Raw genomic sequence first — 57,671 nt, 5'->3', positions numbered from 1 at the left:
GTTACAACCAGGTTGGTTCTGCCTTTCAGGGCCACCTCCTGTGTGGTATATCCGATGAAGGATATTACAAGAGTGGCATTGGGAGAGGCATCCAGGGTGAATTGTCCGTCAATGTTCGTGATAGTACCGCCCGTACCTCCTTTGATTGTGACATTGGCGCCGATAATCGTTTCTCCTGTGTTATCTTTTACCGTACCGGTTATCTTGGCTTGCTGTGCCGAGACGTTTCCGATACCTATAAAGACTAATAGGAATACCAAAAAATGTTTCATATAGCTTAAATTTAAATGAATAATAAAAGGTTAATTTCATATAAGACCTGAAGGACTATTTCTTTTAATTAAAAGCGATAATTAGTATATATCCTTCGTTTGACATGTGTGGTTTTTCATAAATGTAATTCCATAAGCATCCTTTCTTTTTTAGAGGTTATTAAAAGGTGTATTTCCGAAGAGTTGTCTTCGTAGTAACTTGGTGGCAAATATATGGGTCTTTCATTCGCAGCTTGGAAATGCAACTACATCTTAACTACATCAACATTAGGTTTCGACTACATCAACGCTTTCTCATATAAAATGTAAATTCTTGAATATTAAATGAATATATGTTTTATATGCATTAAAAAGCTACTTCTGCTTTTTCACAAAGAATTCAATGAACAGTATGTTATTTATCAGAAAGACGTTATCTTTGCCTCAACGAAACCAAAAGTTAACCGCTATGAAATTAAGAACTTACGCTGCATTGTGCTTCCTTTTTCTGTTATGCTCTCCATCGAGTGCGAGTTGGCAACATCCGGTGACGAACTATACCCGCCATACTTATAAAGCCGGTAATCAGAACTGGGGAGTGCAGCAACATGGCAACGGTTGGATGTATGTGGCAAACACCAATGGCCTGCTCGAATTTGACGGTGCCGGATGGAACCTCTATCCCACAATACGCAATGCGAAGGTCCGTGCTATGAAGATAGGAGATGACGGGCGGATATATATCGGTGGAATCGGTCAATTCGGCTATTTTACTCCCAATCGTCTGGGTGGGTTGGACTATACTTGCCTGGCGGATAGCTTGCCCCCTAATACTTCTATTGGTGTCGTCTGGAACATCCTGCAGGATAAGAACCGGATTTATTTCCAATCGGACCGGAGCTTGTTCTATTGGGAGAATAACCACTTGGAATCTCTGGAATGTTCCGGTGAGATGTATACCTCTTCTATCGTATACAATAAATTCTATATAGGTGCTGCCGAGGGGCTGCTGGTGCTCGATGGGGAAGGCTTCACATTGGTGTCCGGTTCGGAAATGCTGGGAAGAGTATCGGGGCTGTTGCCCTATAACGGCAAGGTGTTGATAGCTACCCGTTATAATGGGCTTTTCACTTACGATGGCGAGTCGATAAAAAAATATACTTGTGTGGCGGATGAGTTTATGAGGCAGAACCGTGTGTTTTGTGCCGCCCTTAATCACTCTTTATTAGCCATCGGCTCTGTGCAAGACGGTGTTTGCCTGTTAGATATGGAGAAGGATGAAATGAATGTCATCTCCATTAATAGCGGCTTGCAGAACAAAACAGTGCTTGGCATGGCTTTCGATGCGCAGGAGAACCTATGGCTGGGACTGGATAATGGAATTGACCAGATTCACCTGAACTCACGTGTATCTTCACTTTATGGTAATAAGCCGGTTATAGGTTCGGGATACGTTTCCTGCCTTTATCAGGACAAACTATATTTAGGTACGAATCAGGGGCTCTATTGCACAGCGCCTCCTGTTGATTTGAATCAGACCGTACCCATGGATTTCATTTCTGGTACGGGCGGACAGATATGGTCACTCTTGCCCCACGATGATAAACTGTTCTGTGCGTCCGACAATGGCATCTTTATAGTAGATGACGGTAAGGTGGAACATCTGGATGGTTTGCGGGGAACACGTATTCTTGTTTCTCTCAGCCATCGGACCGATGTGCTGATAGCAGGGACTTATGGAAAGTATAGCGGATTGCATCTGTTACAAAAAGATGCCGGGCGCTGGAAGGTGGCCGGGCGGCTCAGGAATTTCAGTTATGCGGCAAAGAGCCTTCTGGCTGAGAAAACGGGCAATGTGCTGTGGATAACCAATAAGGACAGAGGGGTGTGCCGCCTCCAGCTCTCCGACGACCTGCAGGAAGTTGTTAATCTGAAGAACTATAATAACAGTTTCTTCCCTTCCGGATATGATACCTATCTGACCCGGATAAACAATGAAACAGTAGTGGTGTCGCACTATGGATTATGGAGGTACAATCAGGTAACGGATAGTTTGGAAGAATACTCGGAACTTGAATCATTATTGGATGGAAAGGCTTCGTATACCTATCTTACTACGGACGTTGCTCACAACATGTGGTACGTGACAGGTGGAGCACTGAAACTGCTCCGTTACGATGCCATGAAGAATACCTATTATAAGAATCCCCATGAGTTTTTCCTGAAAGGTTCGCTGATTGAGAATAATGAAAGTGTGAATGTGTGTGGCGACCAGGCAGTGGTAGGGACAGAAGAGGGATTCTCCCTGGTGAGCCTGTCGCTGCCTGCCGCAAGTGTTGCGCCATTGTCTTTGCAGATTCGCCGGGTGTACCTGACGGGGCAGCGGGACTCGCTGGTCTATGGGCGCAGTTATCAGTATGACGAGTCTCCGGTGATTATTCCTTATAAGCATAACTCTCTTCGTATCCAGTATAATGTGAATACTTGCGACCCCTCCCAGGTACCCCTTTATTCGTACCGGCTTGGCTATGGCAGTGATAAAGGGGAGTGGAGTGAATATAGCGAGAATACCGTCAAAGAGTTTACCGGTTTGCATGAAGGAGAATACGTGTTCAGTGTGAAGTTGCTGACGGATAGTGACCAGGAGCCAGTGGTCACTGCTTTTGCTTTTGAAGTCTTACCTCCCTGGTATCGCACCTGGTGGAGCTATCTGGTCTATACCATTATATTGGGAGGCTTGTTGTTCTACATATACCATCGGATTGCCGATAGCCGCAAACGCCTACTCATGCAGAAAGAACTGGAACTTTCCCGCCAGAAGCAAGAGTTTAAGAAAGAAAGTGAACTGAAGGATAAGAAAATAGACATCCTGAAAGAAGAGAACCTGCAGGCAGAGTTGCGTCATAAATCGGAAGAATTGATTCGCACTACCCTGAACATTGTTCGTAAGAATGAAATCCTGCTGGACATCAAGAAAGAAGTATTGGGAATTTCCCATTCCATCAGTGAGGAGAACCTTGTCTCCCTTCGCCGGAAAACGCTCCGGCTATTGGGGCAGATTGATACGAATATAGAGCATGATGACGATTTGCAGGCATTCCAGTCTACTTTCGACTCGGTGCACCACGACTTCTTTAAGAAACTGGAAGAGACGTATCCCGAGCTGAGTAATAAGGATAAGCTGCTTTGCGCTTATATCAAACTGGATTTGCTCTCCAAAGAGATTGCCCCGTTGCTGAATATCTCTTTGCGTGGAGTGGAGATAAGCCGCTATCGTCTGCGCAAGAAACTGGGATTGGAAGAAGGGGAGAACCTTGCAGAGTTCTTGCAAAAGTGCATTTAAACTCTGCGTCTTCCTCCTCTTCTTTGCTGATGCTACTTTGCCAATGTTTTGCCACAGGCTTGGCAAACTTTTGCCATAGCGGTGGCAAGACTTTGCCAAGCCTATGGCAAAACTTTGCCAGTGTGGTGGCAAAATGCTGGCTATTTTATGTTGACTGTTACGTAATAGTTTTCACTGAAAGCCCGCACTTCATATTCATTGGTTTTGGCAATCGTAGTGGAACTGAGGTCCGTAGCGTCAATCGTCTTCTGAGGGTCGAAGGTCAATACACGGATTTTCCCCTTTTTACCATTCAAGGCTTTGATGTAGACATCCTGAGAACCTTTCAGGGCATTGGGCCAGGTCATGCTGTACCCGCCGTTTGCATCAGGAGTTAGTGTGGCACCGTTGGCATCCACCACTTGGTAATCTTCACCGCACTTCAATTCTTCGGCTTTGGGCACCGGCGATGTGTAATAGAGCACAACCGGGCTATAGCTCCGCTTGTATGCACTGAAAAAATAGGTCGGGACGGCTACTGTCTCTCCTTGTTTTACGTCATATTGCAGCTCATTTCCTCCGGGGTATTTCACATTACCCAGTCCGTAATAATAGATGTGTTCCATTTCCGGGTTGTTGTTACTCCAGTCGTCGTCACCACAACCGGTAAGCAGTCCGCATGCTGTAACGAACAGCAAAAGTATCATTAACTTCTTCATAATCATTTCTTGTTTTTTATTAGTTTTCATTACCCCAATATGGGTTTTGTTTGATGTTTCCTCCTGATGTACCGATTTCGTACGAAGGTATCGGATAGAGATAATCCCTTTTAGGGTCGAAGCTGCGTGAACCACTCTCTTCGATAACGAAGATATTGCCTTCATCATAGAGCTTTTCACCTTTATAATAGCCATTGGCATCAGTCAGGCGTCCACCCAGCTCGTTTTCTTTCACCGGTGTATCCTCCGGGTTGTAGAGGAGTCCCAGGACTGCTTTAGGCAAGACTTCTTCTGCTGTTTTCCAGCGAATGATGTCGTCGTAATGCAGACCTTCGTCGATAAACTCTACCATGCGTTCCCGGCGAATTTCTTGCAGCATATCCAGATTGTTGCTTTGCACGAAAGCGTTAGTCAGCTTCGCATCGAATCCCACACGTTGACGTACATAATTGATGGTTTCATCGAGCTTTTGGTCGCTGATGCTTCCGTTGTACTCGTACAGAGCTTCGGCATACGAAATCAGTACTTCGGCATAACGGATAATCATTTTATCTACGGTTTCTTTGCTGTTGGTTGCCCATTGGTCCAGCATAAAGCCTTTCTTAATGGGGTAACCGTAGCCGTGTGCCTGGTCGTCTGTCTTGAATGGTTTGTATGTGCCTTTATAGGCTTCTTCGCCTACGGCATAGACGGTCATGGACATGCGGGGGTCGCGGTTTTCCAAAACATCATTCAACCTGACTTCCGGACGTTTCACCAGCGGAGACTTCTCGCGGGGCAGGCCATCGCTGTATAAAAAGTTGTCCAGCATGCTGCGGGTGATTGCCGCTGTATTTTCGAGGCCACGGGAATTGTTATGCGTAATGGTTCCGGCTCCGTTCGGGCCATAGATTTTGACGAAGACACTTTCCTTGTTTTGTCCGCCTTCACCGTCAAAGTAGAATAGCTTTTGAAAGTCGGCATAGAGGTCGTGCTTCTTTTCTGTATAAATCATGGTTTCGGCGGCATCAATGGCTCTCTTCAAGTGGGCTTTGTAGTCACCTCCGGTGGTCTGGTGATATTTGCTGTGAGTTCCTTCGTACAAACCAATCCTTACCATCATGCCCAATGCGGCCGATTGTGAAACGCGGCCCCAGTCGCTTTCGCTCTTTAAAGCATCAATTTTGGGCAACCATTTCAAGGCAAACTCTAAGTCTGTGTAGCATTGCTGAATGACGGTTTCCCGTGGGTCACGTGCTCTTTTTATGTCTGGGTCGGTTGTATTTCCGAATACTTTCAGAATCAGGGGCACGTCGCCATACTTCTTTACCAGATCAAAGTAGTGGTAGGCACGGAAGAAATAAGCCTCTGCCATCCAGCGGTTTCTTGCTTCTTCGCTCACGGGAACAGTTTCCCCCTTGGTGATTATGTTATTGCATACTGCTATTTTCTTGTAAGGGTCGGTCCAGTCGCCGGAAGTGCCGGGAACACTGCGGTTACCACTGGAAACTCCATCCTGATTGGGACCTACAAGTTCGTCGGAACGCTTATCGTGCGAAAAGCCCGGCAGGTCAATATACAGTCTGTTGCATGCTCCACGCAAGTCTTTCTCCGATTTCCAGAAATTGGGGTCTGCCAATGAGGTTTCGGGCTCCCTGTCAAGTGTACAGCCAACCACCAGAAGGGTGGCCATTAATAATAAATATATCTTTTTCATATTAGTACCTTTTATTAGAATGTGACATTTAATCCGATTGTCCAACTACGGAAGAACGGATAGAGATCTCTTTTTGCATTGTTGCCGATTTCAGGGTCGAACACAGAAAGCATGTTAGTATGTTCCCAGATGTCTTCTCCGGTTACGTATACTCTCAGTTTTTCCAGATACTTTTTGGGAACAGGTATCGTATATCCTAAAGTAGCATTTTTCAGGCGAAGGTATGCACCGTTCTGTACCCATCTGTCGGCCGTTTTGAAGTTGAAGTCATTACCTTTGTATTGATAGATGCGGGGCCAGTATGCATTCTGATTGTCTTCTGTCCAGTAGTCGCGGTGGATGGTCCACGGCATCATATAGTCCTGATACAAGGGGGCAAAGGCTTCCGGGTTCACGATTACTTTACGCTTGGCTACACCCTGGAACATGATAGAGAAGTCGAAGCCTTTCCATTGTACTGCCAGGTTCATACCATAGAGATAGCGTCCGTTGGAGTTGCCCAGGCAAACCAGGTCACCCGGATCTTCCGGGGTTGCTTGACCTACACCAATTTCATGGTCGGGTTTACCCTGCGCCACATATTTAACATCGCCACCGCTGACTTTACCGTCATTAAATGATTTATAACCCGGATGGTCTTCCTTATATTTTAGATATTCTTCACGGCTCTTCCAGAAGCCATCTGTTTTATATCCCCAGATGGTATTTAAAGAATAACCTTCCAGCAGTTCTACGCCACCGGCCGAAATAACGCTGGCTCCATCATATTCCACTAATTTGTTATCACTGTCGGAGAGGTTGAAACTTACCTGATAGCTGACATCCTTAATCTTATCTTTCCAACCGATGTTGAAGTCCCATCCCCAGGTCTTTAAACGGCCGATATTTATTTTGGGCACGCCAATGCCTATCTGGTGGGGAAGTTGCAAGGAAGAGAGCATGTCATTATTGTACTTCCAATAGTATTCGAAGCTACCGGTCAGGCGATTGTTCAGGAAGCCGAAATCTACGCCGAAGTTTGTTGTTTCAATTACCTCCCAGGTCTTCTCGGTAGAAGGCATATTGGCCTGATAGAACCATTTTTCGCCCATATAAGTGGCTGATACATTGTTCTGGGAAGCACTGATTAATGGTATATAGTCATACAAGCCAAGTACGGCTCCATTACCCAATTGTCCCCAGGAAGCACGCACTTTCAGATTGCTTATCCAGTCAGCCTTAAACCATCTCTCCTGATTGACACGCCATGCAGCCGATACGGATGGGAATGCTTTCCAACGCTTATCGGGTGCCAGGCGTGAACTACCGTCGTAACGGATGTTGGCTTCCAGCAAATAGCGTTCCTGAAAGTTATAGTTGATTCTTCCGAAATAAGACATCATGGACCATGGTTCAATCTTATCTCCGATTACGGTGTTGGTAGCTACTGATGTATCGTAGTAATTGAACGAGAAGAAATCGTTGGAATTCATATTCTTCGCAGTAGCATCCATTTCGTCTTTGCGGTAGTTTTCGTAGGACGAACCTGCTAAAACATTAAAATTATGCTGGCCTTGCAGGTCGAATGTATAGTTGACTGTTGCTTCCATCAAGTCGTGGTAATCAGAATTCTTCTTCTTATATAAAGAGTTCGGATCATTGGTGCTGTTACGGGTATTTGTTCCGGTACGGTCTTTCCATAGCAGGGCGCGCCTGTTGTTCTGTTCGGCATAATATCCGGCTTTGCGCGATGCGCTCAGGTTAACCCGGAGTCCTTTTACCAAATCTTTAATGGTAAGGTTGGCTTTTCCGATGAAAGCTTCATATTTGGTTGTTTTCTGGCCGCCGTTCTTCATTATGTCGATTGCGTTGGCCTGTAAGTCGCCATTATATGGATTGCCGCTTTCATCTCCCTCCGGGTTGAGGATGGATTGGCGTCCGCGAGCAGAGTAAAGGAGGTTGAAAAGTCCGGTGGAACCATAAGAAGAAGATTCCACCTCCTTGGACTGATATTGAATATTAATACCTAAATCAATGTGTTTGTTGATGCTGGTATTCACTTTAGCGTGAATATTGTAACGGTCGTTGCTGTCCGGACCATATTTCAGCAGGCCGTCTTTGGTATAGAAGTTGGCGGACAACATATAATTCATTGCCTTGCTGCCTCCGCTGACGGATACGGAATGGCTTTGTTGAGCCGTATGCTTCTTTGTTCCTTCCGCCACCCAATTGACTGCGTCGAAGAAGTCCCAGCGTCCGTTGGAGAGGGGGCGGGTGTTGAAGTTGGGATTTCCTACCCAGGATGCTTTCTCCGCGGTCCATTCCGTTTTACCGGTGGTCGGTATACGGCTTTGGTCTATGAAACCTTGTTCTTCCCAGGCCGGAAGACGTTCGGGCATATTGCCCGGAATATTGAAAGAGTAATAAGCATTGTAGGAGATTCTGGGTTTCCCTTCGGTTCCCACCTTGGTTGTGATTAATACAACACCTGCTGCTGCCCGTGCACCATAAATGGCACAAGCAGCCGCATCTTTCAGTACAGAGATGGAGGCGATATCGTTCGGATTCAACAAAGTCATATCTCCTTCAATCCCGTCGATTAAAACTAATGTCGAGGTGGAATTGACGGATGAGAACCCGCGGATACGCATTCCTGATGTTTCGCTGCCTGGCTGCCCACTGCTACGCAACACAGCCACGCCCGGCATCTCGCCCTGTAAAGCAGAGAGTACGTCGCTGGAAGGTTTGGCTGCAATCTGTTCACCGTCGATGGCAGACACTGAACCCGAAAGGTTCACTTTCTTTTGTACTCCATAGCCCACCACTACTACTTCCTGTAGCGTTTCGCTGTCTTCTTTCAGTTGGATAATTCCTTTTACAGCAGATGCTTTCAACTCTACAGTCTTATATCCTATATAAGAAAAGGAGATTGTAGCATCGTTTGAAGATACTTTAAGAGAAAAGTTACCATTAAAATCGGTGATACCTCCGTTTGTGGTACCCTTTTCCTGGATGGTTACTCCGATGAGTGGGTCTTTTGTTGTGGCATCCACTACTTGTCCCGTGAGGGTAAGTGCGTTTTGGGCGTATAACCCGACATCTGAGAGGAAAAGGCAATAGCAGAATGATAAAAGCTGTACCAATTTCCATGAAGAGATTTTCATTCTCATAATACTTAGATTTTGATTAATACTATAATTGCATTATTAACTTGAATGCGCTGCAAATCTATTTGTTTATAAAATTGGAGACCCGTATTAGGATACATCAAAAACTCACTATTAAAACATTAATACTACATCAATACTATCTCATTGTTTTTGTAAGTGGTTGATATATAGTGATTATATGCATATTGCGGGCTTTCTTGTCTTAGAGTAATCATTTGCATACCGGTGTTTTTTTTGCCAAATAATATATATCTTTAAAGTCTCTTTTAATTGATGTATACTATGAACAGGCTTGTAACTTCATTTTTATTATCAGCCCTTTTTATTTTCTGTAATCAGAGATTATGTGCTGGTTGGCAACGTTCTATTACCAACTACTCTCGCTATTCTTATAAAGCTGCTTCACAAAACTGGAGGATAATGCAGTGTAGCAATGGATGGATGTATTTTGCCAATAATAAAGGGTTACTGGAGTTTGATGGGACAAATTGGGCTGTCTATCCCATCCATAATGCAAAGGTGCGCGCTGTGAAAGCCGGCAAAGACGGACGTATATATGTGGGAGGACTCCAGCAGTTCGGCTACTTTGTTCCGAATTCTTTAGGGCGTTTGGATTATATCTGTCTTTCGGATAGCATTGATAAAAGAATTATTGGAAATATCTGGAATATCCATATAACGGAAGACAAGGTTTACTTTCAGTCGGATAATGCTGTCTTTAGTTTCAAAAATGGCCGTATCCATCGAATTAATTGCCCAAGTATAGTTCATTCGGCCTTAGTGGGAGAACGCCTTTATGTGGCAGGTGCGGGGGTGTTTGTTTTAAGCGGAAATGAGTTTACGCTGCTTCCCAATACAAATTCTATGGTAGACAATGCAGGCAGGAGAGTGATAGGTATCTTCTCTTATCGGGATAAATTGCTCGTGGTCAGTAACCAGGGCGGATTGTTTTTCTATGAAAATGGTACCTTGATTCCTTTTCGTTCGGGCGCTGATGAGTTTCTGAAAAGAAACCGCCTTTTTTGCGCTACTATGAAAGGGTCTTTATTGGCTTTGGGAACCGTGCAGGATGGTTTGTTGCTATTAGACATGGATACCAGAGAAACGGAGCATATATCAACCCATAATGGATTACAGAATAAAACAATACTTTCTCTGTTTTTTGATAGGGAGGATAATCTTTGGTTGGGGTTGGATAATGGTATTGATTGTGTTCATCTTCATTCACCGATCTTTCAAAATAAAGCGACGATAGGAAGCGGCTATGCTTCGTGTTTGTATCGTAATAAGTTATATTTAGGTACTAATCAAGGAGTATTTGTCACAGGTTATCCTTTGATGTTAAATGAAGAGCAGGATTTGGAGCCTGTTTGGGGAACAGCAGGACAAATTTACTCTTTAGCAGTTTACGATGATAAACTGTTTTGTGCGGGGAGCAATGCATTGGGAGTATTGGATGGTAGTGAACTTTATTTCGTCTCCGGTATTCGTGGTGTATGGTGGGTGAAACCGTTACAGCAGAAAGATAAATTACTGGTTGCCACTTATATCGGCCTTTATCTTTTGAAAAAATCAGAAGGTCGGTGGATACTTGATAGAAAAGTGGAAGGCCGGAGATTCTCCTCCAAGAGCTTATACATAGAGCCTTCGGCAAATGCTTTGTGGACGGCAAATAAGGAAGGAGGACTTTATCGGCTTTCTCTTTCGGCAGGATGTGATTCTATTATTAAAGAGAAATGTTATAATTCCGGGGAGTTACCAATAGGAGATAATGTATGTATTGGCATGGTAGACGGAGAAACAGTAATAGCCTCACGGCAAGGTTTGTTCCGCTATAACCCATCGGAGGATTGCCTGGACAGGTATGAACGGTTGGAAAAGAAGATGGATGGCAGGGTTGCCTATACCTATATAATGCAAGACTCCCTGCAAAATATCTGGTATGTAGCAGACGGTGCATTAAAGTTATTGCATTATGACCCGTTGACAAGAAGTTATTACCGGAGTGAGAACGAGGCATATCTGAAAGATTGCCTGATAGAAGATTTTGAGTACGTTGGGGTTCTTGCTAATAATGAAGCTGTGATAGGTATGGAAGACGGATTCTCATTATTACACTTCATGCAGGAGCGAGTGAAAAAGTATCCATTGAATCTGCAAATCAGACATGTGTATCTGACTGGGGTTAATGATTCTCTTGTATATGGGTGTAGTTACGTTCCCAATGATATGTATTTGAAGATTCCTTATAAGAATAATTCTATTCGCATAGAATATAGTATCAACAATTATGATAGCTCATTGGCCCTGTTCTATTCCTGCCGACTGGAAGGACCTGTTTCCGAACCTTGGAGCCAGTTAGGGGAAAGTGCGATGAAGGAATATACGAGACTGCCGGAGGGGAAATATACATTTTATGTCCGCACGCGTATCGGTCTGGAAAAGCCGATAGTGGCATCCTTTTCTTTTGAAATATTGCCTCCCTGGTATCGTACATGGTGGAGCTACTTGTTGTATGCTGCATTGATTGTATTGCTGTTAGCCTATATTTACTATCGTATTGCGGCAGGCCGTAAGCGTTTGGTTATGTTGAAGGAGTTGGAGCTTTATCGCCAGAAGCAGGCTTTTCAGAAAGAGAGTGAATTGAAAAGTAAGAAGATTGATTTACTGAAAGAAGAAAACTTGCAGGCAGAGTTACATCACAAGTCGGAAGAATTGATTCATACCACGCTGAATCTTGTCCGTAAGAATGAAATGTTGCAGAATATCAAAAGTGAAGTGCTAAGTATACTGCATGCTGCTAAAGAGGAGAATTTAGTAATTATTCGCCGGAAAATCCTGTGTCTTATTACTCAGATTGATACAAACATGGAGCATGACGATGATTTGCTGGCTTTTCAAAGTACATTTGATTCTGTGCATCATAATTTATTCCAGAAGCTGGAAGCGCGCTTTCCTGAATTGACAAAAAGAGAAAAGCTGTTGTGCGCCTACATAAAGATGAATCTGATGTCGAAAGAAATTGCTCCGTTATTGAATATTTCACAACGTGGAGTGGAAGTCAGCCGTTACCGTTTGCGTAAGAAGCTGGGGCTGGGAGAAGGGGAGAACCTTGCGGAATTTTTACAGAAGCTTTCACAATAGTAACCCCGTCCTTTGTCTGTCTAACCCTTTTTCCGAGCAGCCTGCAATACCAGCAAACTCTCCGGACCCATATTGAACAGTAGGTCGGCGATGCTGAGATTAGGTAGAAAGCCGAGGCGTTCCTGGAAGACTTGATAATAGGGCCGGGCTATGAAGTCGGGGTCTTCTTCCCGGTAGTCTTTCTTCGGATGAATGCGTTCGCGGAAATCATCTTCATCGGGTGTGAAGATGGTCTTGTATTCTGAAGTACGTTCCATATCCGGTTGTATATCTATCAGCGAACAGATTAACCGACATAATTCTTCGTTGAAATCGACTAAGAACTCATATTTCTTCTCATAAAAAGGGCGGAAATCATCCTTGTAATATTCAAAGAAAGGTGTGTGATTATAGGAGGACATCAGAGCATTCCAGTGCAGGTGCCGCCAGTTGCCGTGGTCGGAAATGCGGATGTCACGCAACGGGCATTTCAAAGTATCGGGCTTGACCGTGGGGATGGAGAGTGCTAACTCACCATCAGGTCCTGCAATGGTGCAACGGTTGCGGTAGGTTTGTTTTACGTAATGGTCATGCTGTTCGATGAAAACTTTATCATAGGTCAGTAGCTTGGCATAGTATTCCACGGGTGCCAGATAGGCAGAAGAAAGATATATGGTTCTCATTACATTTATTGTTTTAGTGATTGACTCCTTCTTTACTCTACAGGACTGAAAAAGCGCTTCCAACGGTAACCTTTGAACAGTCCGGTTTCCTTTTCTTTGGAAAACCAGATGAGCGAGGCCTTGCCGATGATGTGGTCTTTCGGTACGAAACCGAACAGCCGGGAGTCGGAAAGGTTGATAGAGTTATTGGCGCCTACCCAATAATAATCTTTGCAGAAATAGCAATGCTGCACGGGTTGGCCTTCCACATATAAAGTGTCGTTCTTGATTTCAGCCTGTTTGTTCTCATGCAGCACAAGCGTGTTGCGCAGCAATGTCCGGTTCCACGGATACACACGCACTGCTTTGCCTTTGCCGGGGACGATTAGTGGGCGGAGAGCTTCTATGGAGTCTTCTTTATCCAGTAATTCTATCCAGCAACTCCCATTCATGGCTTGTTCCAGCAGATAAAACTCATAACGGCTGAAACTGCGTACATTCCTTGTACTGTCTTGTCCCATCAGCCGGTTATCCTGTATGGATAAGAGGTTGAGCAATGAGTCGAGCTGTTTTTCTTTTGCCCGGGGATAGGCGTACAGGAACTTCTGGTCGGGTGCATTCTTTTCGGATGGAATGACGGAAAACAAGGAGTCTATTAATAATGTATCTCCCGGCACGCCAATGCAACGGCTGATAAAGACTTCGCGCCGGTCTATGACGGGTTCCGAAAGATTGGCGGGATTGTTGAAGACGATGATGTCTTCCTTTTCTACAGGGCTGTCTCCCCAGCGATGGTAATTCCATAAAGACATGAAAGGAAGGCGCAGTCCGTAACTCCATTTATTCACCAGGATGCGTTCTCCTTGAAACAAGGAATTCTCCATGCCCGAAGAGGGAATCAGGTAGGAAGTCACGACACAGCCACGGAGTAATACTATAACGAGTATTATTCCAATGACTGTTCCCGCTATCTTCCATCTTTTTTTCATCTAATTCTCAAACTCTTTTAGTCTACCCATTTAAATATGCGGTTCCAACGGATTTTTCCATCAAACCAACCGCGATCCTTGTCGAGTGAGAGCCAAACGACAATCGGTTTACCTACGACGTGGTCTTCCGGTACGAATCCCCACGAACGGGCATCAGCGGAGTTGTGGCGGTTATCGCCCATCATCCAGTAATAATCCATTTTGAAGGTATATTCGTCGGTCTTCTTGCCGTTGATGTAGATGCCGTCTTCTTTTATTTCCAGTTTATTGCCTTCGTAAGCTTCGATGGGGCGCTGGTAGATGGGCAGATTGTCTTCAGTCAACTTGATGGTGGCACCTTTCTTCGGTATCCAGATAGGGCCATAATTGTTGCGGTCCCATTTGGTGTAAAGGTTCAACGGATACATCTGTCCGGAGTATATTTCCGGTTCCATAACGATATGGCTGACGAGTTTCTTATTGCCCGACAGGGTTTCATACATTTTCTTCGTCAGAGGCAAATCATAGGTGGGAGCGAGGCGTCCTTGTGCATCGCGTTGGGTCAGTCCCATTTCCATTAACAGGCCTTCGTTGTTTATCAAAGCCTGGTCGTCCTTGCTGATACCGAGTTCGCGGAACATGTCTTCGGTGATGTACGAGCCGGTGGTCTGTACAAGATAGTTGAGTTGCATTTCCTCAGGGTTCTCGATAGGCTTGCCGTCAATATATACTTGTGCATCCCTGATTTCCAGCGTGTCACCCGGCAGTCCAACGCAACGCTTCACGTAGTTTTCACGACGGTCTACGGGACGGACAACGATGTCACCGTACATTTTGGGGTTGGAGCGTATCAGGCTTCTGCCGGCATTGTAGTACAGGTCGTAAACGGCACGTTGTTGCTTGCGTGTCAGGCTGTCCATATTCACAGGGTTCGGATACAGGCGTTGTCCTTCGTTGTAGGCAAGGGTGTAGAAGTCCGTTTGCTGGAAGTTGGTAGCCACGGTATCTCCGGCAGGGAAGTTGAATACTACAATATCATTCCGTTTCACTTTTCCCAAGCCCGGAACACGTTTGTAATCCCATTGGGGCCATTCGATGTATGATTTGGTGTTCACCAGTGGCAGAGTGTGCTGAGCCAGTGGCATGGATAGCGGTGTGTTCGGCACGCGCGGGCCGTAACTCAGCTTGCTGACGTAGAGATAGTCGCCTACCAACAAAGATTTTTCCAGAGAAGAAGAGGGTATCTGATAATTCTGAAATATGTAGATATTGACGAAGTAAACGGCTACCAGTGCAAATACGATAGCGTCTACCCAGCTCATTACATTGCGTACAGCCGGATTCTCTGATTTCTTCCAAAAGCCCCAGGGGATTTTCTTACTGATGTAGATGTCGAAGATGAAAGGTACGACAATTAGTCCCAACCAGCTTTTTACCCACACCAGGAAGGCAAGGTAAAGCACGGTGATGATTGCGAATTTAATCCATTGGGCACGAGTTGCTTTTCTCATAATGTTTGTTTTTTTAGTTGACGAGGGGGATAAGTTGACGAGTTGACAAGGGGGAGAGTATAATTCCCTTGTGTCTTGTCACCTTGTTCCCTTGTATCTCTTTAGTCTTTTAAGAACGGGAACAAATCGCTCATTCCCAGATAACCTTCTTTGTTGGCTGTATATTCGGCAGCAAGGACGGCGCCCAGAGAGAAACCTTTGCGGTTCTTGGCGTCATGCGTCAGGATGATGCTGTCAGCTTCCGATTCGTAGCGGATGACATGGATGCCCGGAACTTCGCCTTCGCGTATAGAGCTTACAGGCAGTTCGTTGGCAGCACATTCTGTAGTTCCGGAAACGGCTCCGTCCGGTGCTTGCAGGGTTCCTTTCACCCAATGGTCTTTGCGGTCCAGATTTTCCAGAATCTCTTCGGCAAGTGTGATGGCTGTACCGCTCGGTGCATCCAGCTTATGGATGTGGTGCGTTTCGCTCATCGTCACATCGTAGGCGGGGAACTGGTTCATAATCTTTGCCAGATACTTGTTTACGGCGGAGAAGATAGTGACGCCCAGGCTGAAATTGGATGCCCAGAATAAAGTCTTTCCTCCTGTGGTGCAGAGCTCTTTAATTTCGTCTCCGTGCTCCTCCATCCAGCCCGTACTGCCGGAAACTACTTTCACGCCGGCTTCGAAAGCCTTTATGTAGTTGTCATATGCCACCATGGGGTTGGTGAATTCTATTGCCACATCGGCACTCTTGAATGCATCCGAATTGAAATCTTCCTGGTTATTGACGTCGATGATGCTTACAATCTCATGTCCGCGGCTGAGGGCAACCTTCTCGATTTCTTTGCCCATCTTTCCGTAGCCGATTAATGCTATTTTCATTGTTTCTTTTATTTTTTATTCAGTTTATCAACAAACTATAGGTCGCAAAGGTAATGTTTTTCTTACATTTGCGGGCAACATTAACGTCTTGTTAACATGGAACAACTACTACACTACGTTTGGAAGCATAAAATATTTCCTTTAAAGATGCTCCAAACCACTGCCGGCGAACCGGTTGAAGTGATAGATGCCGGACTACCGAACACAAATGCAGGCCCCGACTTCTTCAATGCCAAACTGAAAATAGGCGGTACCCACTGGGTGGGGAACGTCGAGATACATACGCTGTCTTCCGACTGGTTAAAGCACGGACATGATAAGGATGCAGCCTACAACAACGTCATTCTGCACGTAGCGGAAACCATAGATTGCGAAGTATTCAGTGCCAATGGAGAAAAGGTGCCGCAGCTACAACTATCCTGTCCCGAAACCATCCTCCGGCACTATGAAGAACTGCGTCATGCAGAGATTTATCCCCCTTGTTATTCCATATTATCTTCCCTTCCGAAACTGACCGTTCATTCCTGGCTTTCCGCCTTGCAGGTGGAGCGCTTCGAACAGAAAGCCCATGCCATTGCCACCCGGTTGGAACGTTTCAATAATAATTGGGAAGATGTATTCTTCATCACTCTGTCCCGTAATTTCGGTTTCGGGCTGAATGGGGATGCTTTCGAGACATGGGCCGGCCATTTACCTTTCCGGGCGATAGATAAGCATCGGGATAACCTTTTCCAAGTAGAAGCATTTTTCTTTGGCCAGGCGGGATTGCTGGATGAGGAGTTGCCGGATGCAGATGAGTATTATCTGAAGTTGCAGAAAGAATTCCGCTATTTGCAGCATAAGTTTGAGTTGCCTGCTCCGATGACTATTACCCAATGGCGCTTCCTTCGTCTGCGTCCCGGCAATTTCCCCCATGTACGGCTGGCACAATTGGCTAATCTCTATCATAGGGGGCAGTCATTGTTGTCCCGTGTTATGGAGGCGGAGACGTTGGAAGCCGTTCAGAAGATATTGACCACTGCTACTTCTTCTTATTGGGACGAACACTTCAATTTCAGTAAAACCTCTCCCCGGCAACAGAAGCAGGTGGGGAAAGGTGCGCAAAATCTGATTATCATTAACACCGTTATTCCATTTCTCTATGCTTACGGTTTGCATAAAGCGGACGAGGCGCTCTGTGATCGTGCTACGCGCTTCCTTGAAAGTCTGAAAGCGGAAGACAATCATATCATCCGGCAATGGAGTGGGGCAGGACTGCATGTTTCTACTGCTGCCGACTCTCAAGCTTTGCTGCAACTTCAAAAGGAGTATTGCGATAAGAAAGACTGTCTGCGTTGCCGTTTCGGGTTTGAGTATCTGAGGCAGAGGTAGATGGGAGCATAAGATAAACGGCACTTTAACATTACAAAATAAGCTTGCTTATTTTATATTGCTTTCGGATTTTGCATTATCTTTGCGCCTGATTAATAAACCCTTTGACATTGTAACCAGATGAAGGCAATTCACTTTGTATTTTGTCTTTTCGCGGCACTTATGCTAACGACTACAAATGGTCATGCTGCCGCAGCTAATGAGGACTTTCAGGCGTTCCTCAAGAAATTTACTTCCAGTGCCTCTTTCCAGTATTCCCGTATTCATTTTCCGTTGAAAACGCCTATTGCCCTGTTAGAGGAGGATGGTGAGACGGAGAAGACTTTTCCGTTTACACGCGAGAAGTGGGCTTTGCTGGGCGAAGACATATTTAAAGAAGAACGTGTCACAGACGAGGAGGGGGGCGTTTATGTTTCCCGCTTCACGGTGAATGATCCTAAGCACAAGGAATTTGAAGCCGGTTATGATGAATCGGAAGCTTCCCTTCGTGTGGTGTTCGAACTGATTGACCGGAAGTGGTACGTTACCGATTGCTATACGGATTGGTATAACTTCGACCTTCCTGTCAGTGAACTGCCGGAAACCATTAGTACGATAGCGGAAGAGAATAAGGCGTTTGAGGAGATGCATCCTTAGTTATGCTACTCTAAAGCTCATTCATATCATCTCCGTACTATCTCCGTACCAAGTCCGTATCAAGTCCGTACCAGCTCCGTGTCTATAGAGTACGGAGATGCTACGGAGATGACACGGAGCAGACACAGAGGGGATGCTTTCCCGTAGCCTGACTACTAAAACACACCTTTTTTGTACGATTTATGTGCCTTTTCCTCTAAAAAGTGCTGTTTCTTTGCAGTGTGGAAATATTGTGAACGAAACTAATACTGGAAATGACACATTCATCTTTCATACAAATTCTGTGGAAACTCTTTTTCCTTTTCTTTCCCTGCACCTTGCTGGCGCAGGAGCGTGTATCATTGGGACACTGGATAGCCGAAGGCCAGTCGAGACTGATGGACTTCATCACCCGTTTCCGCCTCCCCATTGAACCCGATGCCGGCGACGGGCATTTCACCCTCCGCTTTCTGCAAAACCATGTCCGTTTTACGGGCCTCCGCATCAAAGACTTAAATTCAACCCATTAATATTTATACCGTGATGACGAAACCTATACTTACTGCCGTATGTGCCTTGCTGCTCTCTTTCAGCCTCTCGGCACAAGTTGTGAAGAACGAACGGCTACTTTCTTTTGAAGGACCGGAACTGCCTGTCGGGCTGAATGCGACGAAAGCTACCCTCGGCATCAGCGACCAACATTATAAAGACGGCACACACAGTCTGCGCTGGACTTTCGAGCCCGGTTCTGTGCTCACCCTTCAGCGCGACCTGCTATTTGAACAGAAAGACCCTACCGGAAAAGATTTGTATCTTTCCGCTTTCATTGTATGGGTATATAATGCTCAGGCACAGGATACCACCATTGAATTTGAGTTTCTGAAAGACGGCAAGATATGTACTTCCTTCCCTTTCGGTATTAACTTTACCGGCTGGCGTGCCGCGTGGGTATGCTACGAGCGTGATATGCAAGGTACCCCCGAAATCGGAATGAACGAACTGCGCATCGTAGCCCCTGGTGTGAAAGGCGAATTGTTCATCGACCATCTGATAACAGCCAGCAAGGTGGATGCCCGCCAGCAAACTGCCGATGTGCAAGTACCTTTCGTCAACAAAGGAACCACCAACCACTGGCTGGTGATTTACGAGCACTCCCTGTGGAAACCGGAAATCGCCCTGACTCCGGTTACTGAAAAGGACAAGAAGGACATGCAACTGATGGAAAAGCGTTTCCGCGATATGCTCTATACCCCTTCTAAACTTTCGGAAAAGGAACTGGAAACCATTCGTAAGAAGTATGACTTCTATGGAATAACTTACACGAATGGCGTCGTAAGTGGTCTGCCTATCTTCATGGTGCGCCAGGCAGAAGCCTACGAGCGTATGTATCCGAACTGGGATAAAGGCATGTTCACCAAGCTGGGTATGGAGATGAACGAATACTTCAACCTGATGCGCCGGATTGCTTATGCCTGCAACAATGCTTCGGACGCAGCGGTGAAGGACGAACTGAAACAGAAGTTCCTGGCGATGTACGACCATATCACCGATCAGGGCGTAGCCTATGGCAGTTGCTGGGGAAACATCCACCATTACGGATATAGTATGCGCGGCCTGTATGTGGCATATTTTTTGATGAAAGACGTGCTGCGGGAAGCAGGTAAACTGAATGAGGCGGAACGCACCTTGCGTTGGTACGCCATCACGAATGAAGTATATCCCAAACCTACGGTCAATGGCATTGATATAGACACTTTCAACACACAGACGCAAGGTCGCATGGCAAGCATCTTGATTATGGAAGATACTCCCGAAAAGCTGCAATACCTCCGTTCCTTCTCCCGCTGGATAGACTATGGTTGTCGTCCGGCACTCGGATTGGCAGGCTCTTTCAAGAAAGACGGTGCTTGTTTCCATCACCGTAATAACTATCCGGCTTATGCCGTAGGCGGTCTGGATGGTGCTACGAATATGATTTATCTGTTGAGCGGAACGGAATTTAAAGTTTCCCAACTGGCACACGAGACGGTGAAGAGGGTGCTGCTTACTATGCGTTTCTACTGTAACTTTAAGCAATGGGCCCTTTCCATGTCGGGACGCCATCCTAACGGGAAAGGACAATTGATTCCCGTGCAATATGCCACTTTGGCATTGGCCGGCACCCCTGATGGAACCCAGAAGTATGACCCGGAGCTGGCTTCAGCCTATCTGCGCCTTGTTTCACGTACGGAAGCTCCTGATAAGAATGCTCCGGATTATCTGCCGAAGTCATCCACTGCCCACGAACAGGAATTGAAGAAACTGTTCGAAGCGCAAGGCTTCCGCCCCGAACCCGACCCGCAAGGTAATCTGGCTTTAGGATACGGTTGTGTTTCAGTGCAGCGCCGGGATAACTGGGCGGCCGTGGTGCGCGGGCATTCCCGTTACCTTTGGGCAGCAGAACATTACTTGGATGCCAACTTCTACGGTCGTTATCTGGCCCACGGAAGTATGCAGATATTAACCGGGAAACCCGATGAAATGGTGACTTTGGCATCCAGTGGCTGGCAAGAAGCCGGCTTTGACTGGAATCGTTTTCCCGGCACGACAACCATTCGCCTGCCTTACGACCTGCTCCGTGCGAAAGTGCTGAACGTGGATACTTTCTCCGGTATGGAGGAGATGCTCTATTCTGATGAATCATTTGCCGGAGGCTTGTCTCAGGCACGGCTGAACGGTAACTTCGGGATGAAACTACACGAGCATGATAAGTACAACGGTTCTCACCGTGCCCGCAAATCCTATCACTTCTTCAACGGAACGATTGTCTGCCTCGGCACGGACATTGAGAATACGAACGGTGAGTTTCCCACAGAGACTACTGTTTTCCAGTTGGCTGCCGTAACTCCCGAAATGCATGAGTATTGGGACGCTTACAAGAGCGACGGACAAACGTATATCGATCCTAACGGTGTAGGCTATTATCTTTCGAAAAGTTCGATGAAAGCGGCAAAATATGAGAAAAACTTCCCGCAGGTTTCCGTAGGAGAACGTAATCCGAAGCCCACTTCCGGCAACTGGGTTTCGCTGGTGTTGGAACATGGAAAGGCTCCGAAAGGTGCTTCTTATGAATATGCAGTTCTGCCACATACGGATGAGGCAACTCTGAAAGCATTTGCCCGGAAACCTACTTATAAAGTTTTGCAGCAAGATAGCAATGCTCATATAGTCCGTTCCCTGACGGATAACCTTACGTCTTATGTGCTTTTTGAAACTCCGCAAGTGTTGCCGAAAGAAGGTTTATTGCAGAAAGCCGATACTTCTTGTCTCGTTATGATACGCGAGGATAAAGGCAAGCTCCTGCTGACCGTTTCCCAACCGGACCTGGCTCTTTATCGTGGTCCGAGTGACGAAGCTTTTGATAAAGACGGCAAGCGCAAGGAACGTAGCATCTATTCCCGACCCTGGATTGACAATGATAGTGGTGAGATACCTGTAACAGTTACATTGAAAGGTGAGTGGAAGGTTGCTGAAACCCCTTATTGCAAGGTTGTCTCTAAAGATAAATATCAAACGGTTCTGCGCTTTGCGTGCAAGGATGCTGCCAGTTTTGATGTGGAGTTAAAGAAATAATTTTGTATTTCTTGTTCTGCTTAGCATCTCCCTATTGAAATTATTGGTTTCAATAGGGAGAAGAACTGTATATTTATGATTCGTGATAACTATTAATTATCGTGTTTCCATATTAACTTAACTTGTCTTAGTCCCGAAGGTTCAAGCCTATCATTTGGAGTAGCAATTTGTGGATAAGAGTAAGTAATGCGCTCGCTTTCCTTTAATGAAGCATCATATATCATGCGATTCATCAATGAGTTTGCTACATGGATTTCAATATTATTCTCTCCATCTATCAAATACGGAGTGATTTCTAATTTCCAGGGAGAGCACCAAACAACTCCGGCATCTTGTGAATTAACAAATACACGTGCTACAAATCCCGGATTACCCAGATCAATATAAACTCTGTCATCAGTAGCTTGTAATTCAATCTTCTTCTTATATATAGCAGTGCCCGAATAATATTTAATACGCGGATCTGAATTTTCAGTCCAATCACTTAAACTATCAAAAGTGACATTGCCCGGTCCCCCGAATTTCTCATCAAAATAAACTTGCCAGGAGCCTTCAATCATCTCCGCTTTATCCTTTGTAGTAAACCAGGAGACAGGAGGAAGCTGCTCTTCCTTATCTGTAATTACTATAAAATAGGATTCGCGAGGGTGCAAACAGAGTTGAACGGATGTACTCTTATCGTCCGACCGTAAAATGGGCAGAGAGAAACGCTCGCCTGTAACCGTATTCCACAACTGGGCATATTTACCCCGCGAAGCAAAGGTAAAGATGTTATCCTCGGGATCGTCTTTATGATTATCCAGAAAGTAGACATTAGCATCCGCCAGTTCACGGTGTGTGAAATAAATCATTGATGCTTTAGTATCACCTTTCTCCATACGGATATCCGGGACAATCTGTGCTTCTCTCATTGCTTTTGCTAATGGCATTCCCCAATAGACGTAACCTTTGCCAACGTTTTTCACTCCGGACGATGACGGAATTTCGCCCCATAATTCATTGGCCAAAACTTGGTATTCAGCTTCTTCATCCAATTCTTTGCCCGAATCTGAATGCATGGGTTTAGGTCCGTATATCTTTGCTCCGTCCTTTACCATTGAGGCGATTTTTCGCAAAGCATCTAAGGTGATATCGCCATTTCTCGGCAGAATCATCATCTTATAGCTCACCCCATCGGGCAATGTGATCTTTCCGGCACGCGCATCCATTCTGGTGAGTAAGGCATCCGTTGTGAAAGCATCAAAATCATAGCCACCCGGTATATCCGGAAGTTTATAGGTTTGGATCTTTACCGGAGCATTTCCACCCAAATAGACACACAAGTCAATGGCCGATTTGCCCTGACGCATAATATAAGCATTCCGCGCCTGAAAGTCCCAAAACGGAGCGCTGTAATTCCAGAACGTATTATTCCGGTTGATGGCATAATGTCGTCCGCCACCCGTGCTACCCGGTATTTTGTCGAGCCAAGGCTGATAGGCAGAGGCACAGATTACAAATTCATTGATGCCGAATGCATAGGCATAATCGGCCAAAGATTTGATGAAAGACAATGATGCGCTGAATTTAACGTCGGTATAAGCTTCTGCGGAAGCAATTTTCTTTCCATATAAATGAGCAGACGAAGAGCTTTCTTTTATATCATAATTCCCAATAGGATGTATGCCCCAGAACTCTCCCTGCGGTTTGCTTACTCTGCTTTTTGCCTGTATAGGATCGCCAACAATACCCAAAGCATTTCCAATGGCCTGAGCAGTAAGTATTAGCCCGTTCTCTTTACATAAACGGTCTATCGTGCCAAAGTAATTGTCGGCTACCATATCCGCAATATTACGCCTTATGTCGAAGAGGAACCCATTGGATTCTTCCACCCCATCAACAATATATCCCATCATGGCGGGAAGATAAAGAGTAGGGTCATACCCTTGCCGCTGTTTAAACTGAGCTATGAAATCATCGGTCCAGTTTTGTGCTCCGGCTTCATGACTATCCATTATGACCCCGGAAACATGTCCGCTATTTGTAACTTGCAGCGAATCAAGAATCCTACCTACATAATTGTCCCATTGCACTTCAGCAGCTTTTACTGATAATTTATCGCATTCCCTACCCATTAAATTCGGCCTTCCATGCTTGATGGCACCACCGGTGGGTACGTATGCAAAGCGCATAACCAGCCATTCTCCGGCTGGAACATCCCATCGCAATACACCTTTCTCATCCATCTTATCAGTGATATTTACGATGCTTTTAGAGTCAACGACTTCAGCCTTAGAATAAGTTGGAGTCTTATCAGGGTCTATATAATCGGAATAGAATCCGGCCTTTTTCTCCCATTGATCGAGCTTTGCCAGCGAGTTCAGCACTACCGATCCAAGTTGAAGATCTGGATTGGCCATCTTCTCATCCCACCAGTCGTGAAGATTCAACCGGTAATATTTTCCCTTCACGGCACTAAACGAGATCGTTCTCTGACGCCAACCTTCAAGCGAATGATAGGTGGGAGGTATATCACAAACCTTCTTGTAATGTACGCCGTCTTCGGAAACTTCCAATTGTCCAAAATTAGGGAGCACACGATATCCGGTACCCACAAACACTTCACCCGGAGGGCCTGGGATATTTGTTGCGCTGGTTCTGACTCTTACTTGCGGATATGCTTCGTAAGTCAGGCTTCTCGCTGTAAAATCATCGGCAAACTCCATATTAATATACACATTCCCTTTGGAATTAGCGGGGATTTGCGTTAAAGACTTCGATTGAGGATTAAAGATATTTTCTACCTCTATCCCCGGTAAGTTTGATGAAAACTTCACTTTCTCTGTTCGCGATGTTCTGGTTTCTTCTTGAACGGGAAAGGCTAAAACAGCCACGTCTTTATAAAAATCATATCGGTTTTTAGGCGCTTCCAAGTTACCTTCAAAGAAGCGTCCCCCTTTAATACGCAACTCACTTGCAGCAAGCCTCTTCATGCCCAGTTCATCAGTAATCCAAGGACCACCTGCAACGAAACCATTAGAGATATTCAACTCGAAAGTCAAGCCTAACCGTTTTGCTTCTTCAGCCGAGAACCTAAGCATTTCCCACCATTCTGTTGAGAATGCGGGTAAGGCATTCTCCATTTTCCAATGCGTCTGGTCATAATAAACAACGCCTCCTACCCCTGCTTCCTTATAAGCTTCCAAGTCGGCTGTTATCCCTTCTTTAGTTGTTTCTGTCTCTCCATGAAACCACCAGACCTTAGTACGGGCACTGTCCTGAATGTTTTCAAAACCATAAAGTGCATCTGACAAGTTCTCTGTGATATGCCCTTTCTTTTCAGCGCATCCCAATATCATCACAACGGACAGGAGTAATAATGATATAGTTCTCATCTGCCTCGTTAAGTATAAAATACCTTGCTTTTTTTCACTTTCCATATAATATAAATTTAAGAATGCAGTAAATGTATGTGTAGGTTAATCTTTCAGTTCAATGCTTGCTCCTTATTAAAAGATTTTAGAGAGTAACTCCATTAAGAAGTTACTCTCTAAATCATAAATATCAGTACAAAAATTAATACCCATCATTTTGGTTGTAAAGACCTGGTTTCACGTTCATTTGGTTCAGCGGAATTGCATATAAATATCTTCCATCTTTTACATTACCATTATCTGTTCCAACAGGATTATTATAGCGATCAAACTTGTCTGTTGTAGCTTTCTTCCAATCATTCCAACGCACCAAATCAAACCAACGGATGCCTTCTCCCATAAGCTCTATACGACGTTCGCGTTTTATGAACTCCAATGCTTCAGTTGCAGTGGTTGCTGTTTCAGGATTACATCCGGCTCTTTCTCTTATGCGATTGACGATCTTCATTGCTCCAGCAACATCTTTTGAAGTCAATATCTCAGCATACATTAAAAGGATATCTTCATAACGTATGATAGGAAGATTAACCGGCCAATCGTTATAATCAAGCATACCACCCTCAACATCAATAGCCATACCAAGTGCTTCCAATTTTCTATGCGATGGCAAATATTTGTAAAACATGGTTCTTGTGAATACATCAACTACACTACCATCAGCCAATTGCAGTTTTTCAACCATTTGCGAATATGCCGGCCAGTTTGGTTCTGCGTCATATCCGGTAAGAATAGAGTATCCATGCCCACGGGCATCACGTAAGGTTTTACCATTTACTTCGTAGGTTTTATCAAATTCATGCATCAAGGTTTTCTCCACCCAAATATCATTACCAAATATAGTTATAGTGGTATACGATTCTGGCAATTTAGGACTAAATTGCATCAATGCCGGATTTCCAGTTCCACCGGCACGATGCTGTATAGCAAATATTGAATACTTATTATAGTATTGGTCTGAAGGTATCCATTGTTTTCTCCATTCAGTGCTGTCCGGAGCCCAATATTTATCTCCATTACTTTCTGAATATGAAATAACAGTTTTCAACGCAGATTCTGCAAGTGGTAATGCAGTACTATCATTAAAGGGGAACCCGGCTAAAGTCATATAAACCCTTGCCAGCATTGCTTGAGCTGCCATCTGATCCGCACGGCCATCTTTAGGTATCAAAGCATTCTTACTATTCCGCATATTTTCGCTCAACGGAAGTTTTGAAATAGCGGTTGTTAAATCAGGAATAATGATCTTATCATATATCTCGCGTGCAGTAGATTGCGATACATTTTTTACTTCAGCCGGCGTCATAGGATAATCTATTAAAGGAATATTTCCGAATAACCTAACTAATTCAAAATATGCCCAACCTCTGAGGAAGTGAATCTCACCTAAAAATTGTTCCTTCATCGCATCATTATCAAAGTCACAACCGGATATTTTACTCAAAGCCACATTGGCATCATATATTACTTTATACCATTTATTCCAAGCATTATTAGTCGTAGGAAGATCATTTCCTGCCCTGAATGATGATATCTCCGAATATTCTCGAAACCCGTTGGTTTGTGGATTAGCCCAGATATTATCCGAACGGCACTCTGATAAAAACAGATACATATCATTAGACATTTGTCTAAGGCCGGCATACACGCCAATAACTCCTTGTTCGGACTGAGAAGGTGTTGCATAGAACCCTTCGGAGGTAAGCAAATTAGAAGGAGGCGTATTCAGATAGTCATCACATGAAGAAACGACTAATAATAGTAGACTAACTACTATTGCAATTTTAAATTTGATTATTGTCATCATATTGTATCACATTTTTTTGTTAGAAAGTAAGATTAACACCAAGAGTAAAAATACGGGGCGTAGGATATCCACCATAATCAAGCCCGACGGCACCTTGACCTCCGGGGGCTGAGCTGGGAGCTGTATTAGCAGATTCGGGAGAATAACCTAAATAATAACTGTCCCACTTAGCTAAATTTTCAATAGAAAGATATACTCTTGCATAAGAGAGAATCTTGGGATTAATAGGAAGCTTATATCCAAAAGTCAGATTTTTTATTCGTAAGTAATCCGAAGAGTACAACCAACGTGAATCAATCGTGGCACCAGTCGTTGTACTTAGTATATAAGGTACACTACCGTTACCCGGATTATCTTCCGACCACCATGCATCTCTCCAATGCCCTGCAACATTGCTGGCAGCCCCCATTCCAGGACGGTCATTAGCACGACCTATCACACCAAATATTTTTCCACCGGTTTGTGCAGTTAATAGAATAGATAAATCAAAGTTTTTATAAGAAAAAGTATTGGTCATTCCATATACAAAGTTCGGAGTAGGATTGCCCAAGAAAGTTCGGTCATTATCCTTATCAAATACACCATCATTGTTTACATCGCGATAACGTATATCACCGGGTTTAATGGCCGTTCCCTGAAAAGTAACAGCTTGACCATTATGTTCAGCACTATATGCATCTATTTCTGCCTGATTCTTCCAAACGCCTATAGCATCATACATATAAAATGTATTCACGGACTTTCCAACCATTAAGATATTTGATGGGTTACTTTCATGGAATCCGGAGTAGATCGGCGTGTTATCAACTCCTAATGATTTCACTTCGTTTTTATTATATGATAAGTTGAAGGATGTGTTCCATTTAAACTTACCTGTAAGATTGGCAGTATTCAACTCTATTTCGAAACCGTTATTATGAATCTCACCAAGATTATCCCAAACGGTAGTGAATCCTGAGGCGCCCAAAGATGGCACTTGATATAACAGATCTTTTGTGGTTTTTGTATACCAGTCTAATGATAGTTGAATTCTATTCCGAAAGAAGCCTAAATCAATAGCTACGTCTGTGCTATGAGTTTTTTCCCACCCTAAATCAGCATTTCCTAATGAATTTGCGTTGTATCCGGCTGTCCCGGCATACGATACTGCAATAAGAGAAGGGTAAGCTGCTGTATATGAGATGGAATTATTACCTGTAACACCATAGCTTGCTCTAAGCTTTAATGTATTTAACCAGCTTAACTCAAGTGCTTTAAAAAACTTTTCATTGGAGATTAGCCAGCCGCCAGCAATAGCAGGGAAAACGCCCCATTTGTTATTTGCTCCAAAAACAGATCCTCCATCATAGCGCAAACTTCCTGAAAGTATGTAACGGTCATCATAATTATAGTTTAGGCGTCCAAAGACAGAAACCAATCTGTTGGGTGTTGCCTGAGTAACATTGGAAGTTCCTACGTTCAACGTTTTCGAGTCAAACGAATAAACAATAGCATCGTTGGGGAAAGGCTTGTTATAGGTTTGGTTAGTTGAGAAGCCAACATTGGTTTCCTCTGCTGATGTTCCCAACATAGCACCTACGGTGTGTTTACCAAATGTTTTGTCATAGTTGACCAATGCCTGAATCAATGTACTCCACATTCTTTCGGTATTATGCCCACCGGAAGAATTTGCTCCCTCTCCTGCTGTCCAATTGTTTCCGGTGCTTGAATATATGTAAGTAGCATAATCTAAATCATAATAGTTAGCAGAAGCGGATAATTCAACCTGCAAACCATCCAACGGCTTTACACGAACAAATGCATTACCCAACAAACGCACTATTTCGTTGCGTCTTATATTCTTTTCCATGTAATATATAGGAGATGAATTTCCACTTGCCCAATTATATTTTGGATTGGGATCTACATTTGTCATATAGCCAACTCCCGGCTCGGAAACCGGTGCAGACAATACCGCTAACATAGTACTACTATCCTTGCCATTTGCAAAGCCTGAACCATCAGATCGAATATAGGTAGGGGCTAATGATATTCCGGCAGAAATATATTTATTGATCTTTGACTCAATGTTAGTGCGGAAAGCAAATCTCTCATAGGATGTTCCAGTGACCAAACCTTCTTGACTCAAATATCCGCCGGAGAATAAATAACTGGTATTTTCACTACCACCGGTTACACTTAAATTATAATCCTGCACAGAAGCATTTCTAAAAAACTCATCCTGCCAGTCCAGCAGGCTTAGCTTTTCGGATGTTTCAGCATAGTTATGTGTGGCTTTCATTTCATCGCTCATATATCCAAACCAGCGATCATCAAGCAAATAGTTATAGTTTGCATTAGTCAAGCCGAGTTTCGACATACGTTCGCTATTCGAATCGCTAATGCTTGCACTGACATTTGCATTTTTAGCTGCTGCCAAATAAGAAGCATCATTAAACTTGGTTCTAAACTCCATCCACTCCACAGCACTCAGTACATCCAATTTCTTTTCTAATGTTTGAATACCATAACTGGCGTTAAATGAAATTGTCGGTTTGCCACTCTTTCCTTTTTTAGTACTTACAATTACAACTCCATTTGATCCTCTTGAGCCATATATTGCTGCAGATGCTGCATCTTTCAAGACTTCTATTGATTCAATGTCAGACGGATTAATACCGCTTAATGTCGTGATAGGCACTCCATCAACAACATATAGCGGATCGGAATTTGCATATACTGATGCTGCACCACGAACACGTATCTGCATGTCCGAGCCCGGTTCTCCTGTTGTTGTACGCACTGTAACACCTGCTAATTGTCCTTGCAAAGCAGACTCAGCACGAGCCAACTGACGGTTTTCAAGACCTTTTGAATCCATTTTAGATACAGCAGATGTAAGTGCACTCTTTTTTACAGATCCATACCCCACTACAACCACCTCATCCAACGACTGCGCATCTTCTTTCAAAATGATCTTGAAATCGGTTTTACCCGATACCGGCAAGATTTGCGTAATGAAACCAATGTAGCTAACTTTAAGTTTACTGTTATCGGGCACACTGGAAAGACTGAACTTTCCATCCACATCAGAAATGGTACCGTTGACAGTACCATCTACCGATACATTCGCGCCAATAATTGGTTCACCGGCACTATCAAGTATAGTACCCGAAATTGATTTGTTTTGTGAAAATGCAATAGTGGCCATAACTAAGAATAGCACCACAAATGAAGGCCTGAGAAACGTTCTCATTAGGTGAAAATCACCTTTTCGTTGTTCATTTTTCATATAATATTAGTTTAAATTTATTTAGATGAATCTCATTTTGAACCTGTCAGTTCATATAAGATCCATCGCAGTAGTTATGCCGCAAACGTACTCTGAGAACGCTTGGTATATATGTACGGAAGTACAATTTTATGTAGTTATTATCAAAACAGAGGGTTATTGAGAGATTTTCATGTATGGAAATACGCTTATTTTTTTCTATATTGCAACGGCGATACTCCAAATTGGGCTTTAAACATTTTGCTGAAATGAAACTGGTCATTAATCCCTACCTGATAAGAGATTTCTCCCACATTCAAGTCAGTAGTAAGAAGTAGTTCCGCTGCTTTCTTCATACGTATGATCCGCAAGTACTCGTTGGGCGAGTGCCCCGTGAGACCTTTTACCTTTTTATAGAAATTTGTGCGAGCCATGGATAAAGCTTGTGCGAATTCCTCAACCGTAAAATCGGCGTTATCTACATTGTTTTCGATGACACTATGTAGTTTGTTCAGGAATGCTTTATCTCTATCTGTAAAATTGGTAGTTTGTGGTTTCACACCGGGTTCAGTCATAAACTTCTGTTGCAGCATTTTGCGTTGTTCAATCAGTTTCACGATACGGATGACCAAGTATTCTATACTAAATGGTTTGGTCACATAATCATCGGCACCCATTTTTACGCCTTCCAACTGATGTTGCTCTGAAGAGTATGCGGTGAGCAGAATAACAGGTATGTGGCTTGTTTCAGCACCATCCTTAATGCGCTTGGTAAGTTTGAAGCCGTCAATTTCGGGCATCATCACATCACTCACAACGATGTCAGGCTGCTTCTCGGCTATCACTGCCAAAGCCTCAGCCCCATTGGCCACAGACAACACGGTAAAGTACTCACTGAGCTGGCCTACAATATAATCCCTAACCTCATCATCATCTTCTACCACCATTACATCATACTCCTTGTAGGGCTTACCGATAGGCGAATCGAATGTTTTTGCATCCTTTATTAGATGAGTTGTAGCAACATTTTCCGGGGTATAAGCAATGGTTTCTATGATATCTACTGGACTATATACATTTTCGGATAGGGGTATAGACACCTCAAAACAAGCTCCACCCCACTCCGATTCGGTGTATCTTATACTGCCTTTGTGTACCTTGGTCAATTCGGAAGTGAGGTGCAACCCCACACCTATTCCATTGGAAGTATAGTTTACCTGATGAAAACGCGTAAACAGATTATCACGTTGTTCCTTGGGTACGCCTGCTCCGTTATCTGCTATACGAAGTATGAAAGTACCATCAGCAGTTGAGAAATTCAGACTCATGTCAATCTTCCCTCCCGAAGGCGTATGCTTGAAGGCATTAGACAATAAATTGTAAGCCACCTTATCCATCTTATTCTTATCAATCAGCATGCGCCATTTTTTCTCTTCCGATATGAACCGATATTCAATGTTCTTTCTTTCGGCCATTTCATTGAACGTTTGATAAATATCGTAGAAGAAGCTTACGACATCCGTTTTTTCCAACCGTAACTCCATCTTATTGTTTTGTAGTTTGCGGAATTCGAGCAATTGATCTATCAGACGAAGCAAACGAGAAGAACTTTTGGATAAAGCATTCAATTGCTTATCTACAAACCAAGGCAGATTATTGTAACCTGATAGAGCATCTATCGACCCACGAATAATGGTTAGCGGAGTACGGAACTCATGCGATATATTGGTAAAGAAGCGCAGTTTATATTCAGTCAATTGCTTTTCTACCTCTACAGCTGTATTCAACCGATGTATTTTCAGCAACATACGCGATACGAAAAAAGCAATAACGGCGATAATTATGGCATACAAAGAAAATGCCCAGGCCGATTTCCACCACGGCGTCTTGACTATGATTTCTACTACGGTTTCTTGGGCACTCCATACTCCAAAACCATTTGTACCCTTTACGCGAAAAGTGTAAGTTCCCGGAGGAACATTCCGATAAGCGGCTACACTGCTGCGCGATATGTTATTCCAATTGTTCTCATACCCTTCCAGATAGTATGTATATTGGTTGTACTCCGGCGCATGAAAATCGAGTACCGAGAACTCCAGACTAAAAGAGTTCTGGTTATGACTAAGAATAATCTTTGAGGTGGTAGTAATACTTTCGTTTAAAGGAGACAGCTCTTCGCCGGGTTTCACCTTATTGCCGTTTACGCGCAAATCGGTAATAGTAACCGGAGGCACATAGGTGTTATACGTAATTTCGGACGGATTAAAGATGTATATTCCATTATAACTGCCGAACATCAATTCGCCGTCATCTTTCTTCCAGCTCGCTAATTCGCAGAAAAGAGCGGGCTGCTTGCTCTCAGAGAAAATAATATTCTCAAAGCGCTCAGTGGTGGGATTAAACCTCGAGATATCATTCTCTGTGCTTACCCACAAATAGCCGGCATCATCTTCACGAATGGCCTGAATAATTTCGTTCGACAACCCGTCCTTGCTGGTGTAATGCTTAAACCATGATTCTTTAAGCGAACTCTCTCTCACTAATAGATTAAGACCGCCTCCTGTGGTACCCAACCAGATATTTCCTTTGCTATCCTCAAAAATAACCTTTACTTCATCACTGCTCAACGATTGCGGATTCTTTGTGTCCGACCGGAAATTCATGTATCGCGTCTTATCCAATATCAACTCGTCCGGATCGAACACAATGGCACCTTCATTGCTTCCTACCCAAATAAAGCCATTACGGTCTTGTATCATAGAGCGCATCATGTCTTGCTGTTCGTTCGCCATGTTAATTTGGGTGAAAGTAAGCTGGCTGCCTTTTCGTTCACCTAAATGCAACCCACCACCAAAAGTTGAAATCCACATGCGGTTCTTACTATCCTTAAGAACAGTGAAAACATTATCACTTAAAGAGCTCTGCCCCGCATGACTGTGCAAATGAACGTTTTGAGGCTTCCCGATGCCCTGCGGAGGAAAAATGAAAAGTCCCTCTCCCTTTGTACCCACCCACTTGCAGCCCAATGTATCTTCGGCCATGCTGAAGGGAATACCTCCATTCAGGTGATAATCGTGCAAGGAATTAAACAAGGAGTCGCATACAAATAAATGCCCTCCCCTCGTCCCGAACCAATACCTCCGGTTGGTATCCTTGTAAATCAGCCGCACAGCATTGCCTCTGTTGCTCCTGTCATCCGAAACGTTGAGTACGCTGACCGGATAGTGCGCTAAGGAAATCTTAATGGCACCCGCAAATTCAGTGCCGACCCATATTTCGCCCGATTTATCTTCGGTAACACAGAATAGATAGTTACTCGTTAAATCTTTGTCCGCAGTGTAATGGTGAATCGTTTCGTCTGATGTATCGATGGCAAACAGCCCGTTTCCATAAGTCGTAATCCATATAATCCCTCGTGAATCATTATATATCGTGAAGCGTTCATTATAAACTAAAGATAAAATAGTGGGAGAAATCAAATTTAATGTATCAAACGTATTCCCGGGCCGATGCCTCCAAAGTGTGCCCGTTCTGTTGTATGCCCAGATCCCCCCTTTGTTATCGGTTATAAAAGTGCCGTCTACCGGGGTAGTTCCACGGAAAAACGAGTGAGCAGATATGGGCTTTAGAGTACGGGTATCAAAAGCATGCATTCCCCTTCTGCCAATGATAAGAAGGATACTATTATCAATAATGCAAGAGGAAGTTAATGCCTCAGCCTGGTCGGTGACGATATTCGTTGTTGATAGAAACGCCTGGTCACGATCATCGAATACCGCTACGCCGGTCTCTGAAACAAAAAACAGCCGATCTGCAATTTCGTGTACACTTTTATAGGTTGTGCCTTTCTCTACAGACGTAATTGAATGCCCCACAATTCGGAGAAGCTCCTTTTCCAAACCAATCCAAACGCCATGTTTTTCATCTTCAAACAAAAAGGATATAGGCTGTTGATGCAAACGTGTATCACTAAAAGATTGCGACTGCAATTTTCCGTCTATATGGCGTATCCGGGCACATCCGTATTTCCCCCATAGCCAAATGTCACCGTTTGCAGTCTCTGTAATTTGATTGAAAAGCTTTGAATCTGTTTCGGTAGCATAATCTACAAATGATTCTGCTTTGGTGTCATAACAAAAAACAGTATTCGAGTAAGTGAGTATCCAAATAAAACCGTTTCTATCCTCAAACAGATTTATTATTCTGTTGTCGGCTATCGAAGAAGAAAGGCCGGTGCCCGGTTTAATGGTAAGAAATTCCTTACCATCAAACCGGTTTACACCATTAATTGTGCCCATCCACAAAAAGCCCTGACTGTCTTGCATCAACGTTCTGACCGTATTCTGAGATAACCCGTTGCGGTTTGTGACGGTATTGATTTGCTGAATATCAAAGCCCCAAGAAGGCAAACTAATAAAAGACAGAAATTGAACTATTAATAAGAACAGAACTGTCCTTTGTATATCACGGATTTTAGATTGATACATGATTTTCCTGATGTATTAGAATCAAAGACAAAGATAAACAAACGACGTGAAAATCGGATTGTTTACTCTGCTTTTTTAATAGCTATCCCATCTTGCAACATGACCCTATGTGTGGCTGTATCAACATCGATATTCTTTCCATCACCGCGAAATGCAATGCTTGCCGACTGCCTGCCTTGTATATCAACATCTATCTCACCCGTGGGAACTTCAAACCTCACCTGATCTAATAAGATATTCCGCCCGTCGAGAATATGAATTTCATTCTCTTGTGCACGCAGGCTAAGGTTGCGTAAGGTAAATCCGTCGACATCATTCAATGCAGGAATAAGTGATGTGGTATGAATTTCACCGTTTTCAATCAATACATTGCTAACCGGAATTTCCGGAATACAGTTGGCACTTATAAAATTATCTGCCCACTCCACGATAAAGTCTTTCACATGAATATTCCTCAATACAGGAGTAAGTTTGGTAACCTCTCTCAGAGGCAAACGATCAGCCAATTCGCCTATCCACCGCCTACTGCCCAGCATATCCCAAATGAAGGCAACATTTACACCCTTCATACGAATACGCTCATACAATACATTTTCAGTACCTCCACCGCGAGACCGGAAGGCTTTGAAACGAATCCCCGACCATGTACCATTGAAAACACAGTCGTGTGCATAGATATTCTTTATGTTTCCTGCCGTTTCACTGCCGCATGTTATCGCTCCATGGCCTTGCTGAGCCAAGGAATAGCGGATAACAACGTTTTCGGTAGGCTTGCCTATGCGTACGCCTTCTTCACCCCGGCCCGATTTCAGCGTGAAACAATCATCTCCGCAATTCAGGGTGCAATACTCAATAAGTACATTTTTCGATGAATCGATATCAATGCCATCGCCTCGGGGAATACCCAGCGAATTTACCGTAATCCCACGTATGATAACATTATCGCAGTAAGTGGGTACCACATTCCAAATGGCACTGCGGCCCAACGTGACTCCTTCGATAAATACATTAGTACAGTTGATCGGCGCAATGGTTCTCGGTGGTTGAAAATCGCGCCCTTCCATGCCGTCGAACACACGCTCGGCAAGAGGCATGGATGAAGGTACATCAACATCCACATTGGCAGCTGTATTGAGGCGAGTTCTCACCTCGGAATCCAATTCGGGCCCAAGAATTGTACCTTTCCCAGTCACTGCAATGTTATGTTGTCCATTAGCGTAGATGAATGCACCGGAAGCCAACATCTCGATACCTTCGTGACGAGTAAATACCGGCGGTAGATAATCTTGCAGCTTCCCGGAAAATTCAATGACAGCCTTTTCTGCTATATGGAGATTTACATTGCTTTTCAACACAATACGTCCCGAAAACCATTTTCCGGGAGGCACTACCACCATTCCACCACCCTTAGCACTTACCTCATCGATTATTTCATTTATCAGATCTGTAATAAGCGAACCTTCCCTGGCTCCCCGTTCGGCAATATTGACTGACAAATCCGGGAAAACAGGTCTCTTGAAATCGGGCACGTCAAAGGGTGCTCCGATAATAGGGGCAATTTCTTCCGGCATGACCATCGCACCTACCTGATTATCCGTAGGAATTGCAACAGGAGGTAGCTGCTGCTTACAGGAGATCACGACAAACAATACCGGAAGTGACACAAATAAGTGCTTGATAAACACTCCACAACTTACTTTCATAATATATTCATATATCCTTCTTACTCTACAAATGCGGTCTCACCCGTCTTCACGTCTATGGAATAAGGTTTTGGAGTAGGCAACCACAATTTCCCGTTACCTATTTCCAAAGGCATCAGCACATAGCGTGAATCCCACTGTGCATCGGGTTTCCAAATATCAGCCAACAGCAGAACTGTAGTTTTCTTCGAGCCAGCCACTTTAATCAGCATCGACGATTGTGCTCCATAGGTATTGGTTGCGGGTGGAGCTATATCCTTAAACTCCGTCCACGGACCTTCGAGCGAAGTAGCAGTAGCGTATTTGTTGGGATTTGGTTTCCAGCCGGTCAACCCCGACCCTACACAATAGTATAACCCATCGTAATACACAATGGCTCCACCCTCTATGCGAGCTTTCACTAAGGACATATTCTTTTCAACATCCATATAGTCATCCGAAAGTCGGGCTATGCGAAAACCACCGCTGGGACGATCTTCAAATATCAAATATGCAGAACCGTCTTCATCAATAAACTGGCCGATATCCCGGCTTTCAAATCCTAAGGGATGGAAGCGTCTCACGTACTTGAACGGACCGGTCGGTTTATCGCTCACCGCTATGCCTACTTGTGCCAATTTATAGTTTACATCCACATGAAAATACATGACGTATTTCTTCGTCTTCTTATTATAAAATACTTTCGGCCGTTCCAATACCCAATTTGAAGCAAGGGTATCCGGATTGCTCATTTCCAGCACATTGCCCCTAAACTTCCAGTTTGTGAGATCTTTAGATGAATAGCAGCCCACATAACGGCGATCAGGATCCTGACTCTGTGCCCGTGCTTCACCATACCAATAATAGGTATCCTTTATTTGGGTGATTCCGCCTCCGTGGGCCTGTATATGATTGCCATCCGTATCAGGCCAGATTTCACCGGGACGAATAACAGTTTGCTTTTGGGCGGATACGCTGGTAGACAGAGTAGCCACAAAAAGCAGAAGAAAGAGTTGAACTCGTTGTGATCCTTTGTTCTTCATGATATATAATTTGTTTAATTAGTGATTAATCGGATTCAGAATTAAGGTCTTCTTTACCCCCTTTAAGCCAGGTGCCGTTACCTTTAGCACTACGTTTCCGGCAGTTTGCCCAGATCTTAAAATAGCCATTGCAAAACCGTTGTGAAGTACTTTCTTATTTCCGGCAAATAAATCATCGCTTAAATGATCACCATTATCCACCGCAATTATTTTTGCTGTTCCATTGACGTCAAAAGTCACTTCACCGGTTGCGTCGGGCACTATACGCCCTTTACTGTCAACAGCATACACCTTAACATATTGAAGATCCATGCCGTCGGCTTTCCAACTTGAATTTTCAGTTTCTATCTTTAAAGCAACAGCTTTTCCTGTAGTCTGCAGTTCGTGTTGTGCTACCACTTTACCCTCTTTTCGAGCAATTGCCACGATCTTTCCGGGAGCATACGGAACGTCTTTCCATGAAATGATATTGCGCTTCTTGAAGTCAGTTGGATTTTGTTGCACACCTATTGACTTTCCATTTATGTACAGCTCTACTTCATCGGCATTAGTATACGTCACGAGATTATACTTCTTCCCCACTTCGCGGTTCCAGTGCGATGATATTTTGTTTTGTCCCACCACCATATCATTCCACCTCAATGTGTCAGAGGCATTATCAATGATGCCGATGCGAACCAACGATTCGTCTTCGAAAATGCTTTTCATTAAATAGGCTTGTGGATAAGGCTCTAATGAATGATTGAAGAAAGAGTAGTTCCAGCCCTTTTTAGGCCAACTGTTAGACTCTCCCCAATATTCTATCGCTCCCCAATATGCCAATCCAACCATTCTATCTCTGTCCATACCAAAGTAAGGAGCTACTAACTCATTGGTAACTGCTTCACTTTGATAAATAATCATATCCGGTGCATGTTTCAGATACTTCTGATAATCGTCCCAACAATAATTAAAGCTGGTGACTTCGGTTACAGTTGCAAGTTCAGCAGGAATAATGTTTTCTTCAACAGTAAAGTCAGGATCATGCTTCACAATGCCTCCGGCACGTGCCGGATACATGGCAACTGTGGTTTTGCGGGTAGGATCATAACGTTTTGCCAGCACATTGAGGATGCGGTAGGTCGTAACGCCCCAATCATTGGTGGGAAATCCACAGCGCTCTTCCTGAAACTGTAATTCATTTCCAAAACTCCACATGATAACCGAAGGATGGTTGCGGTCACGTTTTATCCATTCAATTAGATTTTTATACCAGATTTCAGTCCACGGTTTACTTCCGGCCCAGGCAATAGTATTGCTCCATTTATCGTATAGTTCATCTACAATTAAAATGCCCTTCTCGTCGGCTATTTCCATGAATGCTTTAGAATAAGGATTGTGTGACGTGCGTATATGATTAAATCCAAAGGCTTTGAGTTTATCCATCATGCGGGCAATCGACGTTTCATAGGCAGCTGCACCTACGGCTCCCAAATCATGATGATTGGCAGCACCTTTTAGAAATATCTTTTTACCATTCAATTTAAATCCAAATTCTTTAGAGAATTCAATGGAACGGACTCCAAATCTCTCTTTCAGATTATCAATCACTTTACCGCTTGAAGTCAATTGAATTTCAGCAGTGTAAAGATGAGGCGTTTCACACGACCAAAGCAGCGGATTTGTAAGATCAACTTTGGGTAACAGGACTTCCTCTATAGCCCGCCTTGAATTTTGCGGAACCTTTGCTTTTGTTTCAGCAACTTGTTTCCCGTCCGGAGAAAACAACTTTGCGTGAATTTCCAGCTGGTCCTGATTTTTTTTAATCCCCTCTACTTCTACTTGTATGCTTACCTCTCCATACTGTTCGGAAACGGTAGGAGTTGTTATAAATATACCATTTCGGGCAATGGCAATTTTATCTTTTACAATCAAATGTACATCACGAAAGAGTCCGCCGCCCGTGTACCAGCGAGAACCGCCTTCCGTTGAAGCACGAACAGCAACTACATTCATAGCATCGTATTTAATAATATCCGTTATATCGGCTTCAAAACCAAGATAGCCATAGTCTGTTCCACCTATTTTCTTTCCGTTCAGCCAAACCTCTCCCGTAAGCATGATACCTTCAAAATCGAGCAATACCCGCCTTCCGTTCCAGTCAGGATCTGCCCGGAATGATTTTCGATACCACCCTATGCCCGTCGCCTTAAACCCGCGACCGCGACTTGCTGTTTCATCCCAAGGTTGCTCAAACTGAAAATCATGTGGCAAATCCAGCTTACGCCAATCACTGTCATTGTAAGTCACATCTTGAGCATTCGTGACTTCACCCCATTTGAATTTCCAACCAAAATTGAAAAGCTGGTTTATTCTAATATGCTCATTGTTGTGCTGAGCAAAAAGAGGTGTTATGCAAAAAAGCCCAATAATAATTAGCAAAATTCTCATATTCTTCATCTTGGTATTGAATAAGTTAATAACTCGTTGTATATTGATTCTAATTTTAACTTCATGCAGAAATTACGCTGCGAAGGTACCAGGAGAGGGAAAATAGTCTATGGATGGAAGTACAATTTTATGTAGTTATTGTCAAAAGTCAAGGTTGCGAGACCCTTTATTGCAAGGTTGTCTCTAAAGATAAATATCAAACGGTTCTGCGCTTTGCGTGCAAGGATGCTGCCAGTTTTGATGTGGAGTTAAAGAAATAATTTTGTGTTTCTTGTTCTGTTTAGCATCTCCCTATTGAAACCAATAGTTTTAATAGGGAGATGTTATTTTTATGTGCATTTGATAAGCGGAGTTACTTTAGCAGGTTGTTTACCGCAGTCTGATAAGTCTCCAGTTTATTGGCTTTATGAATAGCTTTCTTTGCCTTTCGGTCACCATCCGGCATCATGTATTCCCAGAAGCTTTTCATTTTCGTGAGTAACTGCCCGTCTCCTCCTTCCAGGAGATTGCCGTATTGTGCAAATATGTCTGCATGGAACAATCTGAGTTTCTCCTGCATCTCTTTATCAGAGAGCGGATGTCCCTGTTGGTATTCCAATGCCAGCGCCGGGTTGGCAAGCAGTCCGCGTCCTATCATAACCCCTGCCAGGTGCGGGAAACGTCCGGCAATGGTATGTATATCTTCTGTCGTAAGCAAATCTCCGTTATAAATCAGCGGGTGGCGACATTCGTTATAGAAAGCTTCGAAACCTTCCAGATTGACTTCTCCTTTGTATTGCTGCTTTCCCAGTCGTGGGTGCATAATGATGTGTGTCAAGGGAAGTTCGTTCAGCAAGGGGAGCAAAGCCAGACATTCTTCCGTATTCTCCCAGCCCAACCGCATCTTTACGGAGAATTGCATATCGGGATGCTTCTCTATGGCAGTGGTCAGCAAGTTGCGCACTTCTTCCGGATAAGGCAACATTCCCGAACCATTGTGGCGTTTGGCAAGAATGGGGAAAGGACATCCCAGATTGATGTCCACATTTCTATATCCTTTCTCGATGAATAGGGCGATTATCTGCTCCATCTTGTCCACATTCGGTGCAATAAGTTGGGGAATGAGATTCACTCCCCGGTTGTTGTCCGGAGTAATCTCCCGCATATCTTTCCGCCGGATTTCTCCGCGTTCCACACGTACGAAAGGACTGTAATAACTCTCTACACCGCCGAATATACGGGCGTGTGCTTGTCGGTAGATGGCCTCAGTGTAACCTTGCAACGGGGCGAAATGGATGGGGAGAATATTCTGCATATCAATTGTTTGTTCAATTCTCTGCAAAGGTAGCTATTTTAGTGGAATAACCATGTTCCAGGAACGGGTACCATTCTCAAATTCTCCGGGGCCGTCCATGGTTGCAAAGAATATAAATGTAGGTTTACCGTCCTCAAAGAGGATGAAAGGACGTTCCAGTTGCCCTTGTCTGGCAATGGTGCCATCTTCCCATTCTACGGTTTTTGAGTATGCTTTCGGGTCTTTGTCTACCGTCCAGTTGATGCCATCCCGGGAGTGTGCCATCACGCCACCACCTCTTTCACCGGTGTACTTGGCAACATGGTCTTTGAAGATGACGTGGTATTCTTCTTTATCTTTCCAGAGGAAAGGGTCTTCCGCTTCGCCTTGTCCGTCTACCTGAAAGATGGGTTGTTCATCATTTAATACTGTGTATGGTCCTTCGATGGAAGGGGCATAAGCGATGCCTAATGCCATATTTGAGTACTTTTCATTGTCCAGATATTTGCGTCCCTTGAATATCATCAGGACGGAACCGTCTTCTTGCACTATGGGGGAAGGATTGGAGGTCAGGAAGCTGAAAAAGGTATTGGGCTTTGTCTTTAGAATGGGTTCGTCCAGTCGTTTCCAGGGGCCATAAGGTGAATCGGCCACAGCCAGACCTATACGCTTGTTGGAGCGTGCCACAGTACACCAGGGACTATCGAGTGTTAATTGCTCGTAAGTAGGGTCGGTGAAAGGGTGGGTGGAGCCCATATAAATCAAGTAATATTTATGGTTGTACTTCAATATCCGCGGATTGTGTGTGGAGCGCCCGTCCCAGTATTGCGCACCCCGTGCGGGCAGGGCGACTTCACTGAACCGGTAAGGTCCCTGTGGTACGTCCGATACGGCATGGACGATTTCCGAAGCCACCATCCAGCCCGGATGGAAGGGGAGTGACTTCGGAAAGCGGGATACGAACATATGATATTTGCCATCATCTCCTTTTACCACGGAACTACCCCAACTCCAGTAGCCCTCACTCTCGAATGCCGGAGTGTTTATCGCTTTGCCCAATTGGTGGAACAGGCGGTTTTGTGATTGCTGCTTTAGTTCTATCAAGTTATCAATCTTCTGTGCACGAAGTATGCCGAGGGCGGAAAGGCTTAACAGTAGTAAGAGGAAATAATACTTTTTCATGGTTCTTCCGATTTAATGTTATTTTCCTGATTCTGTTGTTTCTTTAGTTAAACGGAACTCTACCGGTTGCCCGTGTTGACAAAGAACAATGATATCGGTATTTGTTCCGTTAGGTGTCAGTTTTACCTGCGGATGAGGTATACATAATTTCCATTTTCCTTTCAGTTCGATTTTCTTTTCAATGATGCGGCTAGGCTGTTTGGTGGTATATGCCTTTTCCTCAATGTTCAGGTTGGGGTCGCATACACTCATAATGATATTCTCTTTATCATTTCTACACATCACCATTGTTTCTGCTGGAATGAGGCTGAATACATTATCCTGTTGAGATTGATAAGTTTCAAAAACAGCATAAGCAGTGATTCCTGTCAGGAAATCATGAACGATATGGGCACTGTCGTTGCGTTGCACTACTTCATAGGTCTGCAAGGCGTCATGTTCTTTCAGTTCCTGATTGGTTGGTTGTATCCATACCAGATATTCGTATGTTCCGTTTTGTGGAGCTTTGCCATGTTCTATCCAGGCGGAAGCAAATGTTCCCTGTGTGGCGACACGTGTCTTTTCATGAAGGGATTTCTGTAGGGCAATCTGTACCTGTACGTTACCCTCTTTCACGAAATAATAGTTATTGTAGCTGTCCCTGATAGAAACTAACTTTTGCGCTTCTGCAGAAAGTTGCTTCTGGTATCCGATTTCCTTTTCTTCCTTTCCATTGATGCAGATGGAATTTTCTCCTTGTTGAAATGTGCTTTGGAACAGTGTTGTTTCAGTAGGATAGCTGCTATTGCTGTTACAGATACCTGTACCCAGGCATATCATTCGGTTATCAAAACAAAACACTGACTTACGGGCTACAAAGTCCGGCGTAAAGTTTTTCAGGTTGCGTTCCATCAGTTTCATGGCGAACATACCATTCTTTCCTTCCAGGGAACTGCTACCGGAGAAGTTCTCTTTAGAGTGTGCCATAGTGGTACCCGGTAGCGAACTGTCCAGCAACTCAAATGGCAGGTGAATAGTAGTGGTTCCCGGTAATCGGTTCCAATCCCAACCATTTTCGTCATAGCCGCTGGCAAGACGGGACGGATATCCCATTATCTGTACAGAACCGTAACTTTGATAACGTCCGTAGCGATTATCTTTCTGGTAAATCTCCGATCCCCATACATCAGTAGTATATCCTTTCAGAGTAACCATCCAGTCATTTCTCCTGAAGATGCCTGCGGAACCATAATTATAAACGAAGAAACCTTGTGGGGCACGAGCGGGGGTAATGCCTTGTTCCCTGAAGTAGCGGGCTTCGGGTGTATCTTTTTCGCAAAGTCTCAGATAATCTGCTGCCAGATGGTGGTCGAAGGTGTTACCTTCTCCTGATAAATCTCCTGACAAAGCAAGATAAGCAAAGGCTGCTACATCATCCGTTTTCATAGAACCGCCGAAAGGGTGACGTCCGCTGATACCGGTTCCCCATTCATATTTATTGGAATAGTTACGCATGGCGATGAAAGCTGATTTTAATACTTGGCGGGCTTCTTCTGTAGGCTCATAGGTAGTCTGGTTCGTCAAGGAAATGAATTGTCCTACCATGGCAAGCACTCCTGTGGTATATGCAGGATAGAATCCACCGTGGTGGAAAGTTGTTCCGTCCACTTTGATGCCTCCGATGGTGCCGGGAGTATATTGAAGTGAAGAGGACACCCATCGGGAAAGTCCTTTCAATGCCCGTGTCCGCTCCCGCTCATCAGTGAATAGCAGGGCGGATACGGTCTTTGCCATTAGAAGGGTATGCCAACTGTCCAGTAGTTCATCCCTGCCGTATTGATAGGGCTTACGCGTTTCCTGTAGAGCAGACCAGAAAATGAGGGTAGATAAAATATTATCATGGTTGGGAGCTTTCCAGATGGCATCACGCATAAGCCATGCAGTGGTGTAGATCTTTCGTACCTGATAACCGTAATGATGATTGGTGCCCATTCCGCTACCATAGGCAAAACCTTGGTTGATGGCAAAGTCCCATACGGTGAAGTAATTCTGCAAGGAAACTTCGGAATGATTGTAATAGGCGTCATAGGCAAATCCGGAGAGCATTGTTTCCAGGTCATTCCAGGATATTTCTCCTTTGGAACGATCCAGTTCATCGGGGGTCAAAACCGGAGCACCGGTAAATCCTGTACCGGAGGGTTGAATGTTAGTTTTCTGAAAGACGTCATAGGCTTTATGTATTGCTTCTTTGGGGGCTTTCTGAATATCGAGGGCAACTGTCAGGCGTTGTTCCACAGTATGCAGTTCGTCTTTTTCTGCCTGATTGAGAACGGTAGGCAGGGGAAGGTCGTATTCGTATTGTTCCCATTGCCAGACGCGACACCAATGCCATAGATCACGATAAGAAAGAGAGTTATTATAAGGCATCTGTAGGTCGGGGGTGGTGCGGTCGTTCATCTTCTTTACTGGGAAAGTCAGGCGATCCAGAAAGATGCTTCCTTTTCGTTCGGGAGCTATTAAGCGATAACTTGCTATTTCTCTATCTTGTTTATCTCCTTTCATGTGTTGGAAACCGATCCAACAAGCACGCCATCCGGCTGCTGCCAATCGGAAGCTGAACCAGTAGGATACGTGTCCTTGCGGGGAAAGAAACTCAAAGCGGATGGAATCTTGCTGGGGAGTTTCGTTGTAAATCCAGAGGGTAATCCCATATGTATTTTCCATTTGTTCGTCGAGAACAAGGGGGTGCTCCAAGCCGACATTAAGAATGGAACCGGAGCGAAAATTCCATTCCAAACTTTGTTTACCTTCTTTATAATACCGGGTGGACAAGGAAACCCTTCCCTTACCGGTAGTTTTGAACTGTTCCGGAATTCCTGTCTCGAAACCTATGAACTGGGCGAGAGATACTTGGCTGCATAGCAACGTAAGAATGAATAGTAAGTGTTTTTGGGTCATAAGATATATTGTTTTTGAGGTTTTATAAAAAGAGGAGAGGAACCTCACGGTCACTCTCCCCACACATATCAAATTGATTAAGGTCTATTTGATTTCATTTTAAGGTTAGAAGTTCTGTGCAACTAAATGATTATTTCCAATACTTGTTTTGTTCCAATTTGGTATTTACACCCAATTCCTTGGTGGGGATAGGAAGGAACTGGTTCTTTTCTGTTGTATTACTAACGTATTGTGCAGCTCCCTTGGCATTATTAATAGTAGACCAGCGTGCATCGTTAACTGCTGCTCCCAGGTCTTCTTTGATCGCTTTATAATAAATACCCCAACGAACCAAGTCGTACTTACGGAGAGACTCGAAGCAGAGTTCACGACCACGTTCGTCGCGTACCAGTTTCTGGAAGTCAGCATATGACAAATCTTTTACTTCGTCGATACCTGCACGGCTGCGTACCTCGTTGATGCAGGTATAAGCTAATGCTGTAGGACCTTGGTTGGCTTCATTTTCTGCTTCAGCCAGCATGAGCAATACATCGGCATAGCGCAATAAGCAGTAGTTTTCCTGAGTGTAGTTCTTATGTTTAGGACTGCTGCTTTCCCATTCACGACGATATTTCCCGCAACGACGGTCTGTAATCTGATCGTCTTTCCAAGCAACTTCTACATCTTTGTTGTTGAGTTTGTAAGGAGCCATGGCAAGATCACGACGAGCATCTTTAGCATCATACAAATCCCACAAAAGCAAGCTACCGGCATAGAATGCGTAAGTATAACCGGCGCCTGTACCGGCTGAGTTTTCCTGAAGGTTACCGATTACGTTACCGATACGGCTTTCAGTGTAGCTACCATCGTCACGTGTACCTACGAATTCTACTTCCCACATACTTTCATTGTATGTAGTTTCATACTGGTCAGAAGCTAAGGCTTTCCACATGGCATATACATCAGGATTCAGCTTATGCTTCTTAGAGTCGTACACGGCTTTGGCATACTTGGCAGCCTTTTCATAAAATGCTTTTCCACCTTTTGAAGGTTCTCCTGCACGCCACAGGCATACTCGGGCAAGGATACCTTCTACTACGGTTTTCTTTACGTGGGAAGGAGACAAATCATAACTGCTGTTATCTACCATATCGAGGCAGTCTTCCATTTCCTGAATAATCCAGTCGAGTGCTTCGCCATGAGGGGTAGCTTCCAAACTGCTGACAGTGATATCCTTTACTGTTTCTTTACGGATGGGCACTTCATACCAACCTTGCACCAGTAAGAAGTGGTAGTAAGCACGCAAGAATTTAGCTTCTCCTTTAATGCGTGTTTTTACTTTATCATCAGAGATGCTGGCTCCGTCGATATTGTCGAGCAACACATTGGCATTGTTGATACCAGAGTAAAGAGCTTCCCATGTGTACCATAAATCGGTATTGCCTGTATTGTGTGAATTAGCTACTACTGCGTTGGTTTGGTTTATACGGTAGTAATAGCTCAAATCATCAACATTAGACAGCATGCAGGAGTAACGGTTTCCATATACATGTTCTCTTGCCATAGTCCAGTATACGCCGGCCAATGCCATTGTACAATCAGCTTCATTCTTATAGAATGTTTCGGGCGCTACAAAGTCATAAGGCTTAGTGTCGAGCATGTCACAACCCGCCATAGAAGCAACTACTGCCAGGATGCAGGTCTTTTTGAATATATTCTTGATACTTTTCATATTAGTTTCTTGATTTTAGGTGATTAGAAGGTTATGTTAATACCGAGTGAAGCGTTGAATGAACGCGGATAAGCGGACCAGTCGAAACCGGGAGTCAATACACTGTTACGTGTAGAAACTTCAGGATCGGAACCGGAATAACCTGTAATGGTAGCTATATTCTCTGCCGAAACAAAGAGTCTGGCTGCGCTGATACCTAAAGAACGCAATGTGTTGGGTGTAAAGTTATAACCCAGTGAAATGGTCTTTAACTTTAGGAATGAACCGTCTTCCACATACAGTGAGCTGTAATATTCTGCACCGATAGCTCTTGCACGCGGCATGTTGCTGGTCGGATTTTCGGGGCTCCAACGGTTTGTATAGGAAGCGAACATGTTTGTATTCTTTTTAGATTGAGGATTTTCAAATACCATGCGGTTAGCATTTAAGATATCGTTGCCGTAGCTCCATTGCAGGAAGATATTGAGATCCCAATTCTTGTAAACGAAGTTATTGCTGAAACCACCCGTATGTTTGGGCTGTCCGTTACCGATAATAGTACGGTCGGCATCTGTGATTAGATTACCTTCCTTATCACTCAGTTTCTTGTATTTCGGGTCACCCGGTTGTGCAGCATCCGAGATACGTACTACGTCATCTTTCAGTGTGTAGACAGTTTTACCGTTTGCATCTACCGAAGTGTTGAAGTCTTCATATTTGTAAGTGCCGTCATAGATGAAACCATACATACTTCCGGCTGCATCACCTTTCTTGCTGATGTAAGCAGGCATTGTTTTGTATTTATTATCCCAGTTGACGAAACTAATCATATCATCTTGTCCGTAATTAAGCTCTATAATCTTATTACTGTTGAAGGCAATGTTGAAGTTAGAGGTCCAAGTGAAATTCTTCTCTTTGATATTGATAGTTTCCAAGGTGAGCTCGAAACCTTTATTGCGCAGTTTACCAACATTCAATGTAGCGCTGGAATAACCGGAACTTGCAGGTACGTCTGCACCCAACAACAAGTCTTTGGTAGTTTTGATATAGTAGTCCATTGTGACGTTGATACGTCCGTCAAAGAAGCCTAAATCCAAACCTAAGTCATATTGTTCAGTAGTTTCCCATTTCAATTTTTCGTTAGCCATAGAACCTAATACATAACCGGGATAGAAAGAACTGTCCCAGGGGTATTTGTATACATTAGAACTGGTTACCAACTGTGCCATGTAGTCGAAGTCACCAATACGGTTGTTACCTGTGAGACCCCAGCTTACGCGCAATTTACCGTTAGATAACCAAGGAAGTGGGTTAGATACGAACTTTTCACGTCCGAAAGCCCAAGCCAGTGAAGCTGATGGGAAGTAACCCCAACGGTTGTCCGGAGAGAATTTGGAAGAACCGTCAGTACGCATAGATGCTGTAACATAGTACTTGGATGCATAGTTATAGTTGATACGTCCCAGATAAGATATCATGGCGTTTTCTCCTTGTGATGCTGTAACAACCGGTGTTGCAGAACCTTTACCGATACCGGACATGCCGAAGGCTTCGTTTGTAATCTGTTCCTGAGTGATACTGCTCAGATAGCTGGTGTACTTTTGGAAAGTAGCACCGACCAAGGCGTTCAAGTTATGATCGTTCTTTGCATAAACGTATGACAATGTGTTTTCATTCAGGTAGTTTCTTGTTTCCTGTTGTCTCAGGAATGCGTTGATACCTTTGCTTCGAGTATTAGACGGATGCGTATTACCGGTACTGGTTTGGCTTCCGTTGAATTCTTCTCTTTTAATGTCACGACCGGTATATCCGGCAGTAGTTTTGAACTTCAGGTTCTTGATGATTTCCCATTCTACACCTAAGTTGGCTTGCAGATGGTTGGTTGTGGTACGGCGGAACTCATTCTTTGCAGAAAGTACCGGATTGAAGCGGTAGTCATTACTCATGTCTACATCACTATCGTACAGTTCTGCCAGAAGGTCGGAACCGGAAGGGGAAACCGGACGATAGCCCCATACGCTATACATCAGTGAGTTGGATACTGTTGTTTCTGCTGTGGAAGGATTGGGACCATTCTGTACGTTGCTTGCAAAGTTTGCATTTGCATTAATCTTTATGCTCTTATTGATTTTCTGGTTGAAGTTGAAACGACCCTGATAACGAGAGAGGTCAGAGTTGATGATAACACCTTGCTGGTTGCTGTAAGAGAGTGATGCAGAGTAGTCCATTTTGTCGCTACCACCAGTTAAACCTACATAGTGGTTGTGGCTGATAGCTGTGCGATAGACTTCGTCCTGCCAGTCATAGCTCTTGAAGTTTTTATAATCATCGAGGGTTATGCCATCTTTCAGATAGTAATAAGCAAACTCATCCACTTTTTCTCCGTCTACTTCTTTGGTGTTTCCTTCCATGATTTCCTTTTGCAGGTTGACAAAATCGTAGCCATTCATCATGTCCATTGTGTTTTTAACCTTGCTTACGCTGACACTACCATTATAAGAAAGAGTGGCTTTCCCGGCTTTACCTTTCTTGGTTGTGATGATAACAACACCATTGGCACCACGTGAACCATAGATTGCAGTTGCGGAAGCATCTTTCAATACGTCGATAGATTCGATATCGTTCGGGTTGAGGGCACTCATGCCAGAAGTTTCGCTGGGGAAACCGTCAATTACATACAGTGGGGCAGTGCTTTGAGTCAATGAGCCGGCACCACGGATTACGATATTGAAGTTATCACCCAAACCACCATCTGTAGAAGATACTTGTACGCCGGCGATACGTCCACCTAATGTTTCAGCTACATTGTTGATGGGAGTCTTTGTCAGGTCACTCATGTTAGCCTTACCAATAGCTCCGGTCAAGTCGCGACGTTTCACGTCACCATAACCAACGGCTACAACAACCACTTCATCGAGCGCTTGTGCATCTTCTTGCAATGTAACATTAAATGTTTTTTGATTTCCAACTTTGATTTCTTGTGTTTTGTAACCTACAAAAGAGAATTGCAGTACATCAGAGGGTTTTACGTTGTCAATCTTGAAGCTACCGTCAAGTGTGGTGATGGTTCCGTTAGTAGTTCCTTTCACAACGACACTAACTCCGGGAAGTTCTCCCATTGTGTCGACAACTTTACCTGTAACTTGGCTGCCTGTCTGTGCTTGTACTCCTAATACATAGCAAAGAAAAGTTGCCAATAGAATTAAGGTTACTTTCTGTTTCATAAATATTAAATTAAATTAGTTATTAAAAAGGTTCTTCTTTCTTGTTATAAGACTCGAATCACAATGCAAATGTATGCGATTGGATAGGAGACGACTTTAGTTTTTAGTTCGCAAATAGTACGAATTTGTACATTTTTGATAAAGAATCGCTGTTCTGTACGATTCTTTACTTTGTTCCCTGGTTCCTACCTGCCTTTACCAACTCCAATAGCTCCGAGAGTTCTTTTACCGTCTCAGGATGTGCTGACGCTACGTTGTTTTTCTCCGATGGGTCTATGGAAATATTGTACAACTGAGGTTCCGGATTGTTTCCTAACTCCATCTTTGTCCAATGCTCAATGGCAGGCTTATCACTCGGTTCGATATATTTCCATGCACCTTGAATGATGGAGAGTGTATTGTTCAGATTTTGCTGTACTACGTAGTCACATCCTGTGGTGTCTTTACCTAAGAAGGTGCCCAGTTGGTCGCGGCTGTCCGGAGCAACGGTTGCAGGGGTGAGGGGATGGTTCAGTAAAGCAGCAAGGGAGCCATATACATCAATCATCGAGAAAAGAGCCTGTTGTTTGCAGGGCTGAATGCCCGCCGGCCAGCGTACAATGAACGGAATCCGTGTTCCGGCTTCGTAAGCGCTGTACTTTCCGCCACGATATTGTTTCATAGGCGTATGGCCGTTCAGCAGTTCAAGGGCCTGGTCTTGATAACCGTCGTCAATCACGGGGCCATTGTCGCTACAGAACACGAAGATGGTGTTGTCGGCAAGATGAAGGCTGTCCAAGGTGTTCATGATTTCGCCTACCGTCCAGTCCAGTTGCAGGATGACGTCTCCACGAGTGCCCATGCCACTTTTTCCGGCGAAGCGGGCATGAGGGACGCGGGGAACATGTACGTCTTGCGTACCCATATATAAGAAGAAAGGTTCATCCTTATGGTTCACGATGAAATCTTTGGCTTTGCCGGTGATGACGTCGGCGATGTCTTCGTCTACCCAAAGAGCAGATTTTCCACCGGTCATCCAGCCGATGCGGGGGATACCATTAATAATGGTGTTATTATGTCCTTGGCTGGGTTTCAGTTTCACAAGTTCCGGGTTTTCCAGTCCAGTGGGCCAGTCGCCTACTTTGTGGTGGTAGTTGACGGTGATGGGATCGTTGGGGTCGAGACCTACGACATGGCCGTTCTCAACGAATACACAGGGCACACGGTCTACGGTGGCAGGGATGATGTATTCGTAATCAAACCCTATATCTTGCGTGTTCGGCTTAATGAGGTGATTGAAGTCTGTGCCGCCTTTGGGACCAAGGCCCAGATGCCACTTGCCAATGGCTCCGGTGGAATAGCCCTCTGCTTTGAACATATCTGCCATGGTGACGCAGGTTGTGTCGATAATCAGTTCCGAATTGCCCGGAGCGATGCCGGTGTTTTCCTGTCGCCAGGGATACATACCCGTCAGCAGGCCGAAGCGGGAAGGGGTGCTGGTGGAGGAGGTGGCATAAGCATTGGTGAATTGTACTCCTTGTCCGGCAAGGCGGTCGATGTTGGGAGTACTGATTTTGGTGGCGCCGTAGCAACTCAGGTCGCCGATGCCAAGGTCATCGGCAATCAGATATATAACGTTGGGCTTCTGACGGGAATTGTCAGCAGTTTCTTTTTTCGACGGATTTCCGCATCCTGCTATCAGGGCTGCGCCCGGAAGGAGGGTCCATAAAGAGGAGAGTTGTTTCATAGTTCCTTGACTTTAGATTGTTATTTCTGAGGTCAAAGGTAGCGGGTTTCTTCGAATTATGTGTATAAAGGAGTACGTGGGAAGGATGAAAAAGTACAAAAGACATATGGAGTACATACTTGATACTTTGCCAGCTTGTTGCCATCCCTTTGCCAAGCTTTTGCCCCCCCTTTGGCAAAGTCTTGCCACTTAACTGGCAAAGTTTTGCCAAAGGGGGGGCAAGAGTTTGCCAGTTAAGTGGCAAGAAACTTACTCTTCTTCCTCGTCGTCTTTCTTCTCCTTGTCCGCGTCTTCGCCCTTGCGGTAGGCAAGCGGACTTACGTGGTACACGTCTTTGAAGCACTTCGAGAAGTAGCGCGACGAGCTGAAACCTATCTTGTCCGATATTTCGGTAATGTTCAGTTCCGGATTGTTCCGCAACATCAGGGCACCCTTCTTCAGGCGGATGGTCAGGATGAAGTCGTTCGGCGTCTGCCCTGTGATGGCTTTCAGCTTGGTGAACAGGTTGGTGCGAGCCATAGCCATTTCGCGGGCGAAGACGTTGACGTTGAATTCCGTGTCGTCCAGATGCTTCTCGATGATGGCGATGGCGCGGTCCAGAATATCCTTGTCTATCGGGTTTGTAGCCAACATCTGTGCGTATGCCTGAGGTTGCTTGCTGAACTTCTCTTGCAGGAGGATGCGAGAATTCACCAGATTGTTGCAGCGTGAAATCAGTAGGTTTGTATTGAACGGCTTGGTGATGTAATCGTCCGCACCGATGCGCAGACCTTCGATGTTTTGTTCTACGGCGGTGCGTGCGGTGAGCAGTACTACCGGGATATGGCAGGTGTTGAAGTCGTTCTTTATCTGTTTGCAGAGTTCCGTACCGGACATCTTGGGCATCACTACGTCGCTCACCACGATGTTCGGCATTTCCTTCCGTATCAGTTCCAGACCTTCTTCACCGTCTGCGGCAGTCAGCACCTGGTAGAAGGGGTGGAAGATGTTTGCCAGCATCTCGCGGATGGAGTCATTGTCTTCCACGATGACCATTTTGACGTCCGGCATGCGTTTTATCGGGGCGTTTTCCTCCAGTTCAGCTTTGAGGGAAGCGTCTGTTTCGGGAGTCTGAGGTTGCTCTATTTGCAGCACGGCTTCGGTCTTTTTGCTGATTTCTTCTGCGGTGAATTGGGCATTTCCCAGGTGCAGGCGGACAATGAAGCTGCTGCCTTTGCCCAACTCGCTCTCTACCCGGATGGTGCCGTGATGCAACTCTACGATACCCTTCGTCAGGGCCAGGCCAATGCCGGTGCCGCCACTGCTGAGGCTGTTCATCTGTTCGGTCTGATAAAAGCGGTCGAATATCTTGTCCACCTCGCTGGCATCGATACCGCTACCGGTGTCAGTCACACGGATGACGGCTTCGTTACCTTCCGTGGTGATACTGAGGGTGATGGTATCTTCTGCCTGGGTGTGCTTGATGGCATTGGAGAGGAGGTTGTTGACAACCTTCTGCATCTGCTTCTGGTCGTACCACACTTCGAGGCTTTCAGTGTCTTTCTCGAAGTTGAAGTTGATTTGCTTGCTGCTGGCGTACTCCATGAAAATCAGATAGTTCTCATAGAGGAAGTGTACGATGTTGTGCGGACTGACTTTCACCTTCATGTGTCCCTGTTCTTGCTTGCGGAAGTCGAGGAGTTCGGTGATGAGTTCGCGTAGCTGGATACTGTTCTGGTAGATACTCAATATCTTATTATAGATGGTGGGCGTGAAGTTCTGCAACTGCATCAGCGTCTCCACCTGCGACACGATGAGTGTGAGCGGAGTGCGGAATTCGTGCGAGATGTTGGTAAAGAAGCGCAGTTTCGACTGGTTCAGTGCTTCCACGTCCTGTATGTGCTTCTGTTCGTACTTCAACGACTCCCGCAGCTTGATTCTCGATTTGTATGTTTTCACCAGATACCACAGCAGGATACCCGTCACTATCAGATAAATGAGATAGGCAAGTGTGGTCCTGTAATAAGGAGGCAGCACATGGATGGTCAGGTGTACCTGTGGACAAAGTGATTCTTCTTTGCCTTTGGGTTTTATAAGCAGATTATACGTTCCTGCATTCAGGTTGGTATAAGTAATCATGGGCTGGCCGCGCGTACTGTTCCAGTCGTCGGAGAAGCCTTCCAGCTTGTAGATAATTTCATCTTTGTTGGCTGCCACATAATTGGAAGTGGCGAACTCGATGCTGAACATTGTCTGGTCGGCATTCAAGGTAATCTCTTGTGTATGGCACAGGGATTGTGCCAAAATGCCCGTTTCATCGGCAACTTTCACTTCAGTGCCGTTCACGATGAGGCGTGAAAGGATTATCTTATAAGGCTTCGGGGTGAAGTTAAGTTCCAGCTCGTTGAACGAAAGCATACCTTGTGTGCCGCCGAGGAATATCTCGCCGTCGCGCGTTACGCAAAGGGCGTTCTCGTTGACGGCTGTCAGGGGGAAACCGTTCTCTACGCTGTAGTTCTGGAACTTCTCTGCCTTCTGGTCGAAGATGGAAAAGCCTTGATTGGTGGTAAGTATCAGTTTGCCGCTTACGGGCGATTCTTGTGTATCGTAGATGCAATCGCTGACAAGTCCGTTCGAGTCTTTGTCGAAGTTCTCGAAGTCATTTGTTGCCGGGCGGTAGAGGTCGAGCCCGCTGCCTGAGGTGGAGAACCACAGGCGGCCCTGGCTGTCCTGCATGATGTTGTTCACGTTGTTGTTGCTGAGGCTGTGCAGTTGCGTCAGGTTGTGGCGGTAGTTGGTCAGCTTGTTTGTGTCGAAGCGGTAGGAGAAGACGCCTTCGCCCGTGGCGGCAATCCAAAGCGTACCGTTGTTGTCCATTTCCAAATCGGCCACCATGGCTATCTTGCGTCCCTCTTTGGTGTCTTTAAACAGTTGCCGGCATTTCCCGTCCCGGGGATTGAACAGACATACACCGTTCTGGGTGGCGATGATTAACTGGTCCTGATAGGGTGCTATGTCCCGGACAATGTTCGACGGGATAGTCTCCGGATTGCCTTCTTCCATGCGGTAGTGGGTGAATACGCCTGTGCGGATGTCCAGTTTGTTCAGTCCGCCGAGGTGGGTACCTATCCAGATGATTTCCTTGTCGGGGTCATAATAGAGAGCCTTCACGTTACTGTGGGAGATGCTGTTGTGCCCTTGTCCGGCAAGATACCACTTGAACTCGCGTGTGCGGCGGTTGTAGAAGTTCAGTCCGCCGCCTTCCGTGCCAATCCACAGATTGCCGTTCTTATCCTCGATGGTACGCCCTACGATAGGGTTGCTCAGACCTTCCTTCTCATGTCTGGAAACCTTGTAGCTGGTGTAGATTTCATATTCGGGATTGAAGTAGTTGACGCCGCCGAAGTAAGTACCCAGCCATAGCGTGCCTTGATTATCTTTCACGATGCACCAGATGGAGGAGTGGGTGAGTCCTTCGTTCTGCGTATCGTCTGCGGTGTGGTTCTGGAAGATGCCTGTCGACTTGTTATAGCGGTTCAGGCCGTTGAATGTTCCTATCCATATATTACCAAGATTGTCCTCGCAACAGGCTCTCACGAAGTCGGAAGATATGCTGTGCGGATTTGCCGGGTCATTGCGCAGGTTCTCAATGCTTCCGTCTGTCTTCACCCGGAAGAGACCTTTCTCCCAACTGCCTATCCACAGTTCGCCTGCGTTGTCCTGATAAATGCTGGTGATGTTTCCTTTATCAATGGGATGCGTCAGTTGGTGTCCGTCCAGTTTAAGTTTGAACACTCCCTCGCTGGTAGTACCTATCCACATCTCTCCTTTGTCTTCGAACATACAGGATATTTCGATGTTTTCTCCTGCCATCTGGTAGTAAAGGTCGAAGTTGTCGGTTTGCTCGTTGTAACGGTATATCTCGTTCTTTTTCCCGATGAAAAGGCCGTTTTTGTAGTATATGCTGTTGATGTTGCCTTGGAGAAGGGTGGTGAATCGTTGGGTGGTCAGGTCGAACTGGGCAACTCCTTCGGTGCAGAGCAGATAGATTTTGCCGTTCTGGTCTCCCGCCATGCGCAGCACGGTGTTGCAGAAAAGGCTGTAGGGGTCGTTCTTGCTCAGCTTGTAGGTCTGTATGTCGTTACCGTTGTAGCGGTTCAAACCTTCGCGCGTGCCAATCCACAAGATACCATTCTCATCAATGTACAGGCTGTTGACGCTGAATTGTGATAAACCGTCATCGGTGGTCAGATGATTGAAAGTGATATTCTGGCTGTGTAGGTTTGCCGCCACTGTGCTCACTAAGACAAGTAACAGCGTTCTGATAAACTTTTGCACTTTTCCTCCGGTATTTTAAGGTTTCAAACACAAATATAAGGTATTTTGCTCAGAGGGATGAAGTTTCTGCCCTTGTTTTTATGGTTATGTCTGCCAAAATGTATATTTTTGGGGGTTTGCCGGACGAATTTAGACTTTTGCATTAATAAGGAAGGCGTATATTTGCATAGCAATTTTAAATCTATTATAAAATATCATGAATAACCTCCAATCTATTGTATCCCATTTCAATACGAAGGGTACAGTCAACGAAATCCAACCTTTGGGCAGCGGACTGATTAACGACACGTACAAAGTGACTACTCTCGAAGCAGATGCTCCCGACTATGTATTGCAACGCATCAATCATGCCATCTTTCAGAATGTGGAGATGTTACAGGCTAATATCGAAGCTGTTACCCGTCACATCCGCAAGAAACTTGTGGAGCAGGGTGCGGACGATATTGACCGTAAAGTGCTCTCGTTTATTCCCGCCGATACGGGGAAAACATTCTGGTATGACGGTGAGAACTATTGGCGTATCATGACATTCATTCCCAATGCCAAGACTTATGAAACGGTGGATGCCGAATATTCTTATTATGCCGGTGTGGCTTTTGGTAATTTCCAGGCAATGCTTGCTGATATACCTGATACATTGGGTGAGACGATTCCCGATTTCCATAATATGGAGTTCCGGTTGAAACAACTCCGTGATGCGGTGGCGGCAGATGCCGTGGGTCGTGTAAAGGAAGTGCAGTATTATTTGGATGAGATAGAGAAACGTGCGGACGAGATGTGTAAGGGTGAACGTTTGCATCGTGAAGGCAAACTGCCTAAGCGTGTGTGCCACTGCGATACGAAGGTCAACAATATGATGTTCGATGAAGATGGCAAGGTGCTTTGTGTGATTGACCTCGACACTGTGATGCCTAACTTTATCTTCTCCGATTTTGGTGATTTCCTCCGTTCTGCTGCTAATACGGGAGCTGAGGATGATGAGAATCTGGATAATGTGAACTTCAATATGGAAATCTTTAAGGCGTTTGCAAAGGGCTATCTGGAGTCAGCAAAGGTCTTCTTGCTTCCATTGGAGATTGAAAACCTGCCGTATGCTGCTGCATTGTTCCCCTATATGCAGTGCGTTCGTTTCCTGGCGGATTATATTAATGGTGATACTTATTATAAAACTAAATATCCGGAGCATAACCTTGTACGTACGAAGGCACAGTTCAAACTCTTGCAGAGTGCGGAGGAACATATGCCGGAGATGCAGGAGTTTATCAAGACTTCGCTGGGATGAATGATAATGGTTTAAACTGCTCAGAAAGGAATAAAGTTACGAGCTACGGGCTACAAGCTACAAGTA

At 44.7% G+C, this 57,671-nt stretch carries 29 protein-coding genes (1 of these 29 running past the window's edge); 7 read left to right on the top strand and 22 right to left on the bottom strand.

Annotated features, from left to right (window positions below; all coding sequences use genetic code 11):
- Positions 1-272, bottom strand: partial view of a TonB-dependent receptor gene (locus QZ135_RS10765; RefSeq protein ID WP_294608829.1) — the beginning only. The gene continues 2,797 nt to the left of window position 1, outside the view; the window shows 272 of its 3,069 coding nt (coding positions 1-272); its start codon is at positions 270-272; its stop codon lies beyond the left edge, outside the window.
- Positions 273-720: 448 nt separating this feature from the next.
- On the opposite strand from QZ135_RS10765, the gene QZ135_RS10760 reads away from it, so the two are divergent.
- Positions 721-3,594, top strand: coding sequence for a transcriptional regulator (locus QZ135_RS10760; RefSeq protein ID WP_294608828.1), 2,874 nt, complete (start codon positions 721-723; stop codon positions 3,592-3,594).
- 140 nt (positions 3,595-3,734) lie between these two features.
- Here QZ135_RS10760 and QZ135_RS10755 read toward each other — a convergent pair whose 3' ends face one another.
- The 3 genes from QZ135_RS10755 to QZ135_RS10745 are packed head-to-tail and all read right to left on the bottom strand — an operon-like array spanning position 3,735 to position 9,137.
- A complete protein-coding gene (locus QZ135_RS10755) occupies positions 3,735-4,292 on the bottom strand; it encodes a hypothetical protein (RefSeq protein WP_294608826.1) in 558 nt (185 codons plus the stop codon).
- Positions 4,293-4,311: 19 nt separating this feature from the next.
- Positions 4,312-5,988 (bottom strand): RagB/SusD family nutrient uptake outer membrane protein, encoded by a 1,677-nt coding sequence (locus tag QZ135_RS10750; RefSeq protein ID WP_294608825.1) that lies wholly within the window; start codon positions 5,986-5,988, stop codon positions 4,312-4,314.
- 14 nt (positions 5,989-6,002) lie between these two features.
- On the bottom strand, positions 6,003-9,137 hold the full coding sequence (locus tag QZ135_RS10745; protein WP_294608824.1) for a TonB-dependent receptor: 3,135 nt from the start codon (positions 9,135-9,137) through the stop codon (positions 6,003-6,005).
- Positions 9,138-9,419: 282 nt separating this feature from the next.
- Here QZ135_RS10745 and QZ135_RS10740 point away from each other — a divergent pair, with 282 nt between their 5' ends.
- Positions 9,420-12,281 carry a LuxR C-terminal-related transcriptional regulator gene (locus QZ135_RS10740; protein WP_308757837.1) on the top strand — a complete coding sequence of 954 codons (2,862 nt, stop codon included), beginning with the start codon at positions 9,420-9,422 and terminating at the stop codon, positions 12,279-12,281.
- A 20-nt stretch (positions 12,282-12,301) separates the two neighbouring features.
- Here QZ135_RS10740 and QZ135_RS10735 read toward each other — a convergent pair whose 3' ends face one another.
- From QZ135_RS10735 to dapB, 4 genes are all read right to left on the bottom strand, one after another.
- Positions 12,302-12,943: a WbqC family protein gene (locus QZ135_RS10735; RefSeq protein WP_294608823.1), complete on the bottom strand. Its 642-nt coding sequence runs from the start codon at positions 12,941-12,943 to the stop codon at positions 12,302-12,304.
- A 32-nt stretch (positions 12,944-12,975) separates the two neighbouring features.
- Positions 12,976-13,911 carry a signal peptidase I gene (lepB, locus tag QZ135_RS10730; RefSeq protein WP_294608821.1) on the bottom strand — a complete coding sequence of 312 codons (936 nt, stop codon included), beginning with the start codon at positions 13,909-13,911 and terminating at the stop codon, positions 12,976-12,978.
- Positions 13,912-13,928: 17 nt separating this feature from the next.
- Complete coding sequence (locus tag QZ135_RS10725) at positions 13,929-15,401, bottom strand: S26 family signal peptidase (protein ID WP_294608818.1); 1,473 nt, start codon at positions 15,399-15,401, stop codon at positions 13,929-13,931.
- Between the two features lie 101 nt (positions 15,402-15,502).
- Positions 15,503-16,267, bottom strand: a complete 765-nt coding sequence (gene dapB, locus QZ135_RS10720) for a 4-hydroxy-tetrahydrodipicolinate reductase (protein ID WP_294608816.1) — start codon at positions 16,265-16,267, stop codon at positions 15,503-15,505.
- Between the two features lie 96 nt (positions 16,268-16,363).
- Between dapB and QZ135_RS10715 the strand changes: the two genes are divergently transcribed.
- From QZ135_RS10715 to QZ135_RS10700, 4 genes are all read left to right on the top strand, one after another.
- Positions 16,364-17,638, top strand: a complete 1,275-nt coding sequence (locus QZ135_RS10715; RefSeq protein ID WP_294608814.1) for a DUF2851 family protein — start codon at positions 16,364-16,366, stop codon at positions 17,636-17,638.
- A gap of 120 nt (positions 17,639-17,758) precedes the next feature.
- Positions 17,759-18,274, top strand: coding sequence for a DUF4348 domain-containing protein (locus QZ135_RS10710; RefSeq protein ID WP_294608812.1), 516 nt, complete (start codon positions 17,759-17,761; stop codon positions 18,272-18,274).
- 254 nt (positions 18,275-18,528) lie between these two features.
- Positions 18,529-18,783: a hypothetical protein gene (locus tag QZ135_RS10705; RefSeq protein WP_294608810.1), complete on the top strand. Its 255-nt coding sequence runs from the start codon at positions 18,529-18,531 to the stop codon at positions 18,781-18,783.
- A gap of 13 nt (positions 18,784-18,796) precedes the next feature.
- The gene (locus tag QZ135_RS10700) at positions 18,797-21,865 is read left to right on the top strand and encodes a chondroitinase family polysaccharide lyase (protein ID WP_294608808.1); all 3,069 of its coding nucleotides are present in this window, start codon (positions 18,797-18,799) and stop codon (positions 21,863-21,865) included.
- 92 nt (positions 21,866-21,957) lie between these two features.
- On the opposite strand, the gene QZ135_RS10695 is transcribed toward QZ135_RS10700, so the two are convergent.
- The 14 genes from QZ135_RS10695 to QZ135_RS10630 all read right to left on the bottom strand — a co-directional run bounded on the left by QZ135_RS10695 (position 21,958) and on the right by QZ135_RS10630 (position 56,323).
- The gene (locus QZ135_RS10695; protein ID WP_294608806.1) at positions 21,958-25,239 is read right to left on the bottom strand and encodes a glycosyl hydrolase; all 3,282 of its coding nucleotides are present in this window, start codon (positions 25,237-25,239) and stop codon (positions 21,958-21,960) included.
- 181 nt (positions 25,240-25,420) lie between these two features.
- The gene (locus tag QZ135_RS10690; RefSeq protein ID WP_294608836.1) at positions 25,421-27,079 is read right to left on the bottom strand and encodes a RagB/SusD family nutrient uptake outer membrane protein; all 1,659 of its coding nucleotides are present in this window, start codon (positions 27,077-27,079) and stop codon (positions 25,421-25,423) included.
- Between the two features lie 22 nt (positions 27,080-27,101).
- Complete coding sequence (locus QZ135_RS10685) at positions 27,102-30,353, bottom strand: TonB-dependent receptor (RefSeq protein WP_294608804.1); 3,252 nt, start codon at positions 30,351-30,353, stop codon at positions 27,102-27,104.
- Positions 30,354-30,541: 188 nt separating this feature from the next.
- Positions 30,542-34,819: a hybrid sensor histidine kinase/response regulator transcription factor gene (locus QZ135_RS10680; protein WP_294608803.1), complete on the bottom strand. Its 4,278-nt coding sequence runs from the start codon at positions 34,817-34,819 to the stop codon at positions 30,542-30,544.
- Between the two features lie 62 nt (positions 34,820-34,881).
- Positions 34,882-36,522, bottom strand: coding sequence for a glycoside hydrolase family 28 protein (locus tag QZ135_RS10675; RefSeq protein WP_294608802.1), 1,641 nt, complete (start codon positions 36,520-36,522; stop codon positions 34,882-34,884).
- Between the two features lie 20 nt (positions 36,523-36,542).
- Positions 36,543-37,544, bottom strand: coding sequence for a family 43 glycosylhydrolase (locus tag QZ135_RS10670; protein WP_294608799.1), 1,002 nt, complete (start codon positions 37,542-37,544; stop codon positions 36,543-36,545).
- Between the two features lie 18 nt (positions 37,545-37,562).
- The gene (locus tag QZ135_RS10665) at positions 37,563-39,983 is read right to left on the bottom strand and encodes a glycoside hydrolase family 2 TIM barrel-domain containing protein (RefSeq protein ID WP_294608797.1); all 2,421 of its coding nucleotides are present in this window, start codon (positions 39,981-39,983) and stop codon (positions 37,563-37,565) included.
- A 343-nt stretch (positions 39,984-40,326) separates the two neighbouring features.
- Positions 40,327-41,268, bottom strand: coding sequence for a tRNA-dihydrouridine synthase family protein (locus tag QZ135_RS10660; RefSeq protein ID WP_117725236.1), 942 nt, complete (start codon positions 41,266-41,268; stop codon positions 40,327-40,329).
- 33 nt (positions 41,269-41,301) lie between these two features.
- Positions 41,302-42,429, bottom strand: coding sequence for a glycoside hydrolase family protein (locus tag QZ135_RS10655; protein WP_294608793.1), 1,128 nt, complete (start codon positions 42,427-42,429; stop codon positions 41,302-41,304).
- Positions 42,430-42,447: 18 nt separating this feature from the next.
- Complete coding sequence (locus tag QZ135_RS10650) at positions 42,448-45,366, bottom strand: chondroitinase family polysaccharide lyase (protein WP_294608791.1); 2,919 nt, start codon at positions 45,364-45,366, stop codon at positions 42,448-42,450.
- Between the two features lie 130 nt (positions 45,367-45,496).
- Positions 45,497-47,077 carry a RagB/SusD family nutrient uptake outer membrane protein gene (locus QZ135_RS10645; RefSeq protein ID WP_294608789.1) on the bottom strand — a complete coding sequence of 527 codons (1,581 nt, stop codon included), beginning with the start codon at positions 47,075-47,077 and terminating at the stop codon, positions 45,497-45,499.
- A gap of 23 nt (positions 47,078-47,100) precedes the next feature.
- On the bottom strand, positions 47,101-50,280 hold the full coding sequence (locus tag QZ135_RS10640) for a TonB-dependent receptor (protein ID WP_294608788.1): 3,180 nt from the start codon (positions 50,278-50,280) through the stop codon (positions 47,101-47,103).
- Between the two features lie 166 nt (positions 50,281-50,446).
- Positions 50,447-52,006 (bottom strand): sulfatase-like hydrolase/transferase, encoded by a 1,560-nt coding sequence (locus QZ135_RS10635; RefSeq protein WP_294608786.1) that lies wholly within the window; start codon positions 52,004-52,006, stop codon positions 50,447-50,449.
- A 249-nt stretch (positions 52,007-52,255) separates the two neighbouring features.
- Positions 52,256-56,323, bottom strand: coding sequence for a two-component regulator propeller domain-containing protein (locus tag QZ135_RS10630; protein WP_294608783.1), 4,068 nt, complete (start codon positions 56,321-56,323; stop codon positions 52,256-52,258).
- Positions 56,324-56,519: 196 nt separating this feature from the next.
- Here QZ135_RS10630 and QZ135_RS10625 point away from each other — a divergent pair, with 196 nt between their 5' ends.
- Entirely contained in the window at positions 56,520-57,605 is a 1,086-nt protein-coding gene (locus QZ135_RS10625; protein WP_294608781.1) for an aminoglycoside phosphotransferase family protein, read from the top strand.
- Positions 57,606-57,671 lie beyond the last annotated feature (66 nt).

Source organism: uncultured Bacteroides sp., from assembly GCF_905207245.1.
In the GTDB taxonomy this organism is placed as follows: Bacteria; Bacteroidota; Bacteroidia; order Bacteroidales; family Bacteroidaceae; genus Bacteroides.
The sequence above is the reverse complement of the archived record's forward strand: the minus strand, read 5'-3'. Positions and strand labels throughout refer to the sequence as shown.

Bases quoted from the DNA above. Each gene is read 5' to 3' on its own strand.
- QZ135_RS10760 (WP_294608828.1), top strand. From the start codon at position 721: ATGAAATTAAGAACTTACGCTGCATTGTGCTTCCTTTTTCTGTTATGC.
- QZ135_RS10755 (WP_294608826.1), bottom strand. From the start codon at position 4,292: ATGAAGAAGTTAATGATACTTTTGCTGTTCGTTACAGCATGCGGACTG.
- QZ135_RS10750 (WP_294608825.1), bottom strand. From the start codon at position 5,988: ATGAAAAAGATATATTTATTATTAATGGCCACCCTTCTGGTGGTTGGC.
- QZ135_RS10745 (WP_294608824.1), bottom strand. From the start codon at position 9,137: ATGAGAATGAAAATCTCTTCATGGAAATTGGTACAGCTTTTATCATTC.
- QZ135_RS10740 (WP_308757837.1), top strand. From the start codon at position 9,420: ATGAACAGGCTTGTAACTTCATTTTTATTATCAGCCCTTTTTATTTTC.
- QZ135_RS10735 (WP_294608823.1), bottom strand. From the start codon at position 12,943: ATGAGAACCATATATCTTTCTTCTGCCTATCTGGCACCCGTGGAATAC.
- lepB (WP_294608821.1), bottom strand. From the start codon at position 13,911: ATGAAAAAAAGATGGAAGATAGCGGGAACAGTCATTGGAATAATACTC.
- QZ135_RS10725 (WP_294608818.1), bottom strand. From the start codon at position 15,401: ATGAGAAAAGCAACTCGTGCCCAATGGATTAAATTCGCAATCATCACC.
- dapB (WP_294608816.1), bottom strand. From the start codon at position 16,267: ATGAAAATAGCATTAATCGGCTACGGAAAGATGGGCAAAGAAATCGAG.
- QZ135_RS10715 (WP_294608814.1), top strand. From the start codon at position 16,364: ATGGAACAACTACTACACTACGTTTGGAAGCATAAAATATTTCCTTTA.
- QZ135_RS10710 (WP_294608812.1), top strand. From the start codon at position 17,759: ATGAAGGCAATTCACTTTGTATTTTGTCTTTTCGCGGCACTTATGCTA.
- QZ135_RS10705 (WP_294608810.1), top strand. From the start codon at position 18,529: ATGACACATTCATCTTTCATACAAATTCTGTGGAAACTCTTTTTCCTT.
- QZ135_RS10700 (WP_294608808.1), top strand. From the start codon at position 18,797: ATGACGAAACCTATACTTACTGCCGTATGTGCCTTGCTGCTCTCTTTC.
- QZ135_RS10695 (WP_294608806.1), bottom strand. From the start codon at position 25,239: ATGAGAACTATATCATTATTACTCCTGTCCGTTGTGATGATATTGGGA.
- QZ135_RS10690 (WP_294608836.1), bottom strand. From the start codon at position 27,079: ATGACAATAATCAAATTTAAAATTGCAATAGTAGTTAGTCTACTATTA.
- QZ135_RS10685 (WP_294608804.1), bottom strand. From the start codon at position 30,353: ATGAAAAATGAACAACGAAAAGGTGATTTTCACCTAATGAGAACGTTT.
- QZ135_RS10680 (WP_294608803.1), bottom strand. From the start codon at position 34,819: ATGTATCAATCTAAAATCCGTGATATACAAAGGACAGTTCTGTTCTTA.
- QZ135_RS10675 (WP_294608802.1), bottom strand. From the start codon at position 36,522: ATGAAAGTAAGTTGTGGAGTGTTTATCAAGCACTTATTTGTGTCACTT.
- QZ135_RS10670 (WP_294608799.1), bottom strand. From the start codon at position 37,544: ATGAAGAACAAAGGATCACAACGAGTTCAACTCTTTCTTCTGCTTTTT.
- QZ135_RS10665 (WP_294608797.1), bottom strand. From the start codon at position 39,983: ATGAAGAATATGAGAATTTTGCTAATTATTATTGGGCTTTTTTGCATA.
- QZ135_RS10660 (WP_117725236.1), bottom strand. From the start codon at position 41,268: ATGCAGAATATTCTCCCCATCCATTTCGCCCCGTTGCAAGGTTACACT.
- QZ135_RS10655 (WP_294608793.1), bottom strand. From the start codon at position 42,429: ATGAAAAAGTATTATTTCCTCTTACTACTGTTAAGCCTTTCCGCCCTC.
- QZ135_RS10650 (WP_294608791.1), bottom strand. From the start codon at position 45,366: ATGACCCAAAAACACTTACTATTCATTCTTACGTTGCTATGCAGCCAA.
- QZ135_RS10645 (WP_294608789.1), bottom strand. From the start codon at position 47,077: ATGAAAAGTATCAAGAATATATTCAAAAAGACCTGCATCCTGGCAGTA.
- QZ135_RS10640 (WP_294608788.1), bottom strand. From the start codon at position 50,280: ATGAAACAGAAAGTAACCTTAATTCTATTGGCAACTTTTCTTTGCTAT.
- QZ135_RS10635 (WP_294608786.1), bottom strand. From the start codon at position 52,006: ATGAAACAACTCTCCTCTTTATGGACCCTCCTTCCGGGCGCAGCCCTG.
- QZ135_RS10625 (WP_294608781.1), top strand. From the start codon at position 56,520: ATGAATAACCTCCAATCTATTGTATCCCATTTCAATACGAAGGGTACA.